Raw genomic sequence first — 57,671 nt, 5'->3', positions numbered from 1 at the left:
CGATTTAGGATCGGAAGAAATTTCCATCAAAGTGAAACGATTCATCCCAATATTGATAACGTCCCCTCGCACTCCTTCGATTTCTATACGATCCCCCACTTCAAAACCGTTGCTTCCGTGAATAAAAAACCAACCTACAAAGTTAAGCGTAATATCTTTTAAAGAAATGACGATACCGGCTCCGGCCAAACCCATCACGGTCGGAAGATAAGAAAGACCCGAAAAAACTACCGGTAAAAGAATTACCAAACCCAAAACCACAAAGGACATTCGGGCCATTTTTCTGCGGTTATAACGAGAAGTAACGTCTACCGTGGGTTTGAAAAAATCGAGAATTACTATGATAACTTTATAAGAAAGAATCAAAAAAATAATAAAATAAACGATTAAAATTAATTCTTCGGAAAGGCTTCTTTCTTTGGTTTTCAAAAGAACAAATGGATTGATACCCTGAAAAAAATTGATTACAAATTCCATTAAATGCCTTTTTGTTTATGAATTGCTAATATAATATCTTCTGAATTTATGGGAATATCAAAAATGGGAGAACCCGGGCTTTTCAAAAGAACAAAACGAATCGAGCCGCCCACATTTTTTTTATCGTGAAGCATATGTTTGGCAAGTTGTTTAGATTTTAATTTCGTCTGAAATGGAAGCCCGTAATTTTTTAGAGATTCTATTGTTTCTTTTGTAGTGACAGGATCGAGTTCAGAATGTTGTTCGCTTAATAATAACGCCGTAACAAGACCAATCGCAACTGCTTCTCCATGGGAATATTTTTTATATTTCGTAACGGATTCAATTGCATGAGCCGTAGTATGTCCTAAATTCAAAATTTTACGAAGTCCGGTTTCTTTTTCGTCGCTTGAAACTACGTTTGCTTTAAAACGAACCGACTCAGCGATTAGATAAGGAAGAATCGTAGAATCTACATTCAAATCTTTGAATGAATGAGTCTTTACCTTTTCCCAATATTCTCCTCCAGAAAGAAGTGAATGTTTGATAATTTCAGCTTGACCACATTTCCATTCCCGATCTGGAAGAGTGGACAAAACAGATAAAGGAGCAAACACAAACTCTGGTTGATAAAAGGAACCGATCATATTCTTTCCGAAATCCGCATTCACCGCAACTTTTCCACCTACAGAAGAATCCACACACGCAAGTAGAGTTGTAGGAATTTGAACAAATCGAATTCCCCTCAAATAAGTAGAAGCGATAAAACCAGCAAAGTCCCCCACAACTCCGCCTCCAAATGCAAGAATCAAAGACTTACGATCTGCACCATATTCAATAAGTTGATTATATACTTCTCCGGTTCGATTGATATGTTTGGATTTTTCTCCTCCTTTGATATAAATCGTTTTGATGGGAAGAGAAGATAGTTCCCTTTCTAAATATTTGGAATAGATAGAATGAATCGATTTTTCCGTGATTAAAAAAACGGAAGTGACTCCTGGAAGTTTTGCAATCTCTTCTGACAAACCGGAAAGATTCGAATGGAGATGAACCGGAACGGACTTGTGTTCCGTATTTACTGGAACGGTTTCGATAAGACTCATTTTTTTTCTGATACCCAGATACTTTTGATAAATGGCGCAGATTTAAAATCACCTTCTAAAAGGAAGGATTTAATGTCTGGCCTAAGATCCATTTCACGAATTGCCGCCGAAGAAAAATAACCGAAACCTGTAATCGCCTTTTCATTCAAATTGAGTTCCGGAACTTCCTTTCTGACGTTCACAGAAAAAACGAGTTGAATGAGATGTCTCTTTCCGCCGGGTTCTATGGATTCATTTAAAAGTAAAAAAGAAGCCGATTTCATTTCAAGAGAAAGTTCTTCTTTAAGTTCTCTTTTGAGAGCATCTTCTGCACTTTCTCCAAATTCGATCCCACCTCCTGGTAAAAGCCAGTAGTAGGAATCTTTTTTCTTTTGCTGAATGAGTAGAACTTCGTTTTGAGAATTTTCAATCAGAGCCGCGACTCTAACACGCAGTCCCTTTTTTTAAAGAAAAAATCCATTCTATTTAAATTGTCGTCCTTTGATCCGAGAAATCTTGATTTGGAAAAACTGGTTTTCTTACTTAACGTGAGTTCGTCGTAAGAAAATCTGGGCGAATCCGGTTTTGATGTGGGAACTACCACAAATCACGATTTTACGAACAAATTCTAAAATTGTAAGAGCTCATACTTTTAGAAAATTCTTTCTCATTCCTATTATGCAAGACCACGCTATCTTAACTTGCCAGAAATCTATTCTAGAACCTTAATTTTGCGCGTAAAATCGCTGTTTTACGGCCTTCATCAATCAAAACTCATTTTATTAGAAGTTTTCTTTATTTGAGAACGTGAATTCGACCTCAATTTATCCGTAAAAAAGCGGAGTGTGGGAACTACCACAAAAACTATAATAACAACAAAATGCTAAAATTGTAAATCATACAGCACGACGTTTTGTGGGAACTCATACAAATCTTAATTCTACAGAATCCATTTCCAAAAATGTGGGAACTACCACAAACTAAGTTTTTTTTCGGATCCTATTATAAAGTTCCTTGGCGGCATTTTGTTCGGCAGATTTTTTACTCACCCCGGAACCGCTCGCTTCCCATTGATCCCGAATTCGAACTACTACCTGAAACGTTTTGGCATGATCTGGACCTGATTCCGATTTGGTTCTGTATATAGGAAGAATCTTAAAATGTTTTTGAGAATATTCTTGAAGTTGAGTTTTATAATCTCTAACAGATTCCTCTTTTTCAGGGTTTTCGACAAATTCAGATAAATGCCTAAGGATAAATTTTTCGGCGATCTCAAAACCTTGGTCCAAATAAATTGCACCTACAAGAGATTCAAAAAGATTTGCGGAAAGTTTACGTCTTCCTTTCCCGAGAGAATTTTTTTCACCCTTTCCTAAAAGAAGATATTCAGAAAGTTCCAATTTTTCAGAGATCGAATTTAAGATTGGGGTAGAAACGATTCTAGATTTGATACGAGACAATTCTCCTTCATTTGCTTTAGGATACTTCCGAAAAAGAGAACGAGCGGCTACAAGACCCAAAACCGAATCACCTAAAAATTCAAGACGTTCGTTATCTTCTAAAATTTCCTGGTTCTCGTTTTTATAAGAACTATGAATAAATGCAGTATTATAATATTCTACTTTTGAAAACTTGATTCCAATCTTTTTGGAAAGTTTTTGAAGACTACGAACCCTTTCCGGGTTTTTAAGAAAAAAATGAGATTGTGCTTTTTTAAAGCTCAAAGGAAGGAAAAAGAATTCCGAGTTCCGTGAAGAACCCGGAAAATCTCAAACGATTAGGACTTGAGGTTGTCGATGAACTTAGTTACATCCCCGACAGTTTGAATTTTTTCAGCATCTTCGTCGGAGATTTCGATTCCGAATTCTTCTTCGAGAGCCATTACTAATTCAACCGTATCCAAAGAGTCTGCACCGAGGTCATCGATGAAGTGAGCCTCAGGTGTAACTTCAGATTCATCCACGCCAAGTTGTTCTACGATAATAGATTTAACCTTTTCAAAGTCTGCCATTGTTTCCTCCGTACCACATTTAGGTGGTATGATGATTTTTTGTTAGATTTAGACAGGCGGATATAAAATCCACCGAATTTTATAGATTTAATTCCGAAAATATTTGGCAAGCCAATATACTTTTTTTTAGAAAAAAACTCCTTTAAATTAATGATTCGTTTTTGTTTTTCAAATTGGTTTTGATCAAATTGAATGTAACGTAGAAAAAGATTCATAAAATGTTTCCGTACAATTGAGACTTTAAGAAAAAAACATTTCGCAAATGAAAGTTTAAATTTTTAAAATTCTTATATTAAATTGTATTTTTCCAAAATGATTCTTTATCCTATTCCAAAAAAGAAAAAACCTAAAAAGGAAAAAAGGTTTTTCTTTAAAGAAAATAGAATAAGATCAAACTAGAATTAGATTTTTTTCGAACAAATTAAAGGAAATACAAAAGTTGAGATTCTTTCATCCTTTTAGAATGAAAGAATCGTTTAAAACTTTAGATTCTTAGGCGGTTGCTCCTGGTAAGAAACCTCCACCATTCACTTCAATCACTTGACCAGTGATAAAAGAAGAAATATCGGAAGCCAAAAATGCGATTGTGTTAGCAATATCTTCCGGTTGTCCCGCCCTTTTTAAAGGAATCGCCGCAACCATAGCAGTCCTAATCTTTTCAGGAATCGCGTCCGTCATTTCAGTAGCGATAAAGCCGGGTGCAATTGCATTACAACGAACCTTGCGAGAAGCCATTTCCAATGCAACCGCTTTTATAAAACCAATGACTCCTGCTTTAGATGCAGAATAATTTGTCTGTCCTATGTTTCCGTTTACCCCAGCAATGGATGATAGATTGATAATAGATCCTCCATTTGGATTTTTCATCATAAACTTAATAGCGGCCTGTGTACAATTGAAGGTCCCGGTGAGATTTACAGCAATTACAGCATCCCACTGCTCCTTTTTCATTCTCATAAGAAGAGTGTCTTTTGTAATACCTGCGTTATTTACAAGGATGTCTACAGATCCAAATTCATCTACACACGCTTGAATTGCCTTTGCTGCAGAATCTACATCCGAGACGTTCGTTCCGATTCCAATCGCCTTTACACCAGTCTGTTTTGAAATTTCATCTGCGGTCGCTTTACTAGATTCTTCGTTTAAGTCCGCGATTACTAAATTTGCTCCTGCTTTTGCAAGAGTTAAAGCCGTTGACTTTCCGATCCCACGAGCGGCTCCGGTAACTACGGCGTTTTTTCCTTTTAAATCGATCATAATTCTTTCCTATTCGGGTTCTCTGCGGCTAAAGTATTTTGTTCGAATTTCGGGTCAAGGGAGTTTTCCAACTTTTAACTTATACGGGACAGAACGAGCGTTCTAATTATATTTTATTAAAATCATTGATTACAAGCATTTAATAGAAATCGCTTTTTAAAGTCTCTTATAAAATCATGAAAATAAAATACAACTTCTGTAGTTTTCTTTTTTATATGAACTCGGTTTAAGTAAATTCATCTTTATAGTTTCATTTTTTTGTAATAAAGTTAGATGTGGGAACTCACACAAATTAATTTTTACGGTTAAATTCTGAAAACGTGGAAACCAGATATAAAATAAACTCTCAAACTTTTACTGATCTAATTTGTAGGATTTCTATTTTCATTTAAAATTCTTATTAAAAACCCAACTTGAATCAATTTGATAGGTTTTTCATAAAATATAGAAATCAAATTTTGAATTATTTTACATAGATGTGTAAGATTCAAAATATTCTCGAACCAATTTCCGAACCAAGTTTTCGTCTTTCCAATTCACAAAAGGAAGCCCATATAAAGTATTGCGATATTCCTTTAATACAAATGGGTATCTAGTTTTAAAATTTCCATTTCCTAAAAAGGTAAAATCCAAAATTACCTTCCAACGTTGTTTTGTCCAGATTTCCTCTTCGCTTAACAATCGAACCTCATAATAAAAACGATCCAATTCTTTATTCGGAAGAGATACTGAAATTTCTTCTATATATTCTTTATAACCTTGTGGTAAAAGACGAACGTAATGTCCGGGAAAACCCTTTCCAGGCAACCTCGCTAACAAGGGATCAGTAATTCCCAAAAGATCAACCCAGTGAATTCCAGGTCCTCCATAAAATCCAGCCAATCCTACATTTGTAGTGACCCTAACCTGTTGAATCTCTTTTAATAGTTTAGAAGTTTGAACCTCTTCTGATCTTTTCCACAAAGCTTGTTTTCTGTCAGATAAGTTGAAACTTGAATTTGTAGATTTTAAATAATTCTCAGACGAAATTCGAATCGCATACATAGCCCAAGGATGAGTTGCTGGTGTAACCCCTTCAATCCAATGTTTTAAGGAAGAATTATCATGATAAGAAGCTCTTTCATCTACGATTCCATTTTCCACTCGAACTGTAGTTTTTTGAAACATATAACGAAACGGAGAAAAAGGATATACAAAAGAATAAATCAAAATGATCAAAGTAAATACAAATAAAAGTTTGTCCCAAGATAAACCTTTCCAATTTTCTATTTTTGATTTATTAAATCCTAACTTAGAAAATATATATAATAATTTTTGAATATTAAAATTTAAATTCTTAAAACGTAGCTCAAAAAAAACACTCTGAAAAAAAACGGAAACGATCAAGCAAGTTCCCAAAAATCTTCCCGCCATAAAATCTCCGCCCACCCAGAAAAGGTAAAACAACACAAAAAGGATAGAAGTAAGACTTATCAGTAAAATCCCTTTTTCCTTTTCAGACAAAGTCCATTTTACTTTTGTAAATCGTTTTAGAATTGGTTCGGAAAACGTCCAAAATATGTGTAATCCAAATACACATATAACGATTGGGTCCCATTTTAAACTAATTTTAATATAGTTCCATCCGGCAGAAATCCTTTCAGAAAAAGAAAACAATACGTTCGTCTTTGCATAGAAGGTATTTGGCAACAAAGATCCAAAATATATAATAGAAAATATTAAATAACTAATCCAAAAAAATATTCCTAAAAATGAATATTTTAAAAATTGAATTTTATGCTCTTTGAAAATTTTATAAAAGAGAACATATCCGGGCAAAAAAAGAAATAATACTAAATCTAAACGTGTTAAAAGTAACAAGGCTGTTAAAAATCCGATTTTATAAGAATCGATCTTTACGTTTTCCGGTTTTGAATTTAAATACAAACAACAGAACTTTATTTCGAAAAGTAGTAAGAGTAAAAATGAAAGCGAATTTTCTAATCCGGAAGTATTATAGTCTATGAATGTTCTAGATGAAAAAAACACTCCCAACGCAACAGCAATCAACCCGAACCCATTTCGAAACTTTGAAAAAGTAAAATAATAAACGGATATAAAAAGAATTCCACATAGGTAAGAAAGTAAATATGCAGAAATCGAAATTTCCCGCACAACCCACTGTATAGGTATCAATAAAAAGAGCCAAAGAGGATGTGTATAAACTTGAACCCTTTCCAAAGGATTCCAACGTAATCCATACCCGTTTAAAAAATTATCTACAACCCGAAACGTTATAAATGAATCGTCGCTCAACCATGAACTATGGTAGAATAGTATTGAATATATAAAAAATAGTAAAAGTAAGAAGATAATTTTACCGAAAACTCTTTTGGGAAAGTAGCTTTCCGATAAATCCATTTTTTAAGAATGGCGTTTGTGAAGTTCTTCTACAATTTCTTGCAGAGAAAGTCCTTGTTCTACTAATAATACCTGCAAATGAAAAAGTAAATCGGCTACCTCGTGTGTAAGTTCTTTTTTGTCCGAATTTTTCGCGGCAATGATTACCTCTCCAGCTTCTTCCCCTACTTTTTTGAGAATCCGGTCTACCCCTCCTCGAAACAAGTCTGCGGTATAAGATTTATCGGGAAGGTCCTGTTTTCTTTTTTTGAGTATGTTTTCCAACTGTAACAAAAATTCCATGAACCATTTCCTTTCTAAAATCTGCTTCTAGTTTTCTAAGCCTTCGATTCTCCGACAACCGTATTTTTAGAGTTCTTTTTAAAGAAAACGCTGGCTAAAACGTTGATTCAAATGTCTGATGATAGAGAATGAAAAAACTACTCTACACTTTGAATCTTTCCGAGCAATTTTTATGGGAGTTCCCACATTTTAAAAACAGGTGGATCCGTAATAAAAGCCAAAGATTCAGATTTTACAGTAAAGGTGCTTTTTCGCAGGAGTTCCCACAAAAAGACCAAAAAACTTTTTACTTGCAAAAGTATGATTTTATGGATTGTCGCAACAATTTAGCGCCACGACTTTCTAAATTCAGAACCTCATTTCTGATTATAAATCGTTGGATAGAAATTTTATTTTTTTGGAGTTTTGTTTTATTCTGTACCTTCTTCTCTTTCCCAATTTCAGCCGAAATTCAATGGGAAAAATCAGTTCAAATTGCATTTGAAAAAGCAAGGAGTAGCGGTAAACCGATCTTTATAGACGTCTACGCGGATTGGTGCAGCTATTGTAAAACTCTTAAGAAAGAAATTTATCCTAAAAAAGAGGTTCAGCTAGAACTTTCTAAATTTGTCGCTCTTTCTTTGGACGGAGATAAGTTTCCGAATTTAAAACGCAAATATGGAATCAAAGGTTATCCTTCAATTCTCTTTTTGGATCGAAACGGTAGTTTGATCGATAAGATCACCGGTATGCCTGATTCTAAGATGATTCTCAAATCTTTGAAAAATGCTTACGTTCGTAGAAATCTTGAAAATGAATATTTGGAAAATTTAACCAAAGATCCGCAAGGCATCCAAACTAACTTTCAAGCTGGAGTTTATTATTTTGAAGCAAAAGAATATTCTAAGGCGATTCAGTTTTTTCAAAAAGCAATCGATTCCAATGATTCTAAAAATCTTGAAAAGAAACACGATGCTTTATTCAATTTAGGAATTTCTTATTTAGAAATTGGAAACTTCAAATTAGCAATCTCAACTTTTAACTCATACCTTTCTAAATATCCAAACGGAGACCTCGTTTCGGTTCTTTTCTTTCGTGCAAACGCATATGAAGAACTAAATCTAAAAGAAGAGGCAAAAGCCGATTATAAAAAAGTTTTAGAACTTACACTTGATCCAGATGAGAAACAAGATCTTCAAATGAGAATCGATTCCCTAAATTAGATTTTTTTTATATATCATTTATGATTTTTGTTTTATTTTAACCAAGAAGAATTTTTTTCACAGTTTTGCAGAAATTATCATCCTTATAAAAATAAATATCTAAATATCCGTTTTCTATACTTTTGTTCCAAAAATTAAAATGAGGATAAACTATTAATAACTATATAATAAAGTACTTAATATTTTGCATGGAATCAGTGTTTTATGATAAAATTAACGGTACTCAATTTTATAGAGATCAGTAATAATTCTAAAATAGGTAACTACTCTATTTTTACGAAATTCATTTGAATTTGTTACTACTCAGACGTATGAAAATAGCACTAAAAGTTGACGATCAATTTTATCAAAGACATAGAATTTTTCAAAAAATTATATTTAAGACTGATTTGTTAGTTTTTTGAAGTAGATCCTACAGTTTAAGTTTTGAAACAAGTTCAGTATAAATATTATCTTTATGTGTTCGAGAATTCATGTTTCAAAAACTCTAATGCAAATCACTCAGTGAGTACTATCTACAGATCGCAACTCAGGACTCGATTTTTTGAGGAATAGATGAACTAGAAAAAATCTTAAGAATTTCAGCTCCTCTACTCTTGTGAGAGGGGATAGATTAATTAACTCATTCATCTTTAAACAGTTCATCCGTAAATCTAGATTCAGAGATCAGTCTACTTTCCAAAAGATTAAAACCGACTCTTCTAAAATAAGGTTTTAACATTTTGAGATATTGTTTTTTAGTTCTTACGTAGGCATAAGGATCTTCAAAATAAATATCTTTTTTCATACGAATATAATCGTCTTTCGTGGGAACAGAGAAATATAAGTATTTTACGATTTTATGAAGTTTTTCGAATACTGGGCGCAGATCTCCTTGGATGTATTGAACAACTGAATTACAAATTCCTAAATCAAAAGGAAGATGAACAAAATAAGAAAGATCTAATTCCTGAACCGTTGTGTTCAAAACAGAAATATTCCAAGCTCTGATCCATTTTTGAGCGAGTAACTCATCAAGCATCTGTTCGGACGGATCAATCGCCATGATTCTTCGTGGTTTAAAAATTTTTACCATTTCTTTCAGTAAAATTGCTTTCCCGAATCCAAAATCGGCAATCGAATTTACATTGATTTCCATTAAATTTAAAATTGATTTCGCATAACGTGCATGCTCTTTAGCATTAAAAGTTGCATCCACATCTGTTCCGGAACCGTATATATCTCTCCAATATGCGATTTCAAATGGAAGACCATTGGCCCCTAAGGTCAAATCATCAGAGGATTCTTGTTTTTTGTTTAGTTTTCCGAACTTCAATTTTATTTACAACTTACTCTATAACTAAAATTATTTATCAAAATTCTGATTTAAAGAAATTACTTTCTAAAACATAAAAACCATTTACAGTTTTGAAATTAATCACAAATCTTACTCCATTCCACAAATCATAAAAAGAATTGTTGAAAAATTAATTCTCCATCTGTTTCTATTTTATGGAAACCGGCAATTGAAGCAGTTTTGTTAATCGTCACTATGAAATTTTTCAACAACTCTAAAGTTAAAATATGAGTTTTCATTTTTTAGACTCTCTTTTAGAAAAGCGATTATAAAAATATAAACCATTAGAGTTGTCAAAAAATCATTTGTAAATTTGAGTTTTTCAAAACCATATTTTTTAAATTTCTCATAAAATCGTCGTTTTAGAAACATCGTGAATTCGGTGTAAAAAATCTGAGCCAATCCAGCTGCCCCAGGACCGGTTTCCCAGCTCTGGTCAATAAATTGCATATAGGAAACATTATACAACAATCTTCTTTCGTTTCAATCTAGAACGCGATTTATAGAGAGGGTTGTGTTGAGTTTCCCTATTTTTGGGACGGAGGTGGTAAATTTTTCTCTATCAGAAAAACATACTTTTTGCAAGTAAAAAGACTCATTCTTGTTGGAACACTTGAAAAATGTGCGTTTAATCCTTCTCATTCTAAAATCCTATTAACTTGTGGGTAAGGTGATGATACAGAGCGTTCTGTTTTAGCTCCCTCATATCGATCCTTTTTGCATTATACCAAATTTACGTTCATTACTACTCGAACATGAAAATAATACGATTAGATTTCTCTAAAAACTATTCAGATCGATAGAATACCTATTCCTTTATACTAAAACAGTGTTTTACAATAAAAATTACGGTACTCAATTTTGTAGAGATCAGTAGGATGTAGAATCTCATTTAAAAAAGCCAACAATTCCAGATTAAACAAGAGTTATAATAAATTCCACATCTTTACAAAATTGATCTGTTATTCCATTTTTATGTGTTCCAGTAACATTTACGAGCCAGTCTTTCTTTAAAAAAGAAAATTTCAAAAACCGAATATAATAAAAACGTCTTGTTCTAAATCTTAGAAACTTAAATTTTAATTTGTTATTCCAAATCTAAATTGTTTTCAAAGAACCTGTTCCGGACTTAAAGTAGAAGAAAAAATTCCAATTAAAAAATGATTCAGATTTTGTTCCCCCGTCTTTGACAGAAGACTAGATTTCGCTTTTTCCACCCTGATTTTTACCTGAGTATTTTCCTTTTGTTCTGAAATAACCTTCATTAGAAATGCTTTAATTAAAATTTGTTCTCCAGATAAAAAAATAAAAAGAGAATTTTTCATGGTATAACGTTTGACCATTTCTCTTTTATCTGCAAGCCAGATCTCTTCTAAAAACAAATAGTCCCTATTTCTCCATTCCGTCGGCCTGACAAACATAAGTTTTTGTTTGGAATGAAAATACACGTAAGACGAAACTGCTAAGTCTGCGTAAATTTTTTCGTCATTTCGGATTACTTCTCTATTTTTTAAATTTACCAAATCTTTTATAAACGTATCTAATTTTACCGAATTAATTCCGGTGATAGGTTTAACGGAAAAATATGCAGATACAAGAAGGACTATAATCAAAACGGTACTCGCCGCGATTGTGTTCAGTTCTTTTTCGGACTTTAAAAGAAAATTCCCTAGATACAAAATCAAAAACAAAGGTCCAAAATTTAAAAGATATTTCCAAAGAAGTTTGTAGAAGTTCTCAAAAGAATTTTTTCCATAAAATCCAGCCAGAATCAAAACGGTCAAAATGGTTAAAAAAATTCCTAAATAAACAAGCAACACAAGTTGAGGAATGTTTCTTCTTTTAAAAAAAACGGATTGGTGTTTTTTCCTCTCTCGAATTCCTACTGTTCCAGCCTTGACTATGAAAATCGTAATCCCTACAAAAAAAACCGTAAAGTGAGAAAAAAAACTTCCAAGTACACAAACGATCAGTAGAAATATGTCCCCCAACGTTTCCATTCTAAACGCTAGAAAAAGTATCAATAAAAAAAACAGACTAAAAAGTTCCGGATAAAACGCTAAAGGTATAGAATACGTCAAAGGTGTAATTGCAGATAAATAGCAGAGAAGATAATGATTCGGTTTCCATTTTTCCTTTTGAAGTGTAAAACCTATACAATGGATCCCGAGTGAAAAAATAAATGCAGAAAGTGAAAAGAAAGACGTGGTATAGTTCAACCCAGTGATTGATTTCCAAAGATTTAAAACTAAAAAAGGAAGTGGAGGTTGATCGGAAAAAAATTTTCCTTCTTCCGTTAAAGAACGTAAATTGGCGAGCACCTCCATCGCTTCCGGATTTAAAGGTTCCCCAAACCAGTTGTAAAGTACGGAGAGAATCACTGCAAGACCAATTGCAGATAGGAAAAGGAAGATGGGGTTGGCTTTGTTACTTCTTTCTAAATCCATAGGGCCCGTAGTTTTTGCGGAAATCAGAGCAAGGATAAAAATTTGGGTGAAATTCTACCAACACATTTTGAAGTAACAATGAGAACCTCGAATCGGGACAGAATTTATGGAAAATAAAAATCATATCCTATATGACAAATCCGGCAAACCATCCAAAGAACCGGCTTGGATTTTCAGAACCTACGCGGGTCATACGAACGCAAGAGAATCCAACGAACTTTTTAGAAAAAACCTTTCTAAAGGTCAGACCGGTCTTTCGATCGCCTTTGACCTTGCGACTCAGTGTGGTTATAGTTCCGATCATCCAATTGCTAAACCGGAAATCGGTAAAGTAGGAGTTCCGATCAATACTTTGGAAGATTTTAGAATCCTATTTAATCAGATCCCTATCGAAGAAATGAATACTTCGATGACTATCAACGGCACTTCCATGTATCTTTTGTCCCTTTACGTGGCGCTCGCCCAAGAAAGAGGGGTAGACGTTTCGCTTCTTCAAGGTACCACTCAAAACGACATTATCAAAGAATATCTCGCCAGAGGAACGTATATATTTCCTCCCGCTCAATCCATTCGAATTATAGTAGATATGTATGAATACTGTCTCAAAAACATTCCGAAATGGAATCCGTCTAACATCTGTTCGTATCACTTACAAGAAGCTGGTGCTACTCCAGTTCAGGAACTTGCATTTGCTCTTGCGACTGCAATGGCAATCTTAGACGCAATCAAGGAAAGAAACTGTTTTACCCCAGATGAGTTTGAACAATGTGTGGGTAGAATTTCTTTCTTTGTAAACGCTGGAATTCGATTTGTAGAAGAGATGTGTAAGATGCGTGCTTTTACGGAAATGTGGGACGAAATTACAAAAGATCGTTACGGCGTAAAACAAGATAAATACCGCCGCTTTCGTTACGGGGTTCAGGTAAACTCCCTCGGTCTTACGGAAGAACAACCGGAAAATAACGCATGGAGAATTCTAATCGAAGCGTTAGGCGTCACTATGAGTCGGGACGCTCGTTGTAGGGCTCTTCAACTTCCCGCTTGGAACGAGGCTCTTTCTCTTCCAAGACCTTGGGATCAACAATGGTCTTTGAGACTACAACAGGTTCTCGCTTATGAAACGGATCTTCTAGAATACCCAGATCTATTTGAAGGTTCTAAAGTTGTAGAGAGCAAAGTAAAAGAACTTAAAGAAGAAGCCTACAAGGAAATTCAAAAGATTTTAGATATGGGTGGAGCAATTCAAGCGATTGAAAACGGCTACATGAAGTCCCAACTTGTAAAATCTCAAGCAGAACGTCTTGCAAAAATTAACAATAACGAAATGGTTATCGTAGGTAAGAACAAATGGACCGAAGGTATTGCTTCTCCATTGATGACAGACCAAGACGGAGGAGTTTTTAAAGTAGATTCTAAGTCTGCGGAAGAAACTTTAGAAGTTCTTGCGAAAGTAAAGTCTAACCGAGACACAAATCAAGTGAAAGCCGCTCTCGCACAATTAGAAACAGACGCAAAAGCCGGCAAAAATTTAATGTATGCTTCTATTGAATGTGCCAAAGTCGGTATTTCCACTGGAGAATGGGCAGACGTTCTTAGGTCCGTGTTCGGTGAATATAGACCTGCTACCGGTGTAGAAGGTCAAAAACTCAATCTTGAATCTGAAAAGGTAACACGTGTTAGGGGAAAGGTAGAGGCATTTTTAAAAACTAACGGTTCCAGACCGAAAATCGTTGTCGGTAAACCAGGATTAGACGGTCACTCCAATGGAGCCGAGATGATTGCAGTTTCCGCAAAACACGCAGGCTTTGACGTAATTTATTCTGGTATTCGTTTAACCCCGGAAGAAATCGTTCAAACTGCGGTGGAAGAAAACGCGGACGTGATCGGTGTTTCCATTCTTTCTGGTTCTCATTTGGAATTGGCAGAACAAATTTTTAACGAACTGAAACACTACAAAGCAGACATTCCTGTGGTTTTTGGAGGAATCATTCCTCCGAGTGATTTTGAAACTCTGACAAAACTAGGAGTTAAAGCAATCTTTACTCCCAAGGATTATGATCTTATGGACGTAATGGAAAGGATTATAGACATCATTTCCAAAACTGTAAAAGCCGCATAACGCGGTTTTGTTTCGAAACATAGTTGTGAAATATCGCAAAGAAGATCTCGCAGAACTTATCGAAGGAGCGCGGGTGGGAGAAAAATTTCCTCTCGCAAAGCTCATCTCTGGTTTAGAAAGACCGGATTCTTTTGAGTTTAGAAAAAATCTTTTCGAGGCTCTTGATTCTCTCGGGTTAAATGGAAGTCATTCTTTGACCGTTGGTTTTACCGGAACTCCGGGTGCGGGAAAATCTTCTTTGCTCGGAGAGTTAGCGACTCAATTTTTGAAATCGGATAACAATGAAACGATGGCGATCGTCGCAATCGATCCTTCCAGTTATATTTCCGGTGGTTCCTTGTTAGGCGATCGCACTCGCCTTTCCCTTCCCGCCCGCGAAAAACGAATCTACTTCCGTTCGCAACCCAGCCAGTTGGAACTAGGTGGAGTCAATCCTTATACGTATCACGTGATCCGTCTTCTTCGTTGTTTTTTTCGTTTCGTTTTTATCGAAACCGTTGGGATCGGCCAAAACGAGATCGAAGTTTCTAAACTTACCGATCTTTCTTTTCTCGTTTTACAACCGTTAGGTGGAGATCAGATTCAATTTATGAAAAGTGGGATCATGGAAGTTCCGGATTCTTTTATCCTTAACAAATGTGACGAAAAGACCCTCGCTAATTCCAGTTATCACATGTTGATCTCTACGTTAGAATTTTTAAAAGACGTTATGCCCGGTAACCGACTTCCTCCCGTTTTTAAAACTTCCACTAAAACAAAACAAGGAATTCAAGATCTTTTGGATTTTATTTGTTCCGCAAATCCTATCGTCGATCGTTCTCAAGAAACCGTTCTTCAACTGAAAAAATGGATCAAAAACGAATTCGGCAATTTCGGCTTGAAAACTATTGAAGATGTTTCCTTTCCCTATTCTTCAAACTTTGAAACCTTAGAAGAAATCGCCCTGCAAAAGATTCGAAAGAATCTACTACTTTAGTTGATTGTTTCGATTTTTCTTTGAACGTAATGTTAACGTATTCTAAATTTCTCTTGGAAAGTAATAGTTCCGACATCTCTTCTTTTGTTATAGAAATGCTAAAAATTCTTTTATATAAAATCTAGAAGACTAAAAATCTAGTTTTTGTAAATAATATGGATATTTGTCGGTCATTGGATTTGGTTCGAATTTTAATTCCCTCGATATTAAATTTTGTCTCCGATTTAAAGTCCAAGTCATACTGTAAGTCCAATGCAAGCTAGGAACTCCTTGGTTTAAAGTTTCCACAGTAGAACCCCCTATTCCAAAGTCTTCTAACCAAAGCATATAATTAAAAAGATAACATCGTGAAACACCATGAGCCGCCGCCAACACACCTAAAGTCGCCCAAACTCCGGTATTGACTCGAATACTGAATTTTTTCATTTTACCTACACTACGATTATATTTGATTTTACCCGCTCGATTATGAAGACGTTTCATAGACGCGATCTGTTTAGAATATTTTCTCAGTAAAAGAGGAAGTTTTTTCGTAAGAGCTTTTCTTTCTTGAAAATTCAAACGATTCCAATAAACATCTGGAACCAAAAGAGAGTCCGTTCCAACAAAACTCTCTACCAAAGTGGATTGAATTTTTTGATCGTCATCCAATAAAAGAATATCCATATTAGGAAACGGTTCTTTCAAATTTCACAGTGGAGCGTTTTTTGGAGAATTTTTTGAATCAAACATAGATTTTAATTTTGAGCACGTTTCTAATTCTAGTTTCCACTCTTAATAAAATATGTGAGTTCCTACAAAAACCGTCACCTTACATAGCTCCCGCATTTTAGCAAAATTTACAGTAAATTGAAAATCTTTACAGGAGCTCCTACAATTTCAACGCTCTACAGTGAAATATAAACTTGTAATAGTTCCCAACATTAACTGTAATTGATACATCATCACTTCCGAAAAAATTCATAATTTCGAATAACATAAAAATGAAACACCATTTTGGAGATCTCTTAGACAGAACTTACGGACATTGGACCATCGTGCCTAACGTAGAAAGGCATCAATACCATCAAGATGATTGGGCTCAAGTTCAAAGTTCAGTTTCAATTGCCACCATCTACGGTAACGACTTAAACTGGAAAAAAATTGGATCCTTATCTAAACTAGAAGAACTAACGCTCCATCAACCAAATAAAGAACAGCTCGATTTTATATCCACTCTTTGGAGACTCAAAAGATTAAGAATTACTCATGCTCGCCCTAAGACGATTGATTTTATTAGTAGGCTTCAAAACGTAGAAGAGTTAGTTTTAGAATACGTTTCCGGTTTTGAAAGTGTAGAGCCAATTGGAGAACTAAAAAATCTCAAGGCTTTACACATCGAAAATGTACGAAAAGTCACAGACTTTTCCGGACTCAGTCATGCCCAAGGACTTCGTTATCTCAGTATTTACGGTACACTTGATTGGGCCCAACCAATTGAAAGTTTTGATTTTCTTTCTGAACTGAAGAAATTAGAATATTTCGATCTTGGATTTGTAAGATCACTTGCAAAAACTCCGGCTTTAGAAGCCTTAGCACGTTTAAAAAATCTTAAAAAAATTTTCATACCCGATAACATTTTTACACTATTAGATTACGCTTTACTGGAAATAGGCTTACCCGGAACAAAAGGTTCCGTCTTTCCACCTTTTGAAAAGTCCAAGTCGAGCCTTGATCCAAACGGAGAATGGTTCGATTTATTAGGTAAAAAAGCAGGAAGGATTAAAAATACCTCTCCCAAAGCGAAAGAAAAATGTGAAGCACATTCAAAAGCCTACGCAGAAGCAAAGCAGAATGCCTACAAACTTTTAGGCAAATAGACTAAGAGCCGTTGCAAAGACTGTAAGAACTCTCATAAGCCATCAATAGGACCTACTCAAATTTTATAACGAACTTATTAAAACGATTACAACTGATTTCTTTTAAGGTTTTAGGACAAACTCTTACTCATCCCTATAAAACTGAGTATCTAAAATATTTATCGCAATGCGAAAGCGATTATTATGCTGCGATTTTTTAGGAAATAAATAGCTGCAAAAAAATTTATGATACTCAACTTTATAGGAATCTAGAATAAAAAGTTCGGCGTAAAGTTCACAAACAAAACAAGATCTTATTTTTACCGAATGTTAATTATCCTCTCGAGTCATTTTAAAAGTTTAAACGCATGCGTCCAAGATTGGGATAAAAATCCAGGAATACACCAAAGAATACAAAGTGGTTCGATTGCCCTAGCCGCTTCTACCTTTCCCATGTCCTCTGTATCCCAACCAAAAGTATCTAAAATTTCCTTTATTTGTTTTTTAGAAGAATCATCGTTTCCACAGATAAACATACTAGGTTTTTCACCTTTCAACTGAGGATTTACCATAAGACCACTTCCTACGGAACTGAAACATTTTACAAAATTAGCCTTAGGAGCTTGTTTTTGTAATTTCTCCATTAGAGATTCATTATACGATGTGAAAAAATTCAGAACACCATTTTGAGGAGGTATCTCTGAAATAGGATTGGTTGTATCTATAATCGTCTTTCCGTTAAGAGAATCTATTCCGGATAACGTTAGTACTTCGGAAGCTACACTACCTTTAGAACACAACACTATAATTTCGCCAAAGTTTGCCGCTTCCGAAAACGAACCGATCGAAGCCCCTGCTCCTGCCTTCGCAAGCCAATCTTTAAGTTTTCCAAAATCTCTCGTGCCAATTTTCACTTCAGCCCCGTATTTTAAAAATCCATTTGCAAGAGTTTGACCAACAATCCCCGAACCTAAAATTCCGATTTTTTTACCTTTCATAAACTCTCCTTTTTGATTCTAATTTGATTCATTTTTTTAATAGATCTTAATTACTAACATCGCATAACAAAGTGTCCAAAATTCTGTGCATAACGAAAAATTTATATTACTCAATTCTATAAAACCAGTAAAACTCAAAATTTATCTCTATAATAAAAATTCATTGTTATTAACGTATATTCTTAAACTTCAAATTCTTTTTTGTTTCGGACCTATAAAAATTGATTTTAAATTTTTACAAAACTCGCAAAATAAAAACTTTATACAAAAATCTGATTGGACAAAGATCCTTTTAAAATTTTATAGAGATTCCTAACAGTAATCTTCGATCACATGGAAGACTCTACTAACCTTTATTTAGCGTGAGTTCAACATAAAAAAATCTGGTCGAATTCAGCTTTGCCGGACCGGACCGTGTTTTCAGCTTCTATCAACAAATTGAAGGTTCGCTTGAAAACAAAATCTTTTCATGAATTCAATTTATTATAGAACACAATCTGTTGAGCGCCCGCAGAAGCGAAACGCTGAGTTACTTCGAACGACCCAGAAAACTTCCTAAATGCTTCTCTAAAGAGAGGTGTATTCAGAAAGGGAAACGTTGAGCCGCTACATCTCAATCGCTTTTGCATTGGATTATACCTAACTTAAATTAAACGACACTTTGTAACAAACATCTAGGTACTCAATTTTATAGGTATGAGTATTATATCAAACTTATGTTATTTAGATTTATAAAATAGAATGTTCAAGGTCATAGTATTCTATTTTTACATGAGTTCGACTGAGAAAGAATTTTCTAAAATTATAGTTCCTACATCATTTTACAGACAAACCTAGGTTTGTGGTACTTCCCGCACTTGAATACGACAGATTCAATTGTTATAAACTTCTATTTTATAAATTGTAGTAGTTTGCACATTTAAGGAATCAATCTGTAAAGTTCAGATTCCAGCTTTTTTTAGAATCATGAGTTCTTTACATTGAACTCAGGTTATTTTATATAAGGATAAATGATCATAAATCGTCAAAAACACATCTATCGTTGGGCAAAAATTAAAAATCGGAAGTGAAAAATAATCTTTACTCATAACTATATAATAAGGTACCTAATATTTTACATAAAATCAGCGTTTGGTAATAAAGTTAACGGTACTCAATTTTCTAGAGATCAGTAGTTTTTTGAAGTTTCCTCAAATACGAAAAATATTAATTTATTTTTTATAAATCAATAAATTTTTAGTTTAGAAACTACTAATATAATTTTTAAAAACCATCGTTAATTGTTAGACAAGGTGATTTTGGCAATTATACCCGAACGAAAAATAATGAGTATAACATCTTTTTGAACAACCATTTCTAAAACGTGATGTACAGTTTGATTCGAAAAATTAGGATGCCCTTCTGTATCCGGCAATAAAAGAACCGAACCAGATTTTAACTCTCCGTTTTCCGTAAATACAGACACTAAACTTTGTTCAAAACTTTCGTTAGATACGATCGCCCAAATTCGATTGGACTCGTCCACGTCAAACGCTCTGACAAAACGATTCCTTAATACAGAATTAGATATTTCGAATTTTTTTCCTACTTCGTTTAACAAATGAAAAGCTGAAGATACATGATATTCAGTTTCACAGACAATCCAGGGAGTATGAGAAACAAATTTCCATTTTGAATTTTTAATCTTCTGTTTGAATATACCTTTAGGAGACTTAAAATTCGAAACGTTAAAAACGAATAGTTCTTCGTCTCCGGTAAAAATTACGGAATCGTTATGAATCGCTGCATCCACGACCCAAGCGCTATTAAATCCATCGTTAACTAAAGACTTATCTTCTTCGTGTGATGAAACGTCATGCAAGCGAAATTGTTTTTTGCTCTTATATTCCGTATTATCATAATAGTTTGAATAATAAAATATAACATTTTCCTTAAGAACTGCCAAGGCCACCCTTTTCCACCTTGATAAGAGCTCTCGAGAGATAAAATCCCTTCTGTAGACAGTTTAAATTTTAAATAACCTGATTCATAATAAATTAGAATATTATAATTTTCAGAAACATGAATACGTGGGTTTCGGATATTTTTTTCCGTAATAAGGATGGTTGAAACTTTTTGCACCTGATCAAAAGCAATTCTCCAAACAGACACCGCTTTGGTACTAAAGTGTCCCACCGTGTAAAACGATAAAAAAGTTTCTGTCCTTTGAGACCTTACAAGCTTGAATATCCGGCTCGTCGATTCCATCTTTGAGGGAATTTAATATTTCGATAGATTGAATTTTTTCCGAATTCATAATTGTTCCTTATCGTTTTGAATATTTTTAGATTGCGATCGTTTCTTGTGCCAAATTTTAAATCGACTTAGATTCGACGTAAGAGGCTTGTTTTATTAAGAACTTGTCCCAAAACCTCAAAAAATTTTAGGTGATAATTCTTTAGAAATTTTTAATAAAATGTTATAGTTCCCACAAATTAAGTCGTATTTGGCAATTTGCAAACTTTCGAGTAGCTCTAATCTCGTTAAATTTTCGTAGTAGTTCCCACATTGGACGGTTTTGAAACACGCTATAAATCCAATTTTCCCACAAAAAATATAACATGGAAACTCTTACGGTTTATGTTTTACAGCTCATTTTGAAAATGTAGGAACTACTACGAACTCAAATCACGAAAAATGAATTCTCGACCTTATTTCTGTTTCATGAAATCGCCGATTGAAACAGTTTTGTTAATCGCCGCTATGGAATTTTTCATGTGACTGAATCTGTGGGAACTCTCACAAATCTAGATTCTACAGTAAAATTTTAATTAAAAATCTCGCAGTAAAACTTTCAAGAATTCGAAATTTTCTTAAACCAGTCTATAAAAATGAATATGGAAATTTCGTTGTTTTTAGAAAATTTTTTTTCTAATTTGTACTATATCGAACTCACACTAAATTAACGTGAGTTCGATATAAGCAATACGAAAGCAATTGTTATGTGTAACTAAAAACACGATTGTAAGAAACGTTTTACTAAGTTAAGAGCGCAAACCCATAGGAAAGTTTAAATTCCAAAGAAATTAAGGCATCATACTACGATCCATAGGAGATATCATTATTTTTTATTTGCCAAAATTCTCTTAAACCAAACCAGAAACTATAGCTTTATACAATCAAAAAGAGACAAATCATAATTTCAAAATATAAGAAATACATGATTAGTCTATCATGTCAAAAACACTGTGCAAACCAACCACCTAACCTCTATTAAGCGGCAACCGTAGAAGTGGACGTAGGTTCCACAAGTACCTCCGAACCGCGAAGTATTTTTTTTCCTTTTTCGGTCCAGACTGCTCTTTGGATTTTGATAATTCTGAAAAAATGCAAAATTTTCATTACTTGATAAGTAAAATCCAGTTCGAACCAACGAAACGCGAAGTTCGGAGAATTTGGATGAGCGTGATGATTATTCTGATATAATTCTCCTGCGATCATAAAATCTACAAATAAAGTATTCTTAGAATTGTCCGGATTTTTTTTATGATTTCTATATCCATACATATGACCGCACCAGTTTACGATTGCTCCATGCAACGGCCCCATAAGCCAATGGATCGGCAGAAGTAGATACCAAGCATACTGCCCTTCAGGGACAAAGTAAAAATAAAATAAAGTATAAAGTGTTCCACAAAAAAGTCTGAAAGTCCAAGAATTACTGAGAACGTCGATCGCAGGCCATTCAGGATAGTTTCCTTTAAACTCCTTTTCGACGTTTGTTGTTTCTTCTAAAATCGCTTCATAATTGAGAGCAGTTTTCCACATCATATCCAAAAAACCTTTAGAAGCTACGGGAGAATGCGGGTCCTTACCTGTATCGCTATAAGCATGGTGTTGTCTGTGCATAATCGCATAAGCACGTGGATTTAAAAAAGAAGAGCCTTGGGCTACACAAGTAAAAATATAAAAAAACTTCTCCCAAAATTTGTTCATTTTGAACATTGCGTGTGCCGCATATCTATGAAGAAAAAACGATTGAACAAAAGCAGATAAAAACCAGTGCCCAATGAAAAAAGATAGAATGATCCCCATTTGGTATTAACTCCTATTGAATAAATAGAGGCATTTGATAGGGAGAAGGTTGCGGAAAAGTTGCGAATTATTTTGAAAAAAGAGAATTTTTTTCTACTTGTTTTTCAAAAAGTCAAAAACCTAATCTTTTATTTGAAAAACTACAGAAACTATCTCATTGATTGATTCTTTAAGGTTGTTAAAAAATGAATTCTCCATCGTTTCATTTCATAAAAACAGTCGATTGAAGCAGTTTTGTTAATCGCTGCTATGGAATTTTTCAACAGTTATAAGATCAAAAAAAATATAAAATTTTCAATTCAATGAATTTGGAAATTAAAATTGACCCAAACGTTATAAAGAATCCATTTTCAAAATGCGCTTATGTAAAAATTACTTCACTCTAAATTTTTGAGATCTTTCAAAACTTCTTCTTCATAGTTTATTTTCAAACGATCTAAAAAGTTGTCCCGCAAAGGAATTTTATCATTTAAGAACAAAGAGAACAATTCGTTTAACAATTTTCTTCTTTCTTCAAAACCGGTAAATAACCATTCTAAAAGCTCCAAAGCAAGATCCATTTTTCCTTCAGTTTGAATCATATTACAAAATTCTTGTCTAATTTTTTCTTCCTGATCCGTTTTTAAAAGACCTCGAATTTTTTCAGGATAAAGATTAAGTAAGGTTTGTTTTTTCGCGTTGGGAGTAAATACGAAACATTTTTTATCGGAAGGTAGATGAGAAAGAACCGCATCTTCGGCGTCTTGGGGTGAAACCCCGTCTTCTTGCAAAGTTTTGAATATAACTTCTCCCAGTAAAAAATCTCGAAAAGGATAAAACGGAAAATCCTCTCCAGATTTGCCCGATTCACCACTCATTCTTTTTCGATCTCAACTTGTTTACGAATTTTTTCAAAAAGATTCTCAAGTTCAAAAGAAGTAAATTCTCTCGTAGGTTCAAAAGAACAAAATACAGCCCTATAGTATTTATCTTTGTGAACAAGATAAAAACCGGATGTTTCCATCATAGTCCTAAGTTTGGTTTCTCTGGAGGAAGCGACCACAATCGTAACCGAAGATAGTTTACTTTTTCTATGATCGATATGAAAATAACACAATGCTTCTTCCGGGTCCAAACGATCGATCTCTTCCTTAATTTCATCAAAACTCGTTACGTCTCTTGGACCTTTTGGATCTTTATAATTGATCAGAACCCTTTTGAAATAATGCATCTTATTTCCTTCGGGTGTAATTTCCATTCCGTTTAATATCCTTCTTTCGTCGGCCAACTCCTTCATCAAAAATTCTCCCCTACCCCTAGAATTATCTATGTCAAAGTGTTCAGAGGAAATGTCTCCCTTTTTGACGTTTTCATTGATTTGGGAAAGAGTATATTTCATCCCTGGTTGCATTTCGTGTTTGAAAGACATCTTAAAAAACGGATTTATAACTTCATTATGTAATTCTAATTCAATTTCGGCGTATTTTCCATGACCGTGTTCTACGATGTTTTGAATCGCTTCTGTCGCAATAATCCGAATTGTATCTGGATCCAATCCAGCTAATAAAGAATAACGATGAACAAAATTTTTGATTTCATATAGTGTCCCCAAACTTTCGTCAATTCTTCCTTGGATCTCATTGGTTACGATTTCTTCTCGAAAGACTCTGACGTAATATCGAACATTTGCCATTCCTTTTTTCAGATAAGGAGAATATGCCGTATTTTCTATCTGCCGTTTGAGTTTTTTGTTTTCTTCTTCTAATTCTCGAATTCGTTTCTCTTCTTGGGACATAAAAGCACTTTATTTCGTTTTTATATTTCACATTTTCAATCGTAAACCGACCGATTTCTAAACTAACTTTAGATGTTATGGATTCAAGTGATAATTATAGTGACATTGAAAAAACAAAATGTATCTTTCATTTTCTGTAACCTTCAAAAAAATCTCGATCATTTAAAACCAAATCTGTTTTCTTGTATCAGGATGTCCTTAAATAGATTAAAGACGGCCCAACGAATCCTGATTTTAGGCAAACGAACTAAATTTGAACTGGATTTAGAAGAATGGGGGTCTCTTGAAAAAATTCAAAAAATTTATAAAATTCAAAACGACTCTTTTACAAGAATTCACGAATCACATATCAGACAAATTTCCAATCGTGAAACTCTGAAACGTCTTTTTCCAAACGGAGACTTTATCTTTAGAAAAGATTTGGAACAAAAACCTCCCTCTGATTACGATCTAGTAATCGCGTTAGGAGGAGATAATCATTTTACCTTTGTTGCTCACCACGCTATAGACACTCTCGTTTTAGGCTGTAATTCCGACCCACCTACATCAGTGGGGGCTCTTCTTTCTTTTCACGTAGAAGACATTAAAAAAGCTCTGGAAACAAATTGGGAAAATACAATTTTAGAAGAATGGCCCTTGATCGAAGTCAAAATTCATTATCCGGATGGTAGAAAAATAAACACTTTAAGAGGAATCAGTGAAATTTCGATCCGAAACAACAGCCCCGATCTAACAAGCCGTTTTTTAATCTGCCACCAAAATCAAATGGAAGAACAAAAATGTTCCGGACTTTTAGTGTATACAGGTGCAGGTTCCACTGGTTGGGTCATGTCTTGCGAGAATACAGACACAAGTTTTGATAAACAATCTCCCTTTTTTAAAGTCTATTGTAGAGAACTTAGAAAAAAGGAACATACTCGGTATACTCTCGACCATTTTACGGTTACCGACGGTTTTAGTCTAATTTCAGAAATGAAAGGTGGAATTTCAATCGATTCTCTTGCGGAAACGATTTACGATTTTCCCCCCGGAGCAAAAGCTGAATTTAGCCTCTCTCAAAAAAAATTACACGTAGTGGTTCGTAAATCATGAGTCAACTAAAGATTAAAAAGAAAGAAATCTCGACGGAAATTTTCATCTATGTGCTGGATGGAAGATTAGATGAAAGTAGTTTTACTGAATTTAAAACCGAAATCATAGATCCTCCTCATCCGAACGTAGTAATACTCAATCTAAACGAATTGAAGTATGTTTCCAGTTCCGGAATACGTTCCATCTTCGAACTAAAACACAAACTTTCAAACGATGGTAAAAAACTTTTTTTGACGGAAGCTTCAGAAAAAGTAATTCAGATCTTCAACCTTTTAGGACTTTGGAAACCTTTTACTCATTTTGACACGGAAACCCAAGCACTCGAAGCAGCTACAAAATAGAATCAAATTACTTTAGATAAATTGCAACTACTCCGGACCTAGGCACGGACTCTCCTCCGTGAGGCCAGTGACTGGTTGGTTTTCCATAGTCTTTTGTGGTTTCCCCCGGATGTTGTACAGAAAGAAATAATTCCTTTTGATCAGGAGTAAACCAAAGTCCAGTCAACTCAGCTCCTACCGGAGAAGAAGCAAATTGATACGCCCGACCCGTATCGGTCCGGATCACAAATAGTCCGTTATTTCCAAATTTCTTATATACAGATCTATTTAAGTTCTTAGCAGAAATGTCCGTAACAACCCAAAGATTCCCTTCTTTATCAAACGCAAGATTGTCCGGAGCGGCAAATCTGGCACCACCCGCAATAAACACTTCAAAATCAAATTCTAAACCAGCGTGGTCCCCTGATTTTTCTCGGATACGTAAAATCTGACCAAATAAATTTCCATGTCTATCGTTGTTTGTCATTGCTATAAATATAGTCCCGTCCAAAGGATGAATTTCTATATCTTCGGGACGATCCATTGGAGTCGCGCCACAAATTTTTGCAGCGGCTCTACAATGTACTAAAACGTCTGCTTGGGTTTCGAACTGTCTATTACCGTTTTCTGTTTTATAATTCTTTAATGTTTCATTAGTTTCCAAATCCAATGGAATCCAAGTTCCTTTATCGAAGTCCGCGACGTATAAAATTCCTTCCTCCAGTAAAGTGGAATTTTTTGCACCTAAAGAAGGATCATAGGATTTTTTAGACACAAACTTATATACAAATTCATCCCTCGCGTCGTCTCCCATATATACCACCAATTTTCCGGAAGGAGACAACACAAGCGCCGCGTTTTCATGTGCAAACCTTCCCAAGGCAGTATGTTTTACAGGAACGGATTTAGGATCAAAAGGGTCCACTTCGATCACCCAACCATAATGGGTTTCGTGGGTAAGTTTACAAGGTTCAATGATCCATTCTACGTTTTCTTCACAAGAAAGAACCGTATTCCAAAACGTTAATCCTCCCGCACAATTTGCAAACGTCCCAAAAACCAGATTCGTATTTCCTACTGCAGCACTTCCGGCAGCTGGACCCGTTAGGCGAAATTGCGTAAGACCGTGAATCCTTCTTCCGTATTTGGAATCGGGGTTAAGAATCCATTCTCCTTTCTTTTTATAGATATGAATTACAGAACCTCCTAATGCATACAGATATTGTTCTATCTGTTTATCCGTTCTTAAATTCGGTCCTTGTTTTTGACTATCGTATCCGTTTACATAATATTCTAATGTTCCTAAAGTCTCGTGATTGTTCCAAAGAAGACCAGCATTCTTCTTTCCTTCCAAAGGAAAAAAACAATTGAAATCCGAATTAAAGCCGAACGTATCTCCTTGTGGATTGATCTTATCTCCGTAAAGAGCGATTGTATTGTATTGATAACCAGAAGGTAAGATCAAAGCATCTTGTTCACTCGGAGAAATTGTTTGAAACTTTGGAAACTTGTTCCGTTTAGACTTTAAAGGTTTTGGAGAAGAGGAAAGAATGCCGGATCTTGCAAGAGCCAAAGCCGCTGCACCCTTCCCTAAATATCTTAAGAATTGGGATCTGGACAAATTCATACGTCTAAATTTTCAAAACTCTCTTTCATCGAAATTAAATATGATTAAAAATTTTCAAAAGATTTCGTAGATCTAAAAATTAAATTCTTCATCATTTTCTTTGAAAATAAAGATATTCTTTTATTTATCAATACAAAGCAAAAATACGATCAGGTTCATTTTTTCTTATTCATTTTATTTGGTTGTAATAATCCGAAGTAATTGAAAACTAACAGTTTAGAACTCTTTCATGAAGTATTTCACCCCATTTTATAAAATACTATTTACGATTGGTTTTGGTTCTACTTTATTTTTCCTTCCTTTTTATCTATTCATTCACACAGAAAACAAACAATTAGACTGGATCTATCAAAAACTGAAAGAACCAGGTTCTACCGTCTTTGGTACTCTTACGGAATCAGTTCGTATAGAAAAATCGGGAAGAAGAGCCTATCTAGTTTCTTATAGGGTCCCAGATGAATTCGGAAAATTATACGAAATTACAGAACAAGTGGATGAAAATTTATACCAAAGACTCCGGGTAGGAGACAGTATAGAAGTACGAATACAAACTTTAAAAACCTTCGGAAAAATCCGTATGTTGGCCAGAATCAAAAAGAACTCTTTATCTATAAACGATTTTGATTTTTTAGAAATGTTTTCTAAAATAGGTCTTTGTTTTTCCGTAATTTTACTTGCCACCGGATTTTATTATAGAATTTTCAAGGATCAGGCAGTTTAATAAAAAAAGGATTTTCTTTTTGAAAGATCAGCTGCACTTGATACGGTTCCATCACGTAACGGGAAGGATTGATTTCGTAGGAGATGTATAAAAAATACTTATCGTATATCACGATATACATATATTCTTGAAATCGAATATGTTGCATCTGATTTCTAATACCACGCATCCAAATAGAATCCGAATTTACTCTTTCATAACGGATACTGGCAGCCTTGATTTGTTTCAGATAATCCTGAGTTATAGAAGGTTCTCTTTTTCTAAGTTCTAATTTAAAAGAACGAATCAGATTGTATTCCAATTTTGCTTTTTCAAGCGCGCCAACGTCTGGGATGGTTCGGAAATAATATTCGTAGTATTCCTTATCTAGAGTACTTGCATCTTTTTTATGAATATCTACGTTTTCCTCTGGTGCAGGTCCAGCAGAACTTTGTGTTCCTTGAGAGAGTAATGGTCCACAGTAGAAAAAAAAGATAATAATAAGAACCTGTATTCGAAGCCAATCCATAAAACGCACAGTATAAGTATCGGATCGACTTCGAAATTCCAAGTCTTTTTTCCGACTTTTTACGTGCCGCTCAACTCTTCTAAAGTTTCCGTGGTCCTCTTTAGATATTCAGAAAACTCAGATTCATCAAATATTTTAGAGGAAAGAAGAGCCATATCATATACGGTTCTAGCCAACTTATCCGCCTTAGCCGAACTAAGTCCTTTAGATAAACCTAAAATATTCTTCACGAGAGAAGAACGAGTATTAACTACGAGAGTATGATTCTTTAAAAGATCGAGAGGTTTTTGGCCACCTAACATATTCATTTCGTTTAGTCTACGCAGATGCTCCGGAAGTAAAACCACCGCCGGCACAGTCTCTGCTTTGAGAGGTTCTGCTTTAATTTCCAATCCGTCCCGTTTTAGTATTTTTTCGAAAAGTTCTCGGATTCGGTCCGCCTCTGTTTTGTTATCCGAATCCACAATCGGAGAAGAATGTTCCTTATCCACAACTCCTTCGGCAAGTTCAGAATCAGCTCTCTGAAATTTCATATCCGGATTTTTAGATTCTAAAAATTGAATAAAGTGAGAATCAATTCTAGAATCTACTAAAATCGCTTCGAGTCCCTGAGATTTAAGCAAATCCATATAGACGGAAGAAGTTTCAGAAGCATAAAATACTTTGCCGTTGTTCTTTTCCTTGTTTTTGTTCCAATAGTCTTCGAGACGAACAATTTCACCATTAGAAGTTTTGAAAAAGATTAAATCCTTTGCCGCCTCGTAAAATTTGTCGTCAGTCAACATTCCGTATTTTACAAAAATGGAAACTTCATCCCAGTTCTTTCTAAACTCTTCCTCGTTCTTTTTGAACTCCTCGTTTAAACGATCCGCTATTTTTTTTACGATATGAGCGGAAATCTTTTTTACCAAAGGGTCACTTTGTAAATAAGAACGGGAAACGTTTAAAGGAAGATCCGGAATATCAATGGTTCCCTTAAGTACAGTCAAAAACTTAGGAACCAAGTCGTTTGCGTCGTCACTTACAAATACGTGATTACAATAGAGTTTGATTCCTGATTGATTTACGTCTAACTCGTGTTTTAATTTAGGAAAATATAATATTCCCTGAAGACGGAACGGATAATCCACGTTTAGATGAACGTGAAAAAGTGGTTCTCCCGAAAAAGGGAAAAGATAGTTATAAAATTCCTCATACTTTTCCTTGGTAACGGAAGAAGGAGCTTCGGACCAAAGAGGAGTTTGTTTATTTGCCTGTTCGTTTTTGACGTAGATTGGAACCGGAAGAAAATCGCAGTATCTTCGGATTAGTTCTTTAAGTTTCCACTGATCTAGATATTCACCGGAATCTCCATCTAAGTGGAGAGTAATTTTAGTTCCTCTCGTGGCTTTATCTGAAGAACGTAAATAAAATTCAGTTCCAGATTCACTTTCCCAGACCACTCCAGTAGAATCTTTCTGATACGATTTGGTCTCTAAGATTACTTTTGTAGAAACCATAAAACAGGAGTAAAAACCCAATCCGAAATGCCCTATGATTTCCGGTTTGGCACCTTCTCCTTGAAATTTTTTTACAAATTCTTCCGCACTCGAAAACGCAATTTGATTGATGTATTTCTGAACTTCCTCGGAACTCATTCCGATTCCGTTGTCTTCTATTGTTAGAATTCTTTTTTCTTGATCAAAATCTAAATCGATTCTATAATCGGTGCCTCCTTCGAATTCTTCGGAGAATGCAATTTTTTTTAACTTAGTAATCGCATCACTCGCGTTAGATACAAGTTCCCTAATAAAAATGTCCCTTTCGGAATAGAGCCATTTTTTAATGATCGGAAATATATTTTCCGTTTCTACGGAAATTCTTCCTTTAATTTCTTCGCTCATAAATTTTCCTCCATCTTATTTTTCAAAATAAAATTTGCGATATGTAACAGGGTCCGTTTGTCCTTTCGATTCAATTGAAACGCAATCTCCGCAAAACCGGATTTGGCTTCTGAAATTTCCAATAAAAAGGAAACGTCCTCTTCAGAAATCCCTTTGGAAAGTAAGGACTGCCTCAATACCAAGCCTCTTTTAGTTCCCGTTTGCAAGTCAAGTTCTTTTAAAATCGGAACTCCGAAGATCGGAAAAAGAATTGGAAGAGATATTAGAAAAGTAGAATCCGATTTTTGGAAATAAAACCAAATCGTAAAAGATAAAAATATAAAAGCGAAGGATAAAAGTCGAAAATAAAAAAATAAAGTCGAAATCTGATTTTCTTCGGAAGGTTCTTGGTTTTTAGAATTTTTGTCCGTTCGAACAGAAACATTTACAGAAGGAATCTCAAAATAAATCGTCCGATACGTTCTAGTACCCGGATCGAAAAAAATAAAATCTTTCGGTTCTTGTTTCCAAACCCCGACGGTCCTCATCGGGATGCCGTATTCAAAACGAGCTACGGAATAAAAACCGTATTCTCCATTCTCTAACTCAGTAAATTTCCAAGAACGAGAAGTGTCATACAACGTTACTTCTGGAATACAATTTTTTCCTTCTTTACAATTGGAAATCGGTTCCGTCACAGAAGAAAGATTCCCCTCACCTTCGATCGTCAGTTTCAGATATAAGGTCTCTCCTTCTTGAATGGTTTTTCGATCATTTTCGATTTTTACATGAGTTTTAAACTTGCCTACCGCTCCACTAAACTTTCCTTCAAATTTAGGAAGTTCTTTTACACGGATTTGATTGGGAGTTGTAGGAATCGTTTTCACGTTGAAGTAAGATTGAAGCTGACCTTCTAAAGCGAAGGTAGTTTTACCGAGTTGAAATTCTCCAGCTCTCAGAGGAATTAAAGAATAAATTTCTTTGTTATATACAGCAATATCATATACGTTTCCTTCATATAAAACCTGATCTGGAACTTTTACCGCAACTCCGGAAATTACTTCACTCCGAAAATACGGAAAACGAATAGAATCGGCAGGATTGCGATCGAAGTAAGGCTTGCGTACGTCCTTATAATACAAAGTAAAATAACCGATGAGAGGTTCTCCAACCCAAACTTCTTTTTTACTCGTTTGGAAGAGTACTTTCAGATCTGCGTTTTCGGGTACGGTTTCTTCTTCAAAACGAAAAAAACGATCAAAAAAAGTACCCCTTCCTCTTTTTGCAACTTTAGATTTTTCTAATACTTGAATCTTTAAGGGAGGAGGAGAAAACGTTTTACCGTTCACTTCGATGCTAAGAGTTGGAAGTGTAAACACACCTTGTTTGGAAGCTTGGATTCTAAACTTCAAAAGCCTTTTTCTAAAAACTTGAAAATTGACGATCGTAGTATTCTCTTCCGAACCGGCATAGGATATGGAAACATCTGAATTGGAATAAGATTTCTGAGGGATCAAAAATCTGGAGTTCATATCCAATTCAAAAACGGCATAGGATTCTTCTCCTAGGGGGAATGTATTTCGCGTAATGTAGAATTTAGTTTCTTCCGCAGAAAGAGAACCAATCCAAAATAAAAAAAGGATGGTCCAGAATCGGTTCACCAGAAAACCTCTCTGTCTTTGGTTCTTCCGCTTTTTCTGCGTATCTTATTTAAATCTAAAGAATCCAAAATCCTTTCCGTTTCCTCTTTAGTAAGGCGTTCTTCTTTGTTAGGCGAACCATTTGCGTTTTCCTTTTCGTTCTGACCGTTTTTCTGTTTTTTACCTGAAAAGGAATTCGTTTGATTTTTAGAACGATCTTCTTTTTTAGAATTAGAATTTTGTGGATCGGAATTTTGAGAAGGAGGTGGGGTCTTACGAAGATATTCTAAATTTTTTCTAGCTTCTTTTAAATCCGGATTGAGTTTTAAAGCCTTGATATATTCTTCTGCGGCTTTTTTACGATCTCCGACACGCATATAACTGTTTCCTAAATTAAACCTGGATTTCCATTGAACTTCGGGAGAAGTAGAATCTGCAGACTTTTCAAAATGACGAATCGCCTTATCGATGTTACCCGATTTGAACTCTGCGGTTCCACGATTGAATTCTAATCTAGAATCTTCAGGGAAATAAGACTCTGCTTCCTGATATTTTTTTAAAGATTCTAGGTATTCTCCCTGATTGTAATATTCTAAACCTTCTTCGATCCGATTTCCACCTGGGTCCAATTCAATCGCGTATAAAGACGCAGTTAAACTTAAACCAATTAGAATTACAAAATATTTAAATATACGAATTTGTTTCATATTACAGAAACCGATTTCCGTTTGGGAAATAACAAAGATTCCACTAAAATCCAATCCAATAATAGTAGAAAAACTGCCGCAAATAAAAATTTGCCAGAACCTTCCGCGCGTTTTAGATCTTTTTTTCTAGAATATAAATTTTCCTCTAAAGAAAAAATTTCCTTTTGTAGAATTGTAGAATCGGGTGGATTTGAATCCAGTGAATAAAAATTTCCGTCGTTTTTATCTGCTAGATTTTTTAAAAAAGTTCGATTCATTTTAGAATGAATGATTCCAGGAGAATTAGAGTTTGAAGTTAGAGTTCCATCCTTCAAAAGAAAACCGTTCAAACCAGAATTTTCATCGTTATAAACTATCGGGCCCCCGCTTTCCGTTCCGGCAGCCCAAACTTGAAAACTCGCCGGAAAGGAAATCGCTTGTGGATCATTTTGATCTTCTCCATCGGTTACTAAAATCAAAATTCGATTTCGAAATACTTTTTCGGAACGAAGCAACGCTTCCGCCTTTGTAAAAGCCTGACTCAAATCGGTTCCGCGATCCCCTACCATATCCACATCCAATCCACGAACATAATCCGAAAAAGCGGACACATCCGTAGTCATCGGACAATATAAAAACGGACTTCCGGCAAATACAATCATTCCAAATCTGTTTCCAGATAAAGAGGGCAACATCCTAAGTAACACTTCTTTAAATTTAGCCAACCGAGTTGGAGAACTATCTATCGCCTGCATAGAAAGACTTACATCCACTAAAAAGAGTATATCCACTCCTTTGAAAGATTCTTCCTTTTTTTCGTCTTTCATTTCCGTTTTTAGACCTGCAAAAAAAACACAGACTAAAACCGCAAAAATTAATAAAATTCTTACCAATACCCAACGAACATCCGGAAACGAAGAAGAACGTTCTAAACCAGGATAAAAAATTTTCCATTCCCTTATTTTAGAAATCAAAAATATTCTAATAGTTGAATATATAATCCATACAATTACAAGGGCGAAAAAAATGTTTTTTAAATTAGCGGAAAACTCTTGATTCATACATAATATCTCAGAAAAAACGCACGTAGTATTAAATCTAAAAGTAAAACCGCTAAGGCTCTATAGAGCCAGATTTCATATTCAGTTTCTCTTATTTCTTTGGGAGGACTTTGCAGAGGATCTTTTTCAAGAGAATCGATCGAAGAAAGAACCGCTTTCATTTCCTCCGGATCTTCTGCCCTAAAAAATCTGCCTCCAGTATTGGCAGAAAGTTCTTGCAAAATTTCGAAATTGATTTCATAAGAACCGTCTTCTTTTCCAATTCCGACGGAATAAATTTTTGCTCCAATTTGTTCTGCAAGATCAGTCGCTGTTACTGGATCGATTTTACCCGTATTGGAAACTCCATCGGTGATGAGTACAATCACTTTAGAACGAGCCTTAGAATTCCTCAATCGATACGTAGAAAGAATGATCGCGTCTCCGATTGCGGTCCCTTGTTCCGTCACTGTTTCTTCTTCTATGGTTTCTAAAATTTCGCTCAAAGATTCTCGATCACCTGTAAGAGGAGCTTGTAAATAAGCCGCACCTGCAAAAACCACTAAACCAAGACGATCATTATTTCTTTTTTCGATAAATCTTTTTAATAGTTTTTTAGAAACTCCTAATCTAGTTTCCGGAAGAAAGTCTCTACTTCTAGACATGGAACCTGAGACATCCAAGGCGATTAATATATCTACTCCTTCTTTTTCGTCGGGTAGAAAGGTAATTTTTTTACCTGGTCCGGAAAGAGAAAGTATCATCAAACTAATCGCAATCGGGCGAAGTATCGGTAAAAATTTCCCTAAGTTTTCAAATTTGGAAAAAGTACTTTCTCTTCTTCCTGGAAAACGAATTTCCATTTTTTTTAAGTATATTTTGTTTTTATAATATATAAAAGCCCAGATCCAAACTGGAATCAAAAGTAAAAGCGCGTAAGGATATTGAAAATTCATTTTTGATCCCAGATTCCTTTCCAATATAAAAACTTTTCTTGTGCTTCTTCTTTGGATAAAAAAACGTCTTTGGGTTTAAATTTTTTTTCTGTTAAAAATTCCTTCCAAGTCATAAGTTCTTGTTTTTCAAAAGGAAATTGATCGTATAAAAAACGGAACAGCTCCGTTTCCGTAAAAGAAGAAGTCTGCTTTCCAGAAAGAGTAGATGATTTTTCTCGAATATAAGAAGATAATAATCTAGAAAACTCTCGGGCTGAAATTGATTCCCGTTTTAAAAGTTCATTTAATCGAATCTCGTAAATTTCAGTTTTTTCCAAAGTTGGTTCTACTTGAATAATTGCATCCAAGGGAAAACTTTTACGGTTATAAATACGATAGGCATAAACACCAAAACCGATCAAAAATCCTATTAGAGCCAAAAGGAGAAACAACCTTCCCCAATATGATCCTGAAAAAGTTAGAGGTGGAATTATATCCGCAGGTCCCGTATCCGAAGCTGGGATCGAAGATTCGATCAGAATTTCCTTTTTAGAAAACTCTTTTTTTCCGTTAGCATCTGTCCAAAAAATCGGAACTGCAAATTTTCCAGTAGCATAAAAAACAAAATCTACAACGAGGGAATTGTCTTTTTTTTCGGAATATAAAATTTCAAACCAAGGTATATCCGGAGAATCTTCTAAAAAATGGATTCCCATTTCCGGGATTTGAACGTTTTTTACTTCTTCTAAATTCCATTTTAATTGGTATCGAATCTTTTCTGCGACCAAACCTTTTTCCGGAAAAACAGATTCTACGGGCTCCGCAGCCAAACGAAAAGAAAACATTAAAATACAAGAATATACTATAATGCGAATCTGTTTTTTCATTTCGAAAAATACCGAACCAAATCCTTAGTTTTTAATTCGTATTCTGTCAGATTTAAGAGAGAAGTTTGAAAAAAAGAATGTAACGATTTTAATTCAAATTCCGGAGAAAGACTTTTTCCCAAAAGGCCACCGTTGGATTCTTCCGGATCTCTAATATAAAAAAAAGATAATAGTGATTTAGGAGGATTTATTTCCAAAGGATCCCTAAAACGAATTGCGTGAAGAGAATAATTTTTTTTAAGACTGGAATATTTTTTTAAACCGCGGATTCCTATAAAATCACTTAACAAAAATACGTCCGCGTATCTATGAACTCTATTTTTTAAATACCGAAATGGCAAAAGAGGTTCTGACTTTCTAGGAATCAATTCCTTAGAAGAGATTTTTCGTAATACCGGAAGCAGTTCGTTTCTGGAGCGTAAAAAATCGGTTTCCCATTCCACCCGATCACAATAGAGAACGATCTTAACTCGATTTCCTTTTTGTACATAAAGTAAAGAGATAAGAGCTAAAACCTGAAAGGCATTTTCTGCTCTAGAAAATTCTCCTGAGCCCCATTCCATAGAAGAAGATATATCGTAAAAAACGATGGCTTGCCTTTCTTTTTCTTCGTAGAATTCCCTTACATACAATTCTCCAAAACGAGAAGTTACGTTCCAATCGATCAGCCTTGTATCGTCTCCAAAATCATAGAGTCTTACATCTTTAAAATCCAGCCCTCTTCCTCGTTTGGAACTTTCCGCATTTCCAGCCTTTACTTTAAAAGAACGGGATTTACGTTCCAACTCCAGATTTGATAAAATTGATAAGAATTCTTTACGGATCATACAAAACTAAGGAACCGGAGTTGCCTCCACAACAGTTCGGATCAAAGATTCTACGTTCAATTCTTCCGAAATTGCCTCAAAGGTAAGCAGTATTCTATGTCTTAATATTTCCACAAGAGACGTTTTTACGTCTTCCGGAGTTACGTATGTCCTACCACTCAAAAGAGCATTTGCTTTAGAACTTTTTAATATACTTAAAGAAGCTCTCGGAGAAGCTCCGTGTCGGATATACGGAATGAGTTCCGGAATGGTTCTTTCTTCTGGTCTTGTATTTCGAACCAATCGTACAATATAGGATTTGATTTTTTCTTCGATAAATACTTCGTCGAGCATAGAAGATAGTCGTAAAATTTCAGAGGAAGAAACGGTTTTTTTAATCTTTCCGTTTGCCGAACTTATTTTTCCGTGTTGATCCAAAATGGAAACTTCCTCTTCCAAAGTTGGGTAATCTACGTTGATCTTCATCAAAAATCGGTCCATCTGAGCTTCGGGAAGAGGATAAGTTCCGTCCTGATCGATTGGATTTTGAGTTGCGATTACTAAAAACGGTTTGTCTAGTTTATAGGTTTTGTCTCCAATCGTAACGGTCTTTTCTTCCATACTTTCTAGAAGAGCAGACTGAACCTTAGCCGGAGCTCTATTAATTTCGTCCGCGAGTAAAACTCCGGTAAACACTGGTCCCTTTCTAGTTTCAAATTCTGTGGTTTTTGGATTAAATACTACTGTTCCGACGAGATCGGCTGGTAAAAGATCAGGTGTAAATTGAATTCTTTTAAAGTTTAAATCCAGCGCACTTGCAAGTGACCTTGCAAGTAGTGTTTTTGCAAGCCCGGGCATCCCTTCTAAAAGTACATGACCTTGACAGATCAGACAAACCAATACGTTTCGAATAACTTCGTCTTGTCCTGTAATTTCTTTTCCCAGTTCTTGTTTGAGAGTTTCCAGTTTGATCCTGGCAAACTCTAAGTCTTCCAGTGTTTCTTTTTCCATAAGGTAAGAATTCGACAACCTATCATTCGCTTCAAGCGAATTCAAAGGACACAAAACTTTACAAACCGCTTTCCTTTTTTTTAAAAACAATCAAAGAAAACTACATATAAAAAATGAGATGTAACAGAAAATAGTTAGACTATCTTCTGCCTATCTTTTTGCATCCCAATTACCGGAACTATTATTACCTCGGTAGGTGCCTGAAATCGATCTACCTTCTAAAACCCCTATGTATTTTTGAGAAAATGGAACGTTGCTACCTATCTCGGAACATTTTATACCTACACAAGAACGGACAAATTGGATTTGATTTCCTTTTGTAAATACCCCACTCAAAAATTCTGATTTCCCCTTTCCCCAATTTGAGAATTTTAGAACTCCGTAGAGCCTTCCATTTTTTCCACCAAAAAATTGAAGGGTTCCTTTGTGAGGGCCAACGTTCAATTGATACGTGCCTACAAATAATTTATCGTTTGCGGAAAGTTCGGTGGAATCAGAAGATTTTTCTTCGGCTATAAATTCTATTTTTTCGATTAGATCCGTCTGAATTTCCTGATCGGGTTCTGTGATTTTTAAAATCTTAGAATCTATAGAAACTAATACACCTTGCGTAAAAGATCCGTTATACGTCACCTTTGCGGTTCTTTGAATCCCTGAACCACAATTTTTTAAGTAAAAACCCAAAATAAAAAACAAAATCGCCGTGGGAATAAAAATCACCAAGTCTCGTTTCCAAAAGGATCGAGTAGAATTTTCAGTGCTCATACGACATTATCGGTAAGTTTTAAAAAAACGTTCGCTCCTAAATCCGGTTTTTGTTTAATGTGAGTTCGGCCTAAGGAACTCATGATTCTGAAAAAAGTTAGAATCTGAATTTTACAGATCAATTCTTTAAATGTGGGAACTACCACAATTTATAGAATAGAAGTTTATAACAATTGAATCTGTAGTATTCAAGTGTAGGAACTACTACAAAACTTAGGTTTATCTGTAAAATAATGTAGGAACTACTTCAAATCACGATTTTATGAACAAATTCTAAAATTGTAGGAACTCATACTTTTAGAAAAATTTTTCAACCACCGAACTCATGTTATTTAAACGAGTAGCGTGGACACTTTTACAAAACTTAGAAATTGTAACTCTTAACACGTAACGACATTTTTACTTTTTTTATACAAACTCATTTTTTATTAAATCCAAAAAGAATCATCATTCGATTCTCACATAAAATCGCGGTTTTACGACCCCTTCCTAAGGGCCCTTCCCATCGAGTTCCAAGACTCTTTAGTTTTACGAAAATGTGGGAACTCATACAGAAACTTTAATACTCAAAAGTCAAACCATGCGATGAATTTCTGTGGGAACTACCACAGTTTTTATTGAAAATTTTAACGATAAATGTAAAACGAACGCTTAAATAAAAATTGATTTAAAAATATTAAAGAAGCTCAACATATTATCTAAGAAAGTAGAAACTACTACATTTAGAGCACCCGCATAATTTTCGTGTGAGTTCCCACACCAACTTTTTACGATAAAGCTCAAGTCTTACGCTAAGATCTGTCCCAAAAATCCTGCAGAGTGACCATAGAAACGATGCATTGAGTTTAGGGAGGTGTTGTTAAGTTACCCGAGCGGCCCTAAAACGCGACCCGTCGAGAGCGATCACCTTACCCACAAGTTAATAGAATTTTAGAATGAGAAGGATTAAAAACGCACATTTTTCAAGTGTTCCGACAAGAATGAGTCTTTTTATTTGCAAAAAGTATGTTTTTCTAATAGAGAAAAATTTTCCGAACCTTACCACCCCACCCAAAATAGGGAAACTCAGCACAACGCTCTCTATGAATCGCGTTGTGGGGTGGGAACTACTACGAAAATTTAACGAGATTAGAACTGCTCGAAAGTTTGCAAATTGCCAAATGAAACCTAATTTGTAGGAACTACTGCACTTGATTCAAAATTTCTAAAGAATTATCTCATAAATTCTTTGAGGTTTCGAGACCAGCTTTTAGATTGAATTTTATTTTTTGATAAAAATCGAAATCATATAATCAAATATGAATATACAAACTCTCGAATAAAACAATTATCCTCTCAAATATCAAACACAGCAAGAACAGCCGCTTAGAAAACGCTTTTTGAACTAAAAAAATAAGACGTTTTCTAAGCTAACGTATAGATTATTTACAACCTTGCATTTCTCCCATTCTTTTGTTTTCGTTTCCGTTTATGTAATACACTTTTCCAGAACCAACCGTCCAGCAGCCGTTTTTCTTATTTGTACCGACCATGATGGGGCCCTCTCCGGTTTTAGAACCATTTTCGTCGTATTCGATCGCTTTAGAATCGCTTACAATTTCAAATTGTTTTTTACCGTCCTTATAATATGTAAATGGGATGTCTGGTTTATAACTCGCTTTGAGTTCGTTTGTAGCCTCGTCTATGTTCATGATGGAAAACTGAAGTTTTCCTTTTCCGATCAACTGTCCTTCTTTGTTATAAGCTTCCGCAGAGGACATCATAAACTCGTTCATCATCTCACCTTTGTAGGCGGGATTTCCATTACTCCAATTAAATTTCCAAATTCCTTTTCGAGTATGCTCTCTTTGACCTTCTGCAAATATATTTCCATTTTTATAATATTCTTTCCAGTAACCGGAACGAAGGGCCTTTTTTTCTTTTGGATCTTTTTCTTTTTCGGTTCCAGGTTCTAACTTAGGTTTGTAACCACCTTCCATCTGAATCGAACCGTTATCATAATAGGTTTTCCAGATACCGGTTTTCAGATCATCCTTGTAAGAACCTTCGCTTTGAACCGTACTCCCGTCCTTATGAAAAGAAGTTTCCTGACCTTGTTTTAAACCGTTAGAATAGTTGGACACTTTTTTCTTAGCACCATTTTGACCGGGGTCCGCGTAGTATTCAGTCCAAAGACCATCTTTTTGATCTTCTTTATAGGAACCTTCTTCGTCCATCAAACCTTCGTTGTTTTTTTTCCAATAAGGCCCGTTCTTTTTATCGGCTTTATAAGTAATACTCTCTGTTTGAACACCATCTCTTTTGAATTTCTTTTCTTCTCCTTCTTTTACACCACCTACGTAAGGAGTGTCACGCAGAACCTCACCGGTTTCGTAAAGAGTCTTCCAAGAACCTTCCCTTTTATCATCCTTATATTCACCGGTTCGAATTAGAACAGAAACTTTCTTTTTCGTAGCAGAATCTTCTTTTTCCTGATATTCTTTCCAAGCTCCGTTCTTTTTGAACTTTTTGATTTGATCCGATTTTAAACCATCTAACTGTTCAGTAGAACAAGGTTTACCACTACAATCGGTAACAACCGGACCTTCTGCTTTCATGTTGAAAGTTTCTTTATACTTTTCCACACGGATATTTGGAGGAAGAATTTGAACTTCTAAATCTTTACCTTTATTCTCCACATTAGGAGTGGAGTTACAATAAGAAATCGCAACCGTAACAATAGCCAAACAAAATCGTTTCATCATTATTCCTTAAAAGTTTGAAAACTTCCCACAAACGTAAAAGAATAGAATTCAAAAGTCAAGAAAATCCGAAATCACAAATGAAAGTGATTTGCCTATAAGAACTATAAACGACTTACAAAAAAAATCGTACATTTTTACGAAAATGTAGAATTCCACCTATCCTAATATGGGCAAGGGCATAAGGAACCTATGATTCATTTTTCTGAAAAAAATCTGAATTTTACAGATCGATTCCTTAAAGGTAGGAACTCCACCCATTTCCTTTAGAATTTATACTGCCTGAATTTGAGAAATCAGATGGATTATCCAAAACAATCTTAGAATGTGGGAACTATTACAATTTATAAAATAGAAGTTTATAATAATTGAATCTGTCGTATTCAAGCGTGGGAACTATTACAAAATTTAGGTTCGTCTGTAAAATGATGTGGGATGTGAGTATTACAAAATCAAATTCTAAAAAAAGAATAATTACAAAATGATAAACGGTTTCCAAGCAACTGTTTCTGTAGGAACTACTGCAAATCCACGATTTTATAAACAATTTCTAAATTTGTGGGAACTCATACTTTTAAAAAAGTTTTTCTCAACTGAACTCGCGTTAAAACGAATTTAAATTTTGATGATGACCCTAAAACAACGGTTTTGTGCAAAAATCGGATTAGACGATGATTCTTTTGTATTTCATAGTAGTTCCCACAATTTACAAAGTCCAACTGCAAATCCACGATTTGTGGTAGTTCCCACATCTATTTTTTTACGAAAAAATTGACTTTAAGAGAAAACAGAGTTTTCACGTCCTGATTACGTTAAAATATAAATTTGTGAGAGTTCCCACAGATTAAGTCATATTACAAATTTTTAAACATTTATTTTTATAGAAAAATCAGGTTTTTATAAAACGAATTCCTTACGCAGAACCCATGTTATTTAATAGTTTATACTTTAATCATATGAATTTAGAGAAAGAGAATCTTGGAGAATCAAAATTTAATATAACGACTGACTCCTGAACTCAACAAAACTTTTCTCTTTTAACTTAGCACGATCCAGCAACAACTATGCTCGGCAAATTCATTTCTGCAAATAGGAACTCATGTTTTTAAAAAATTTCTCATCACCTTATCCAGAACTCACGTTAAGTATTTAAGAAAAACATAATTTATTTTTATAGTTTTCAATCAATTGAGCAGAAAATTATATTACAACAAGATTGAATTCGTCGTGGTTCAAACTTTGAGAAAATTGATTTTTATTTTGGATCTAAATAATAATGAAGCAAAATAAATCGGATAAAAGGACGATAACAATCCAAAGAAATATGTCCACTATCCGCATAAGAATTACAGGCATAATAAGGATCTTTACTCATATCGATCAAAGGAATTTTCCAATCGTCATGAATTGGTTTTATTTTTTGTGACCAAGTTTCTGGAATTTTTAACTCGTCCAAAACTTTTTCCATAGGAGGAGAAACTCCAGGTCTTACGAATAAGATTTTTAGATTTTCTTCTCTTTGTAGTATAAAAATTTTCTTATAGAATTCATACTGCATCTCCGAAGGGGTGTAAGAAGGATAGATCCAACCGATCGTTTTACGGGCAGACTCTTGAATTTTACCAAAGTCTTTTTCCACATAAGCGCCCGCCGGAGAAATTGCATTTCCCTTATCAGATTTTAGAGTGGCAATCGTCATCGTTTTTAACAATTCACCCATCGCAGAATTTTCATTCTTAAAACGTTTGATTACGTTGCCGATATAGGGTTTGTTATAACTCACTCCGAAAAGAAAATTCGCAAAGTAATAATTTACGTTTTCTTTTCCAAAAGTCCATGCATATTTTAGAATGAAGATAGGATCAAAACTATTTGCTAAATTCGCTTTTTTGAATGTAGTACTGTTTTTATTAAACTGAAATGGATCCGTTTCGATCACGATCAGATCGGGGTGAACTCCACCGTTTTTTATCAGTTTTTCCAAAAAGTATAAATAATAAGCCGGGGTAGTAACCGCAGAAGAAAGATTATAAATATCCCAATCCGGATAAAACGCCAAAAGATCTGAATTTTGAAAGTAGAGCATTCTAGAAGATCCCATAAGGATCATTAGCTTTTTCTTTTTTTCGGGGTTTCTAGTATATTCTCCGTCGGGACCGTATTTGAAAACGATCTCTTTGAGAAGTTCTTTTTTGACGTCGTAATAGATATAAGTGAATTCTTGTTTTACGTAATCCCGGACTTGGTCTAAAAAGAAAAGTTTGTCGAATAAAAAAATCGCAAAAAACAAAAGAACTGGGTACCAAAGAAACGGTTTTGATTTCAAGGAATTCTCCCGGTTATAAGATTATACTTTTTGCAACTAAAAACTTTTTTAAAACTCATCATAGAAACTACTACATAGGATTTTATTTTTAAAACGTGGGAACTCACATAAAAATTGTATTCAACTGTAAAATCCCAAACCTATTCAATCATTTTCTCTCAGTCCAGCAAACATACAACAGCGTGTTCTGCAAAGCAAGATGACATTTGATTTCGCATGATCAGTTCCGACAAAAAATAAATTGGAATTTGAAACAAATCACAAAAAAAGAGCCGGTGGGAAATACCGGCTCAGATTTTAAGAAAGTGAAAGACTGTCAAATGAAATCAGGCAGTCACCATATCTTTCTGAGAGAACTGTCTGCGTTTCTTTTGTAACTCCGCAAACCATTCTTCAGCGTGTTTATGATAAGCAACCAAACGTTTTACATAAGTTCTTCTTTCAGGCATCAAAACTCTTCTCGCCTCATGAATGATTTCTTCCACGATCTTAGTATGAAACGTAAAGTGGCTGGAAAAAAGATTGAAGTAATCTCTATCCGAAGTCTCCCAAGGTCTGGAAGTGATGTCCGCAAAATATTGTTCTAACTGTCTTATATCAAAATCGAAGTCTGATTCGTAAGGAGAATTGACAACCGCAATCGCATCAGTAAGATCAGTGAGGGTTTGAAAGTAAGTCTCTAATTCAGGTAGTTCCACAGGTAAAAATCACCTTTCCTAATAGGTTCTTTTTACCATCCTTTTAAGAGGCCTTAGGCGTTCAAGACTTTTTCAAATACTCCCTCAAATGTTTTCCCTCTTCTTCCCAACCTTCAGAAGCAGCTTCTATCCATACGTCATACTTATCTCCAACCGGATACCCTGAATTTGTAACTACCAATTTAGAGGAATCTTCGCCTAAAGAATGAAATTCCAATTTTAATTCTATTTCTCCTGCAGGATGATCTTGCCAAAGTAGTATCAATTCTTTAAAAGGAATTATCTTTTTATAAATACCGTTAGTCGTAAGATCTCCTTCCATCCCGAGCCTCCAAGTCCAAGCAAAGTTAGCTCCTTCTTTAGGACGCCCCGTCACCTTATCCGCAAGCCAGTGAATTAATTCTTCATTTACAGTAACCGCATTCCAAACCCTCATAAGAGGATAATCAAATTGAAATTCTTTAACAATACTTCTTGTTTCCATGCTTTCCTTCTAGTGAAAATCTTTATAAAGTTTTTTGAATAGAGTTTTTTCTAAAAATGCAGGTGCAAAGTTTCTTAACCATTTTAGAAAAAAACCAGAGCTGTCCATGATAACTAATCTAGATTCTGGATCTTCCACCGAATCGATCATTTTAGACGCGACTTCTTCGGGAGATTTAATCTTGTCACTAGAATGTTGAGATTCGTTCAAAACGTTTCCGTCTCCGTCCAAACCAGAAGAACGTAGTTTCGTTTTAGTATAAGGTGGACAGAAAATGATAAACGACAAACCATCTTCGGAAAGTTCGATCCTTGCCGCTTCCAAAGCAGAGTGTAAGGCAGACTTAGAAGAAGAATAAGCACTTCTTCCTGGGATCCCGTAGAGTCCACTCACAGTAGACGTAGCGATTACGGAACCTCGATTTAGTTTGATCTGAGGTAATAATCTTTGAATGAGATAAATAGGACCGAAAAAATTAATATCAAAGGTTTTACGAAAAGTTTCGATTCTAGTAGAATCAAAACGAGAATGAGTTGTAATACCAGCGTTTGCAAATAGAACGTCTATACCTCGATAATCTTTAGAAATTTTTTTAACCGCCTTGTCTATTTCTTTCTCAGAACTTAAATCAGTAGAGATATGAATCCAATCAGCAACGATACCTTTCTTTTGTTTTAAAAGTTTCGGTTCAGTTCTAGAAAGATTGATCAAAGTACAATCTAATTTAGATAAAATCCCTAAAATCGCCTCTCCAATTCCAGAAGAACCACCAGTTAATACAATCGTTTTGCCCAACCAAAATGAAGGATTCATATCACGGAGCATTTTCAACATAAGAAAGAAGGATTCAAGAATTTTTTCAAGGGAAAAGAAGCATAAAACACTTCCCTTGTTTTCACTGAAAAAAGAAAAACAGAATCATGGGAAAGATTCTACTTATCAAATATAAGCTTGATGGAATTCAAACAAATCTATTTTATAGAATCGTTAACCGACTCAAAAAACCTAGCTCTTACTACCCGGACGCATGAAAATAGTACCAAGTTATTAACGGCTGAATTTACGAAAAAAATAGTGGTATTTAAAAATACCGCAAATTCGGGATTTACTTGCATTTTAAAGCAGGATCAAAATATTCAAATTTTTGAAACAATCTAACACAAGTATTCTATTCATGCGTCTGAGTAATAATTTCTAAAAACTATGAAAAAATATAAAATCCAAATTCTTCTATTTTTGCTGATGATTTCAATCGCAGGTCTTTCGATATTTTATAAACTAAAACTGAATGAGACTCCGGATTCTATCGATTCAAAAAATCAAACCGAATCAGAGATACAAAAAGTATGGATCCAATTTGCAAATTCAATTCTTACAGACGATCTCAAAGAAACAAAAAGGCTCTCTACGAATTGCATTTATTGTCCGGAATGTTTGACCAATACTCCGGAAGAAGAATCCCGATTGGAGAAATTTCAGGATTCGAATTATGATAAATTGTATTCCGATCTTTCCTATATATCAATTGATACCTTTTTGGAAAAAGACAAGCCCCTATTCTTAAATGCCGAGATAAAAACAAAACTCTTAAATCCAAACAACTATAAAATCGATTTGGAAGATCCAATTCCAGATCGATTCAATCGTTCTTGTATTCTCTCAAAAGAAGAGTTTAATTCTACAAAGGTCTATGCTGTTTTAGTAACGGTTCAAAAACCAACTTTCAATTCAGAAGAGGGATCGCAGATGAAATTTACTTTTATTCGAACTAAAAAAGGATTACGATTTTGTGAGTATTTAAGCATTCCTTAAATCTTTTTTTTCGAATTTATGTTTGTTTCAACAAAACATTTTACCATAAGAATTTTCGGAGAAGACACTCCATCTTAATTTCGATCCAATCTTTGATCGATAGGATATAGACATCTTATCCCACAATATCGTATCATATTAATTTAATAAAGCATTTGATACCAAATCCACCACCGGAACGTCTCCTTTCAAGATCGCGTTTGTTAATGAATCGTTCATATTCCTTTTCCGTTGAATTCCCAGTTCGTAAAATTATCTGGAGAGTGGATTGAAGTTCTGAGAAACATTCGATCCCTGAATCAAAAACACTTTTCCCAGCAAAAATACTTCTATATCACAATCGATCAATCGAAATCGCAAAATAAAGAATCGACGACCGTAGCAGACCAATCCCCTCACAAAGAATATTAAAAAATTTGATTTTATTATTGATTCAAAAGTTTTAATCAGCGTGAGACTGAAAATTAACGATCTTCCATTCTCCATTTCGATTGAGATGTAGTACAATTTGAAATGGAAGTCCGCAAGGATAGTATTCTACATAGAGTGGATCGACCTCAACAGTATCTTGGTTCCAATATCTCTTAAGTCTGTTTCCATACGTTTGTTTCGGGCCATAAGACTTAATTGAAAGGTCACAGTTGCCCATCCCGTCTCCATTCCCTAATTCTTGATCGACTTTTTTTTGAAATCTTTCGTAAGAAGTTCCCACAATCGCATTCTCGTTCGTTAAACTGTATGCCTCTTTAAGCTTTTTTGTAATCAACAATCGCAGAAAGTGATTGGATACGGCTATTGCATCTTTCGGTATATATTCCGTATTTTTCAAAAAATAAAAGGACAAAAAAAGACTAACGCACAAGAAAGCAATCGCCGCCAAGAATCTAATTTTCATATTCAATCGTTATCCGCGCTGATCTCGTCTTGAATTACTCTTGCCTCTGCACGAAAAGCAATATACGACCAAACCCAGGTGATTAAAATCGTAATCTTATTCTTAAATCCTACCTGATAAAACAAATGGACAAAAAGCCAAGCCAACCAACCAAATAGACCTTTCATTTTCAGAATTCCCACCTGAGCGACCGCGTCCGTTCTACCGATCGTAGCCATAGAACCTTTGTCTATATAATGAAAAGGTTTTCGTTTTTTATTTTTTAGATCGTTTTGAATGAGAGAAGCGACATATCTTCCCTGTTGCATCGCAACGGGAGAAACTCCCGGCAATGGACGTTCTAAACCTTTAGAATAACTGGCGATGTCCCCGATTACAAAAACTTCGGAGTGACCTTCGATGTTGCAAAACTCGTCCACGATCACCCTACCTCCTCGGTCCAATGTGACGTCTAACGTAGCCGCAATGCTATTGGCCTGAACTCCCGCCGCCCAGATAACTGTTTGAGTAGGAATCATTTTTCCTTCGAGTTGAACTCCTCGTTCGTTAATATCAATCACTCTGGTGCCGGTCAAAACCTCCACTCCCCTTCTTTCTAAACGTTTTTTTGTAAACTCTCCTAAAGAAGGATCAAAGGTCATCAGTAATCTAGGAGAAGCTTCGATCAAAGTTATCTTAGATAAGGCGGGGTCAATCGTATGAAATTCATCCCGAATAATTTGATGGGAAAGTTCTGCGATAGAACCCGCGAGTTCCACTCCAGTTGGACCACCACCTATAATCACGTAATTTAAAAGAGACTTAACCACTTCCGGATCACCGGACAACTCGGCTTTTTCAAACGAAATCAAAAGTTTATGACGAATCTTTAATGCGTCCTTTAAATTTTTGAGACCAATCGTGTATTTTTCCCAATGATCATTTCCGAAATAACTGGACCTAGCACCCGCAGATAATATTAGATAATCATAATTCGTTGAAGTGTTTTGATAATAAACCGTTTTTGTTTTGAGATCGATTTTAGTTGCTTCCCCTAAAACCACAGTCACATTTTTACTTTCTCCTACCAAAGAACGAGTAGGAATCGCTATATCCGCTGGACTTAAAACTGCAGTAGCCACTTGATACAGAAGCGGCTGAAATAGGTGGTGATTCTTTTTATCGATTACTGTAATGTCTAAATTGTTATTTTGAGATAGTTTTTTAACGGCCTGTAAACCGCCAAACCCCGCGCCTATAACGACTACTTTCTTTTGATTGGATTCACCCATTTGTGAATATTCTCTCCCGCTTTCTTGGATTAGGTTTTTAAATCCAATTTTCTAGAAAGCAGGAATTCAAGAAAGTCTTCTGCGACATCCGAGACAATATTTTGCACTTCTTCAAAGTCTTTCAAAGTTCCGTAATACGGATCTGGAACCTCGGAATCTTTTTTTGAATCTTTTTGAAAAAATCGAAACAATTGTACTTTTTTTCTTTCCTCATCCGAGGACGCGAGAGATAAAACGTCCTTTTGATTGGATTTATCCATCGTTAGAATGTAGTCGAATTCTCTAAAATCTTCTCTTCTAAACTGTCTCGCCCTATGAGTTAGTTCGATCCCTCTTTTTCGCGCGGCTTGTCTGGTTCTAGGATCAGGAAGTTCTCCGATATGATATCTAGAAGTTCCACAAGAATCTACTAAGAAGGAAGATTCTAAATTTCTCTTTTGAATCAAATCCAAAAAAGCTCCTTCTGCGGCAGGGGATCTGCAAATATTTCCAAGACAGACAAATAAAACCCGAATCAAATTTTTACTTTTCGGATTCTGCTTTTCAAAGGGTAAGTTTATTTCAGACTGATCTTCGACCATAAAAATTCTGGAATGCGTTTCATAAGATAACCCAGGAAAACCCATGGGAACCAAGGAACTGTAGCCGATAAAACATTGTTTTCAATTCTTTTAAATATTTTTTGCGCACCTCGTTCTACGGAAATTACAAAAGGGCGAGACTTCATCCGATTATTGATCGGAGTGTCTATAAATCCAGGATGAATTACGCTTACAGAAATTCCATATCGTTTTACTTCTCCTCGAAGCGCTTCCATATAGACAGATAATCCCGCCTTGGAAGAAGAATAGCTAGCAGAACCAGGAAGTCCTCTAAACGATGCAACGGAAGAGATCGCTACAATTTGACCCGATTTCTGTTTTTGAAAAATCGGAAGAACCGCTTCTACACCCGCCATAGCCCCGATCAAATTGGTTTCAATCACTGCACGATCCGCTTCAAAACTTCTTCCACCAAATGAAGAAGTAGTAGAAATGCCCGCATTTAAAACGATCAGATCTAAACCACCTAACTCCTTAATCAATTTAGGAATGACCTTAAAATTTTGGTCTGCATCAGATACATCCAAAGAAGCAAAAAGAATTTTACCCTTCGTTCCAGAAGATTTCAATTCTTCTACAATTTTTTTGAGAACGTCCTTTCGTCTCGCCGTAAGGGCTACGTTTGCTCCAGTTTGTGCGTAAAGCCTAGCCAATTCCTTTCCAATTCCAGAACTTGCACCTGTGATGATTACGTTTTTCATAGAAGACAACTTAACTTAGAATTGTAACTCGCTTCAAACATTAATTTCAAGGAAAATCCATTTATTTAAATCTTCCGTAAATACAAAGTTCAAGAATTGTTTTACGATCATAAATAACAAAAAGTTAATTCCGCTTTATTGAAATGTTCCAACTTTTTGAATTTTATTTGGAACCGCTTGAGAAATACAAGTTCGATGTAAAAAATCCAGCTATAGAGTCAAAAACTAAATTAGAGTTGTTGAAAAATTCCCTAGTTCCAATTAACAAAACTGCTTTAATTGCTCGTTTCCATAAAATAGAAACAGATGGAGAATTAATTTTTCAACAATTCTATTGGATTTTTCTATTATAAATCAAATAGATACACTCTATTCTTACACCTAATTTATGTTAGGTTAGAATCTTATTCTTCTAATTTTGAACCTAGAATTTCGTCCGTGTGTGCCAAACGATCCGCAAGAATCCGAACCATTTTGGCAGAAAAATCTGGATTTTTAACTAGAAATCTTTCTAGCTGTTGTCTACTTTCTATCACGGCAAGTCTACAATCTAAAATTGCTTTTGCGGTAGCGGTTCTGGGCATTGCACGAAACAAAGCCATTTCACCAAAAAAATCTCCTTTTTTCATGACAGCAAGACGTTGGATTGTATTTTTCCGAGTAAAAAAAACTTCGACGGAGCCGGAGAGAATTACATACATCGCGTTATTTGTATCTCCTTCTTTAAAAACGATTCCACCAGCAGGAATCTCCAACGTATTCATTTTTCAAACCGCCTAAAAGATTTACTTCCTTATCATAAAATCGCATCTTGACGTTTAAATATTAATTTTATCTTTAAAAAAAGCACACTCTTTTTATGATTTCTAATCTTTCATTACTTATAGATACATTAGGGCTTTGTATACTAGTTCTAATATGTATCACCTCAGAAACGCCTTCTCAAATTCTACTTTCTTTTCCGAAAAAAGAAACTTCAAATAATAGAAGCCAATCCGTAGATTTCATCCGAGGACTTGCCATCACTGGAATCGTTTTTATTCATGTGAACTCTTATTATCAGTATTTTGGTCCAAACGAAAGCGCCTCTTCATTTACTCTTTTTATTTCTAACTTATCTAGATTTGGGGTTCCGGCGTTTATTATTTCTTCCGGGATTTTTTTAAAATTCACAAACTGGAAAGATTATTGGAAACCAAAATTAATTTCTTTTTTGATCCCTTACTTAGGTATAAGCCTTTTGGCTTCTTATATAAAATTAGGAACGTTTCCTAAATTAATAGAATTTCTCAAAGGAGTTTTACTCGGAACCTGGTGCGCTCCTTATTATTTTGTTCCTCTATTAGTTTCCTTTTATGGAATATTCCCTTTTTTGAAACTATTTGTATCTAATTTAAAATCTTCAAAAGCAGTTTTGATCTTTCTTTTGACTGCTCTTGTGACGAATTTTTTATCAAATCACTTTTTTCATTACGTGGACGACCCGGTTTTAAAAACCATAGAGCCGATTTTACCCACCGGATTTTTTTTCTTTTTCGTCTTTGCTATGTTTGCCGAAAAGTGGTTTAAAGAACCTAGAAATTTTTTACTACTTTTCAAAAAGTCCGGTCCCCTACCCTACTCTTTTAGTAAAATTCTTTTTTGTGGAATATTATTCTATTTAGCTGTAGTGGGTATTGCAGGTTATTTTTGGAAATTTGATTCTTCCAATCATTTGATCTTTTATCCCCTTGTTATGTTTTTATTTTTATTTTTCTGGGCAGAAGATTCTCAAAAACAAAACAAACATAAAAGGTTCATTTCCACTTTTGCCTTTATCGGCAAAAATAGTATGGGGATCTTTTTTCTACATCCCATACTGATTCATCTGATGCACGCCTTAAATCCTTTTGCTTGGGGTTCTGGTTTTGCCTGGCCGTTGATTTTTATCGTCGGTTTTTTGAATGTAATCGTCCCTCTTGTTACTTGGTTACTTTTTACTAAAACGGTCCATTGGGTTCTTCAAAAAATCAGAACATTCTAATACTCTTATAAGTATTTAAGAATGTATTCCTCTAAATTAGAATTGTCAGAAAGATACGTTTTTATAATACTCAACTATCTATTGTTATCCGGTTCCAAAATTCGGTGATTGAGAGTTATGTGTAATGCGCTAAATTAATACTACTCGGACGCATGAAAATAGTACCAAGTTATTAACGGCCTAATTTACGAACAAATAGTGGTATTTAAAAAATATCGCAAATTCGGGATTTACGGCATTTTAAAGCAAAACCAAAATATTCAAATTTTTGAAACAATCTAACACAAGTATTCTATTCATGTGTCCGAGTAGTAAAACAAGCTCATCATAGTGTTCTTTTCATAGACTCCAGCAGCAAACGCATTTCTAAAATTAACACTCAAGTCGATAGAGTTATTGGAAATAAATTTTCATTTGATTGAAATGAGAAATTGAAGTGATTTTGTTAAACTTCACTATTAAATTTTTCGACAACTCTAATATTGATTACTATCATTCAAATTTAGAAATGAGAACGAGTGCGGCTGGATTTTCAAAGGAATTTCCTTAATATAGAACCATTAGAACATTATAAATATCTTAAGTATATTTTTTGAAAATTCTTACATCCCATTTGGGAATTCTTTTTTAATGGTCACTCCAGAATCCCGAACTTGTTTTAGAGCCTCTCCATAACTTACTAAAATTTTAAGGGCAAAATCGATCCTATCTCGGATGTAAGAATCTTCCTTACTTGCCGATTCGGGTCCGTTGAGAACGTGTTCTGCGTCTCTTACTATGATATGTTCGGGAATGTAACAGAATTTGGTATTTTTATAACTACTCATCCTAAGTTCGGCGATAGGATAAGCCCCTCCCCTACTCGCAGAAACAGCGCTTATCAAAACCGGTTTGTGACCAAGTAAAGTAGAATTACAGTAAAGAAGAAAGTTTTTTAGTCCGGGAGAGGCCATACCGGAATATTCCGGAGTTACAAAAACAAAAGCTTCCGCATTTTTAAGTTCAGCTTCTATCGGCTTCCAAATCTTATCCCAAGACTCTCCACCTTCCCAAAAGGAATCATCCCAGACCGGAAGTTTATGATTTCCTAAATCAAGAATCCAACTCTGATGACCTAAAGATCCAAGTCTATTTCCTATCCAATTTGCGACCTTGGCCGACTGTGAAATTTTTCTATGAGGACCGGCTATAATAGCGATTTTCATGTTTTCTCCGTTTAAAGAATTTAATTAAAAAATTATTTTAAAAATAGTTGTTTATCGTTCTTTCTAAAAACACGGCTGACCTTGAGGTTACCTCTTTTTTTAGTCTTTGATTCCATATTTCTTTTTTAAAGAAGAAAGTTCTTTTAAAAATTTTTCCCTTTGTTGTAACGAAAGTTTTCCGATCTGTAAAACGATCTTAGATTGAATCAATTTTCGGGATGAAATGATTTCACCCCCCCTACCCTCTTTTTGTTTTAAAAGTGCTTCCAGGTTTTTTACAGAAGTATCCTTTCCAGATTTAATTAGGTCTCCCACCGATTTCTGATCGAGTCTTGCAATAGAACTCAATTGTTTTACGTATCTTTCGGTAAAACCTAAAATTTTAGAAACTTCTTCTGCAGTTTTCTTTTTTTCTTTTCTTAAAAATTGAATGGCACGTCCTACTTCCCAAGGGTTTAGACTTTTTCTTTTTTCATTTTCTGCGAGAGCCATCTCAAAACATTTGTCCTCGGACGCCGAGGTTTCAATGGCAGGAATCGTATTCCATTTAAGAATTTTTGCGGCCTGATACCGTCTTTCTCCTGCAACAATCTGATACTTTTTTCCAGATTTTCGTACTACAATCGGCTCAATCAATCCCAATCGTTTCATAGATTCCACAAGATCGGAAACTTCTTCTTTTCCAAAAACCCTTGGTTGGGATGGATTTGGAACTATATCAGAAAGTTGTATTTCCAATTTAGAAGATTCTTTTTCTCCAAACGCGGTAAGAAGATCCATTCCCGCAAAATCCGACCGTTTAGCCATTTGAAATCCTCTCCATTAATTCCTCCGCCAAAGAAGAAAACATCTGCATAGCTTTGTTATCGTATTCTCCCAAAAGTTTTTTCTTAGCCTGCGCCTGTGGAATCGATTCTCTTCTATAAATAACAGTATTAAAAACTTCAAAATATTTTCGGATGGCGTCCGCGAGCCCCGCGAGAGCACGCGCGTCTTCATACTGATTGAGAACAGCCCCTAAAAGATTAAGTGACGGATTTGCTTTCTTTTTAATTTTTAAAATTGTAGAATGTAAATCCTTTAGGCCTTGAACGCTAAAAGCTCGTGTTTGGATCGGTATCAATACGTGATCGGCGGCGATCAAAGCATTTTCTAAAATTAAACCTAGAGAAGGTGGACAATCTATAATAATATATTTATAACTGGAACGAACCGGTTTAAGTGCATCTTTCAAAAGTTCAAAATCGTCCCTTTCATACGGGGTCGTAAAATTGGCAAGATGAATGGAAGAAGGTAATAAATCCAAATCCGGAGCAAGTCTAATTAACAACTCTTTTACCGGAATCTGATTTTCTTCTTTATAACCCAAAGAATGGAACACGGAATGCTCCACGGCACCAAAAAAAAGTTGAGTGATATTGGCCTGAGCGTCCCAGTCCACGAGAAGCACGGGCGCCAACTTAGAAAGCGCCTCCGCCAAACATACCGAAACCGTAGTTTTACCTTCTCCTCCTTTTTGATTAGAGACTGCGATAATAAAGGAATCATAGGTTTGTTTTTCGGTTTTTTGAAAATATTTTTCTATTACTTCACGATCAAATTTTCCTTTTCCGGAAGTTGGAATTTTCCATTCCTTTACCTTGGATAAAAATTCATCTTCCGAGGAAATTTCAAACTCATCTAAAATCTGTCTGACTGTTAGATTTTTAGAATTCATGAATCTTTAGTCCCCGAGTCAATTTCATCCAGACGCACACACACTGTCAAATCAAACTATGTCGCATCGATTTCAAAAACACTAAAAACTGTATTGCATGAGTAGGGTAGGGCGGGTTAATCTGTCTTGATCCGTCAATTCAATCTTTCGGGGTGAAATGATTGCACCCCAGAATCGTCGGCAATTTAAATTTAGACAATAAACCTATGAAAATAAAACAAACTTCCTTTCTAATTTTAGTCTTACACTTTTTTTCGTTTGTATCGATTTACTCCCAGGCCGCCGTTACGAACCCGGAGGAAACCAAACCTTTTTCTACAAAAGAAAAACCTGTTCCAGCCGAAGAAACTTTTTTTAAAAAACTGATACAACAGTCTTCTTTTACCATACTCGCCGGAAGAAACGGAGGTGATAACATCTTTGAAACCGGCACCAAATATCCAAATCTTTCCGGACTTAAAGGAGGCTCTAGAATCACATATGCAAGAGACTTTAACTACGCCGGATTGGGTTTTACTCTTCGTTGGGAAAAATGGGAAGCCGATCTAAATCTAAAAACCACCGGACGTTATGTAAACGCAGGAGAGGGTAGGGATGAAGATTTCTTTTTAGGAGATCCAACGGTAGAAAGAGGAACTAAAATTTCGACGAGGGAATTTTCCTATTATGACACTCCTTATACTTTTATAGGTTCTCGAAATTTTGCTGACGGAAAAGGTCGTTTATCCATGAAAAACAATAGTCAATCCCTCATCCTAAGAAGATACTTTGGAGACGGAGAAGCGGACTATAGAAAAGAAGGAAAAGGATTTTATCTTACCGGCGGATTTCAATATACGTTTATGAAATACATTCTTTATGACGTGTTTCAATTTTTCGATTCTAGTCCGGTTTTTTTAAATAGAATAGGACTGGGTTTAAGTTTTTCATATTCTACTTACGAATTTCCCTTGGGTTTAGGTTATAGATATTCAAATGGAGAATGGGTTTTTGAAACTTCTTTTTCTGGAATTTTTTGGACAGGACATTTTCGAGACTTTCACTATCAGAGGGCTCTCAATTTTATTGGAGACGTTTCCGGTTTTGGAATCGACTTCAACATAGGAGCAGGAAAAATTTTTGGAAACTATCTAATGTTCCTCAAACTTAACGAACACAGACTTTTCGGAGACGGACATTTTGTTACCAAAGGTGGGCTCAGTGAAAGCGACATTTTATCCCAACACTTAGGCCATTATAAAAATTATATGAATCTAAAAGAATGGAACGTAGAACTATCCCTAACCGGATTTTTGTATTAAGAAATTATTCAGTTTTAAGTTTTCCGACAAAATCGGTAAAATTTAAAACTAATTTTTAAAGGAAGACAATCTGAAAAATAGAATTCTATTTATCAATTTAGGCGGCCCACGAAACAAATTTGAAATCGAAAAATTTCTAATCGATCTTTTTGAAGACCCTTTTGTTTTTGATCTTCCACTTCCAGAATGGATCCGAAAACCTCTGGGAAGATGGATCGCAAAAAAAAGAGCTCCCAAAATCGCAAAAACCTATGAGTCCATGGGATTTGGAGGAGGTTCTCCTTTGGTTTCTGAAACCAACAAACAAGCGGCTGCTATCACCCAAATCCTCAAAAAAATTACGGGAGAAATTTGGGAAAGTAGTGTTACTATGACTTGTGGTTATCCGAATATTAGAGATATACCTGCGGAATTTCTGATTCCGAGTAATAAAAATATTATATTTCCATTATATCCTCATTTTTCCAGATCCACCGTTTTAAGTACCGCTAAACTTATAGAACAAATTGTTGGATTTTGTCCGGTAGGTGCTAAAGGTTGGATTACACCCTTCCATTCTTCTCAAATTTATTTGGAATCGATTCGAGATTTGATTCTGGATTTTTTCCAAGGTAAACTGAATCGGGAAAACTTTTTACATTCCAATTCCTTTCAAGAAATTCCTGACTGGAAAACGATCGACTTAGTATTTAGCGCACATGGAATTCCGATCCGCCTAATTCAAAAAGGTGATCACTACAAGGAAGAAATAGATTCCAACATAACAAATCTTAAAAAATTACTCTACAAAAATGGATTTTCAGGAGAATGCCATACCTCTTTTCAGAGTAGGGTAGGGCCTTCTAAGTGGACCGAACCAAATACAATACAAATGTTAGAAGACCTCGGAAAAAAAGGAGTCAAAAGAGTAGCCGTTTATCCGATCAGTTTTGTAAGCGATCACCTAGAAACCTTAGAAGAAATCGGAGAACAACTCAAAAAAGTAGCTTATCAAAATGGAATTTTAGAATACTACCGAATTCCAGCTCCCGGAATTTATCCCAAATTTATAAAAGCGATGGCAAAAATAGCCTTGGAATCTTCTCAAACCTCAAAAAAGGAATGTCTCTGTAAAAAGTTAGGAGGTTATAATTTAAATTCAGTAGTATGTACACGGCTGATTTCTTAAACAAATCTATAATAGAGTTGTTGAAAAATTCTATAGTGGAGTTTAACAAAACTGCTTCAATTGCCCATTTCCATAAAATAGAAACAAATGGAGAATTAATTTTTCAACAATTCTAATACTCAGATCCTAAAATCAAATCTGCATATAACCGCTGTTTTATGGTAAGTGCCCCATTTAAGATTCAAGATGATTTCGTTTTAAATTTTGAGTTAAATTTTTAACTTAACGTGAATTTGGTATAACGCGAAAGAAATTGATGCAAGGAAGCTAAAGCAGAACGCTTCTATGGGCGCTCGAAGTAACTCAGCGTCTCGCGAGCGCTCGACAGATCGCGTTTGAACTCAGCAGAACGCTCTCTATCATAACCAACCCCACAAGTTGAATAGGATTTTAGAATCAAAATGAACTAAAGCAGAACGGGCTTTCTATGGATCGCCGTTCTGGGCTCAAAAAGGCACATTTTTCAAGTGTTCCGACAAGAATGAGTCTTTTTACTTGCAAAAAGTATGTTTTTCTGATAGAGAAAAATTTTCCGAACCTTACCACCCCCACCCAAAAATAGGAAAAACTCA

53 protein-coding genes and 1 pseudogene (1 of these 54 running past the window's edge) are annotated in these 57,671 nt (G+C 35.0%); 12 read left to right on the top strand and 42 right to left on the bottom strand.

Annotated elements, in window-relative coordinates; genetic code table 11:
* The 8 genes and pseudogenes from BW942_RS00290 to hisE form a co-directional block, all read right to left on the bottom strand.
* Positions 1 to 477: the 5' portion of a mechanosensitive ion channel domain-containing protein gene (locus BW942_RS00290; protein WP_000397489.1), read on the bottom strand. It extends 405 nt beyond the left edge of the window; only the first 477 of its 882 coding nucleotides appear in the window; it begins with the start codon at positions 475 to 477; its stop codon lies beyond the left edge, outside the window.
* On the bottom strand, positions 477 to 1,562 hold the full coding sequence (aroB, locus tag BW942_RS00285) for a 3-dehydroquinate synthase (protein ID WP_000052388.1): 1,086 nt from the start codon (positions 1,560 to 1,562) through the stop codon (positions 477 to 479). Before aroB ends, BW942_RS00290 begins: the two co-directional genes overlap by 1 nt.
* Positions 1,559 to 2,022 (bottom strand): annotated as a pseudogene (locus tag BW942_RS00280) (NUDIX domain-containing protein). Before BW942_RS00280 ends, aroB begins: the two are co-directional and overlap by 4 nt.
* 499 nt (positions 2,023 to 2,521) lie before the next feature.
* Positions 2,522 to 3,265, bottom strand: a complete 744-nt coding sequence (rnc, locus tag BW942_RS00275; protein WP_000008630.1) for a ribonuclease III — start codon at positions 3,263 to 3,265, stop codon at positions 2,522 to 2,524.
* 53 nt (positions 3,266 to 3,318) lie between these two features.
* Positions 3,319 to 3,552 (bottom strand): acyl carrier protein, encoded by a 234-nt coding sequence (acpP, locus tag BW942_RS00270; RefSeq protein ID WP_000753030.1) that lies wholly within the window; start codon positions 3,550 to 3,552, stop codon positions 3,319 to 3,321.
* A 492-nt stretch (positions 3,553 to 4,044) separates the two neighbouring features.
* A complete protein-coding gene (fabG, locus tag BW942_RS00260; RefSeq protein ID WP_082279629.1) occupies positions 4,045 to 4,809 on the bottom strand; it encodes a 3-oxoacyl-[acyl-carrier-protein] reductase in 765 nt (254 codons plus the stop codon).
* Between the two features lie 468 nt (positions 4,810 to 5,277).
* Positions 5,278 to 7,209 (bottom strand): hypothetical protein, encoded by a 1,932-nt coding sequence (locus BW942_RS00255; protein WP_000365927.1) that lies wholly within the window; start codon positions 7,207 to 7,209, stop codon positions 5,278 to 5,280.
* Between the two features lie 3 nt (positions 7,210 to 7,212).
* The gene (gene hisE, locus BW942_RS00250) at positions 7,213 to 7,491 is read right to left on the bottom strand and encodes a phosphoribosyl-ATP diphosphatase (protein ID WP_000394955.1); all 279 of its coding nucleotides are present in this window, start codon (positions 7,489 to 7,491) and stop codon (positions 7,213 to 7,215) included.
* Positions 7,492 to 7,619: 128 nt separating this feature from the next.
* Between hisE and BW942_RS00245 the strand changes: the two genes are divergently transcribed.
* Complete coding sequence (locus BW942_RS00245; protein WP_000735725.1) at positions 7,620 to 8,693, top strand: thioredoxin family protein; 1,074 nt, start codon at positions 7,620 to 7,622, stop codon at positions 8,691 to 8,693.
* A 622-nt stretch (positions 8,694 to 9,315) separates the two neighbouring features.
* Here the strand turns inward: BW942_RS00245 and BW942_RS00240 are convergent.
* The 3 genes from BW942_RS00240 to BW942_RS00230 all read right to left on the bottom strand — a co-directional run bounded on the left by BW942_RS00240 (position 9,316) and on the right by BW942_RS00230 (position 12,476).
* Positions 9,316 to 10,008 (bottom strand): class I SAM-dependent methyltransferase, encoded by a 693-nt coding sequence (locus BW942_RS00240; protein ID WP_000668264.1) that lies wholly within the window; start codon positions 10,006 to 10,008, stop codon positions 9,316 to 9,318.
* 204 nt (positions 10,009 to 10,212) lie between these two features.
* Positions 10,213 to 10,479, bottom strand: a complete 267-nt coding sequence (locus BW942_RS00235) for a hypothetical protein (protein ID WP_001159625.1) — start codon at positions 10,477 to 10,479, stop codon at positions 10,213 to 10,215.
* Between the two features lie 659 nt (positions 10,480 to 11,138).
* A complete protein-coding gene (locus tag BW942_RS00230; protein ID WP_000362811.1) occupies positions 11,139 to 12,476 on the bottom strand; it encodes a hypothetical protein in 1,338 nt (445 codons plus the stop codon).
* Positions 12,477 to 12,582: 106 nt separating this feature from the next.
* On the opposite strand from BW942_RS00230, the gene BW942_RS00225 reads away from it, so the two are divergent.
* Complete coding sequence (locus BW942_RS00225; protein WP_000428541.1) at positions 12,583 to 14,595, top strand: methylmalonyl-CoA mutase family protein; 2,013 nt, start codon at positions 12,583 to 12,585, stop codon at positions 14,593 to 14,595.
* Between the two features lie 25 nt (positions 14,596 to 14,620).
* Entirely contained in the window at positions 14,621 to 15,571 is a 951-nt protein-coding gene (locus BW942_RS00220; RefSeq protein ID WP_000877311.1) for a P-loop NTPase family protein, read from the top strand.
* A 129-nt stretch (positions 15,572 to 15,700) separates the two neighbouring features.
* Here the strand turns inward: BW942_RS00220 and BW942_RS00215 are convergent, their stop codons facing one another.
* The gene (locus BW942_RS00215; RefSeq protein WP_002069590.1) at positions 15,701 to 16,237 is read right to left on the bottom strand and encodes a DUF1564 domain-containing protein; all 537 of its coding nucleotides are present in this window, start codon (positions 16,235 to 16,237) and stop codon (positions 15,701 to 15,703) included.
* Between the two features lie 317 nt (positions 16,238 to 16,554).
* On the opposite strand from BW942_RS00215, the gene BW942_RS21345 reads away from it, so the two are divergent.
* Entirely contained in the window at positions 16,555 to 17,430 is an 876-nt protein-coding gene (locus BW942_RS21345) for a leucine-rich repeat domain-containing protein (RefSeq protein ID WP_000680359.1), read from the top strand.
* Positions 17,431 to 17,756: 326 nt separating this feature from the next.
* Here BW942_RS21345 and BW942_RS00205 read toward each other — a convergent pair whose 3' ends face one another.
* Positions 17,757 to 18,407 carry an NADPH-dependent F420 reductase gene (locus BW942_RS00205; RefSeq protein WP_000676629.1) on the bottom strand — a complete coding sequence of 217 codons (651 nt, stop codon included), beginning with the start codon at positions 18,405 to 18,407 and terminating at the stop codon, positions 17,757 to 17,759.
* An 85-nt stretch (positions 18,408 to 18,492) separates the two neighbouring features.
* On the opposite strand from BW942_RS00205, the gene BW942_RS00200 reads away from it, so the two are divergent.
* Positions 18,493 to 18,723 (top strand): hypothetical protein, encoded by a 231-nt coding sequence (locus BW942_RS00200; RefSeq protein ID WP_000551329.1) that lies wholly within the window; start codon positions 18,493 to 18,495, stop codon positions 18,721 to 18,723.
* 960 nt (positions 18,724 to 19,683) lie between these two features.
* Here the strand turns inward: BW942_RS00200 and BW942_RS00195 are convergent.
* The 5 genes from BW942_RS00195 to BW942_RS00175 all read right to left on the bottom strand — a co-directional run bounded on the left by BW942_RS00195 (position 19,684) and on the right by BW942_RS00175 (position 24,255).
* On the bottom strand, positions 19,684 to 20,358 hold the full coding sequence (locus BW942_RS00195; protein ID WP_001162264.1) for a hypothetical protein: 675 nt from the start codon (positions 20,356 to 20,358) through the stop codon (positions 19,684 to 19,686).
* Positions 20,359 to 20,568: 210 nt separating this feature from the next.
* Positions 20,569 to 20,703, bottom strand: a complete 135-nt coding sequence (locus BW942_RS21940) for a hypothetical protein (RefSeq protein ID WP_002069672.1) — start codon at positions 20,701 to 20,703, stop codon at positions 20,569 to 20,571.
* 956 nt (positions 20,704 to 21,659) lie between these two features.
* Positions 21,660 to 22,481 carry an acyl-CoA desaturase gene (locus tag BW942_RS00185; RefSeq protein WP_000511395.1) on the bottom strand — a complete coding sequence of 274 codons (822 nt, stop codon included), beginning with the start codon at positions 22,479 to 22,481 and terminating at the stop codon, positions 21,660 to 21,662.
* A 377-nt stretch (positions 22,482 to 22,858) separates the two neighbouring features.
* Positions 22,859 to 23,338 (bottom strand): hypothetical protein, encoded by a 480-nt coding sequence (locus BW942_RS00180; protein WP_000012417.1) that lies wholly within the window; start codon positions 23,336 to 23,338, stop codon positions 22,859 to 22,861.
* Complete coding sequence (locus BW942_RS00175) at positions 23,335 to 24,255, bottom strand: ATP-binding protein (protein WP_000076448.1); 921 nt, start codon at positions 24,253 to 24,255, stop codon at positions 23,335 to 23,337. The genes BW942_RS00180 and BW942_RS00175 overlap by 4 nt, the downstream gene beginning before the upstream one ends.
* A gap of 192 nt (positions 24,256 to 24,447) precedes the next feature.
* On the opposite strand from BW942_RS00175, the gene BW942_RS00170 reads away from it, so the two are divergent.
* Positions 24,448 to 25,347, top strand: a complete 900-nt coding sequence (locus tag BW942_RS00170) for an NAD(+)/NADH kinase (protein ID WP_001968824.1) — start codon at positions 24,448 to 24,450, stop codon at positions 25,345 to 25,347.
* The gene (locus BW942_RS00165) at positions 25,344 to 25,688 is read left to right on the top strand and encodes an STAS domain-containing protein (protein ID WP_000080465.1); all 345 of its coding nucleotides are present in this window, start codon (positions 25,344 to 25,346) and stop codon (positions 25,686 to 25,688) included. The genes BW942_RS00170 and BW942_RS00165 overlap by 4 nt, the downstream gene beginning before the upstream one ends.
* Positions 25,689 to 25,695: 7 nt before the next feature.
* Here BW942_RS00165 and BW942_RS00160 read toward each other — a convergent pair whose 3' ends face one another.
* Positions 25,696 to 27,294 (bottom strand): PhoX family protein, encoded by a 1,599-nt coding sequence (locus tag BW942_RS00160; RefSeq protein ID WP_001054393.1) that lies wholly within the window; start codon positions 27,292 to 27,294, stop codon positions 25,696 to 25,698.
* A gap of 229 nt (positions 27,295 to 27,523) precedes the next feature.
* Between BW942_RS00160 and BW942_RS00155 the strand changes: the two genes are divergently transcribed.
* Positions 27,524 to 28,015: a hypothetical protein gene (locus BW942_RS00155; RefSeq protein WP_000873430.1), complete on the top strand. Its 492-nt coding sequence runs from the start codon at positions 27,524 to 27,526 to the stop codon at positions 28,013 to 28,015.
* Here the strand turns inward: BW942_RS00155 and BW942_RS00150 are convergent.
* The 15 genes from BW942_RS00150 to BW942_RS00075 form a co-directional block, all read right to left on the bottom strand.
* The gene (locus BW942_RS00150; protein WP_000395725.1) at positions 27,996 to 28,565 is read right to left on the bottom strand and encodes a hypothetical protein; all 570 of its coding nucleotides are present in this window, start codon (positions 28,563 to 28,565) and stop codon (positions 27,996 to 27,998) included. The two genes, BW942_RS00155 and BW942_RS00150, sit on opposite strands and share 20 nt — an antisense overlap.
* A 17-nt stretch (positions 28,566 to 28,582) precedes the next feature.
* Entirely contained in the window at positions 28,583 to 30,406 is a 1,824-nt protein-coding gene (gene htpG / locus BW942_RS00145; protein ID WP_001288005.1) for a molecular chaperone HtpG, read from the bottom strand.
* Positions 30,403 to 32,046 carry a BatD family protein gene (locus BW942_RS00140; RefSeq protein WP_001079251.1) on the bottom strand — a complete coding sequence of 548 codons (1,644 nt, stop codon included), beginning with the start codon at positions 32,044 to 32,046 and terminating at the stop codon, positions 30,403 to 30,405. Before BW942_RS00140 ends, htpG begins: the two co-directional genes overlap by 4 nt.
* Positions 32,043 to 32,732 (bottom strand): TPR repeat-containing protein BatC, encoded by a 690-nt coding sequence (gene batC / locus BW942_RS00135; protein ID WP_000809732.1) that lies wholly within the window; start codon positions 32,730 to 32,732, stop codon positions 32,043 to 32,045. The genes BW942_RS00140 and batC overlap by 4 nt, the downstream gene beginning before the upstream one ends.
* Positions 32,729 to 33,772 (bottom strand): VWA domain-containing protein BatB, encoded by a 1,044-nt coding sequence (gene batB / locus BW942_RS00130; protein ID WP_001070976.1) that lies wholly within the window; start codon positions 33,770 to 33,772, stop codon positions 32,729 to 32,731. The genes batC and batB overlap by 4 nt, the downstream gene beginning before the upstream one ends.
* Positions 33,769 to 34,707: a VWA domain-containing protein BatA gene (gene batA / locus BW942_RS00125; protein WP_001011139.1), complete on the bottom strand. Its 939-nt coding sequence runs from the start codon at positions 34,705 to 34,707 to the stop codon at positions 33,769 to 33,771. Before batA ends, batB begins: the two co-directional genes overlap by 4 nt.
* Entirely contained in the window at positions 34,704 to 35,573 is an 870-nt protein-coding gene (locus tag BW942_RS00120) for an LB_053 family protein (protein ID WP_000744235.1), read from the bottom strand. Before BW942_RS00120 ends, batA begins: the two co-directional genes overlap by 4 nt.
* On the bottom strand, positions 35,570 to 36,400 hold the full coding sequence (locus BW942_RS00115; protein WP_000619592.1) for a DUF58 domain-containing protein: 831 nt from the start codon (positions 36,398 to 36,400) through the stop codon (positions 35,570 to 35,572). Before BW942_RS00115 ends, BW942_RS00120 begins: the two co-directional genes overlap by 4 nt.
* Positions 36,401 to 36,406: 6 nt before the next feature.
* Complete coding sequence (locus tag BW942_RS00110; RefSeq protein WP_000410299.1) at positions 36,407 to 37,390, bottom strand: AAA family ATPase; 984 nt, start codon at positions 37,388 to 37,390, stop codon at positions 36,407 to 36,409.
* A gap of 150 nt (positions 37,391 to 37,540) precedes the next feature.
* Positions 37,541 to 38,155 carry an LIC20036 family protein gene (locus BW942_RS00105; RefSeq protein ID WP_000102691.1) on the bottom strand — a complete coding sequence of 205 codons (615 nt, stop codon included), beginning with the start codon at positions 38,153 to 38,155 and terminating at the stop codon, positions 37,541 to 37,543.
* 1,421 nt (positions 38,156 to 39,576) lie between these two features.
* A complete protein-coding gene (locus tag BW942_RS00100; RefSeq protein WP_000819152.1) occupies positions 39,577 to 40,896 on the bottom strand; it encodes an LIC20035 family adhesin in 1,320 nt (439 codons plus the stop codon).
* Positions 40,897 to 42,151: 1,255 nt separating this feature from the next.
* On the bottom strand, positions 42,152 to 43,222 hold the full coding sequence (locus BW942_RS00090; protein ID WP_000837643.1) for a DUF1574 domain-containing protein: 1,071 nt from the start codon (positions 43,220 to 43,222) through the stop codon (positions 42,152 to 42,154).
* 326 nt (positions 43,223 to 43,548) lie between these two features.
* Positions 43,549 to 43,920, bottom strand: a complete 372-nt coding sequence (locus tag BW942_RS00085; RefSeq protein WP_000422624.1) for a hypothetical protein — start codon at positions 43,918 to 43,920, stop codon at positions 43,549 to 43,551.
* A gap of 61 nt (positions 43,921 to 43,981) precedes the next feature.
* Positions 43,982 to 44,404, bottom strand: a complete 423-nt coding sequence (locus tag BW942_RS00080) for an SRPBCC family protein (protein WP_000450144.1) — start codon at positions 44,402 to 44,404, stop codon at positions 43,982 to 43,984.
* 9 nt (positions 44,405 to 44,413) lie between these two features.
* Positions 44,414 to 45,217, bottom strand: coding sequence for an SDR family NAD(P)-dependent oxidoreductase (locus BW942_RS00075; protein ID WP_001069860.1), 804 nt, complete (start codon positions 45,215 to 45,217; stop codon positions 44,414 to 44,416).
* Between the two features lie 390 nt (positions 45,218 to 45,607).
* Here BW942_RS00075 and BW942_RS00065 point away from each other — a divergent pair, with 390 nt between their 5' ends.
* The gene (locus BW942_RS00065) at positions 45,608 to 46,216 is read left to right on the top strand and encodes a hypothetical protein (RefSeq protein WP_000760133.1); all 609 of its coding nucleotides are present in this window, start codon (positions 45,608 to 45,610) and stop codon (positions 46,214 to 46,216) included.
* Positions 46,217 to 46,658: 442 nt separating this feature from the next.
* Here the strand turns inward: BW942_RS00065 and BW942_RS00060 are convergent, their stop codons facing one another.
* The 5 genes from BW942_RS00060 to BW942_RS00040 form a co-directional block, all read right to left on the bottom strand.
* Positions 46,659 to 47,111 carry a sugar:proton symporter gene (locus BW942_RS00060; RefSeq protein WP_000701955.1) on the bottom strand — a complete coding sequence of 151 codons (453 nt, stop codon included), beginning with the start codon at positions 47,109 to 47,111 and terminating at the stop codon, positions 46,659 to 46,661.
* Positions 47,112 to 47,113: 2 nt separating this feature from the next.
* Positions 47,114 to 48,382 carry an NAD(P)/FAD-dependent oxidoreductase gene (locus BW942_RS00055; protein WP_000504735.1) on the bottom strand — a complete coding sequence of 423 codons (1,269 nt, stop codon included), beginning with the start codon at positions 48,380 to 48,382 and terminating at the stop codon, positions 47,114 to 47,116.
* A 29-nt stretch (positions 48,383 to 48,411) separates the two neighbouring features.
* The gene (locus BW942_RS00050) at positions 48,412 to 48,963 is read right to left on the bottom strand and encodes a low molecular weight protein-tyrosine-phosphatase (RefSeq protein WP_000229001.1); all 552 of its coding nucleotides are present in this window, start codon (positions 48,961 to 48,963) and stop codon (positions 48,412 to 48,414) included.
* Positions 48,939 to 49,685, bottom strand: coding sequence for an SDR family oxidoreductase (locus BW942_RS00045; protein WP_000800040.1), 747 nt, complete (start codon positions 49,683 to 49,685; stop codon positions 48,939 to 48,941). Before BW942_RS00045 ends, BW942_RS00050 begins: the two co-directional genes overlap by 25 nt.
* A gap of 404 nt (positions 49,686 to 50,089) precedes the next feature.
* A complete protein-coding gene (locus BW942_RS00040; RefSeq protein ID WP_001093846.1) occupies positions 50,090 to 50,449 on the bottom strand; it encodes a cyclic nucleotide-binding domain-containing protein in 360 nt (119 codons plus the stop codon).
* 95 nt (positions 50,450 to 50,544) lie between these two features.
* Between BW942_RS00040 and BW942_RS00035 the strand changes: the two genes are divergently transcribed.
* On the top strand, positions 50,545 to 51,708 hold the full coding sequence (locus tag BW942_RS00035; protein WP_000625156.1) for an acyltransferase: 1,164 nt from the start codon (positions 50,545 to 50,547) through the stop codon (positions 51,706 to 51,708).
* A 602-nt stretch (positions 51,709 to 52,310) separates the two neighbouring features.
* Here BW942_RS00035 and BW942_RS00025 read toward each other — a convergent pair.
* The 3 genes from BW942_RS00025 to BW942_RS00015 all read right to left on the bottom strand — a co-directional run bounded on the left by BW942_RS00025 (position 52,311) and on the right by BW942_RS00015 (position 54,630).
* On the bottom strand, positions 52,311 to 52,913 hold the full coding sequence (locus BW942_RS00025) for an NADPH-dependent FMN reductase (protein WP_000684128.1): 603 nt from the start codon (positions 52,911 to 52,913) through the stop codon (positions 52,311 to 52,313).
* Positions 52,914 to 53,012: 99 nt separating this feature from the next.
* Complete coding sequence (locus tag BW942_RS00020) at positions 53,013 to 53,720, bottom strand: ParB/RepB/Spo0J family partition protein (protein ID WP_001129332.1); 708 nt, start codon at positions 53,718 to 53,720, stop codon at positions 53,013 to 53,015.
* Positions 53,713 to 54,630 carry a ParA family protein gene (locus BW942_RS00015; protein WP_001086265.1) on the bottom strand — a complete coding sequence of 306 codons (918 nt, stop codon included), beginning with the start codon at positions 54,628 to 54,630 and terminating at the stop codon, positions 53,713 to 53,715. Before BW942_RS00015 ends, BW942_RS00020 begins: the two co-directional genes overlap by 8 nt.
* 206 nt (positions 54,631 to 54,836) lie before the next feature.
* On the opposite strand from BW942_RS00015, the gene BW942_RS00010 reads away from it, so the two are divergent.
* Together BW942_RS00010 and hemH are read left to right on the top strand one after the other, a co-directional pair.
* Entirely contained in the window at positions 54,837 to 55,931 is a 1,095-nt protein-coding gene (locus BW942_RS00010) for a putative porin (RefSeq protein ID WP_001983163.1), read from the top strand.
* Positions 55,932 to 56,001: 70 nt separating this feature from the next.
* Complete coding sequence (gene hemH / locus BW942_RS00005; RefSeq protein ID WP_080011809.1) at positions 56,002 to 57,099, top strand: ferrochelatase; 1,098 nt, start codon at positions 56,002 to 56,004, stop codon at positions 57,097 to 57,099.
* The last annotated feature ends 572 nt before the right edge of the window (positions 57,100 to 57,671 follow it).

Source organism: Leptospira interrogans (genome assembly GCF_900156205.1).
Taxonomy (GTDB): domain Bacteria; phylum Spirochaetota; class Leptospiria; order Leptospirales; family Leptospiraceae; genus Leptospira; species Leptospira interrogans.
Note: the sequence above shows the minus strand (reverse complement) of the source record. Positions and strands in the feature narration are given on the sequence as shown.

Excerpts from the sequence above, each read along its gene's own strand:
- BW942_RS00185 (WP_000511395.1), bottom strand. The coding sequence starts at position 22,481 with ATGGGGATCATTCTATCTTTTTTCATTGGGCACTGGTTTTTATCTGCT.
- BW942_RS00175 (WP_000076448.1), bottom strand. The coding sequence starts at position 24,255 with ATGTCCCAAGAAGAGAAACGAATTCGAGAATTAGAAGAAGAAAACAAA.
- batC (WP_000809732.1), bottom strand. The coding sequence starts at position 32,732 with ATGAAACAAATTCGTATATTTAAATATTTTGTAATTCTAATTGGTTTA.
- batB (WP_001070976.1), bottom strand. The coding sequence starts at position 33,772 with ATGAATCAAGAGTTTTCCGCTAATTTAAAAAACATTTTTTTCGCCCTT.
- BW942_RS00050 (WP_000229001.1), bottom strand. The coding sequence starts at position 48,963 with ATGGTCGAAGATCAGTCTGAAATAAACTTACCCTTTGAAAAGCAGAAT.
- aroB (WP_000052388.1), bottom strand. The coding sequence starts at position 1,562 with ATGAGTCTTATCGAAACCGTTCCAGTAAATACGGAACACAAGTCCGTT.
- acpP (WP_000753030.1), bottom strand. The coding sequence starts at position 3,552 with ATGGCAGACTTTGAAAAGGTTAAATCTATTATCGTAGAACAACTTGGC.
- BW942_RS00055 (WP_000504735.1), bottom strand. The coding sequence starts at position 48,382 with ATGGGTGAATCCAATCAAAAGAAAGTAGTCGTTATAGGCGCGGGGTTT.
- BW942_RS00215 (WP_002069590.1), bottom strand. The coding sequence starts at position 16,237 with ATGGATATTCTTTTATTGGATGACGATCAAAAAATTCAATCCACTTTG.
- BW942_RS00100 (WP_000819152.1), bottom strand. The coding sequence starts at position 40,896 with ATGAAACGATTTTGTTTGGCTATTGTTACGGTTGCGATTTCTTATTGT.
- BW942_RS21940 (WP_002069672.1), bottom strand. The coding sequence starts at position 20,703 with ATGAATTCGGAAAAAATTCAATCTATCGAAATATTAAATTCCCTCAAA.
- BW942_RS00115 (WP_000619592.1), bottom strand. The coding sequence starts at position 36,400 with ATGATCCGTAAAGAATTCTTATCAATTTTATCAAATCTGGAGTTGGAA.
- BW942_RS00255 (WP_000365927.1), bottom strand. The coding sequence starts at position 7,209 with ATGGATTTATCGGAAAGCTACTTTCCCAAAAGAGTTTTCGGTAAAATT.
- BW942_RS00065 (WP_000760133.1), top strand. The coding sequence starts at position 45,608 with ATGAAAAAATATAAAATCCAAATTCTTCTATTTTTGCTGATGATTTCA.
- BW942_RS00110 (WP_000410299.1), bottom strand. The coding sequence starts at position 37,390 with ATGGAAAAAGAAACACTGGAAGACTTAGAGTTTGCCAGGATCAAACTG.
- BW942_RS00160 (WP_001054393.1), bottom strand. The coding sequence starts at position 27,294 with ATGAATTTGTCCAGATCCCAATTCTTAAGATATTTAGGGAAGGGTGCA.
- BW942_RS00105 (WP_000102691.1), bottom strand. The coding sequence starts at position 38,155 with ATGAGCACTGAAAATTCTACTCGATCCTTTTGGAAACGAGACTTGGTG.
- BW942_RS00205 (WP_000676629.1), bottom strand. The coding sequence starts at position 18,407 with ATGAAAGGTAAAAAAATCGGAATTTTAGGTTCGGGGATTGTTGGTCAA.
- BW942_RS00180 (WP_000012417.1), bottom strand. The coding sequence starts at position 23,338 with ATGAGTGGTGAATCGGGCAAATCTGGAGAGGATTTTCCGTTTTATCCT.
- BW942_RS00080 (WP_000450144.1), bottom strand. The coding sequence starts at position 44,404 with ATGGAAACAAGAAGTATTGTTAAAGAATTTCAATTTGATTATCCTCTT.
- BW942_RS00165 (WP_000080465.1), top strand. The coding sequence starts at position 25,344 with ATGAGTCAACTAAAGATTAAAAAGAAAGAAATCTCGACGGAAATTTTC.
- BW942_RS00235 (WP_001159625.1), bottom strand. The coding sequence starts at position 10,479 with ATGCAATTTATTGACCAGAGCTGGGAAACCGGTCCTGGGGCAGCTGGA.
- BW942_RS00120 (WP_000744235.1), bottom strand. The coding sequence starts at position 35,573 with ATGAAAAAACAGATTCGCATTATAGTATATTCTTGTATTTTAATGTTT.
- BW942_RS00245 (WP_000735725.1), top strand. The coding sequence starts at position 7,620 with ATGAAAAAACTACTCTACACTTTGAATCTTTCCGAGCAATTTTTATGG.
- BW942_RS00225 (WP_000428541.1), top strand. The coding sequence starts at position 12,583 with ATGGAAAATAAAAATCATATCCTATATGACAAATCCGGCAAACCATCC.
- hisE (WP_000394955.1), bottom strand. The coding sequence starts at position 7,491 with ATGGAATTTTTGTTACAGTTGGAAAACATACTCAAAAAAAGAAAACAG.
- batA (WP_001011139.1), bottom strand. The coding sequence starts at position 34,707 with ATGAATTTTCAATATCCTTACGCGCTTTTACTTTTGATTCCAGTTTGG.
- BW942_RS21345 (WP_000680359.1), top strand. The coding sequence starts at position 16,555 with ATGAAACACCATTTTGGAGATCTCTTAGACAGAACTTACGGACATTGG.
- BW942_RS00155 (WP_000873430.1), top strand. The coding sequence starts at position 27,524 with ATGAAGTATTTCACCCCATTTTATAAAATACTATTTACGATTGGTTTT.
- BW942_RS00025 (WP_000684128.1), bottom strand. The coding sequence starts at position 52,913 with ATGAAAATCGCTATTATAGCCGGTCCTCATAGAAAAATTTCACAGTCG.
- htpG (WP_001288005.1), bottom strand. The coding sequence starts at position 30,406 with ATGAGCGAAGAAATTAAAGGAAGAATTTCCGTAGAAACGGAAAATATA.
- BW942_RS00170 (WP_001968824.1), top strand. The coding sequence starts at position 24,448 with ATGTCCTTAAATAGATTAAAGACGGCCCAACGAATCCTGATTTTAGGC.
- BW942_RS00040 (WP_001093846.1), bottom strand. The coding sequence starts at position 50,449 with ATGAATACGTTGGAGATTCCTGCTGGTGGAATCGTTTTTAAAGAAGGA.
- BW942_RS00020 (WP_001129332.1), bottom strand. The coding sequence starts at position 53,720 with ATGGCTAAACGGTCGGATTTTGCGGGAATGGATCTTCTTACCGCGTTT.
- BW942_RS00060 (WP_000701955.1), bottom strand. The coding sequence starts at position 47,111 with ATGAAAATTAGATTCTTGGCGGCGATTGCTTTCTTGTGCGTTAGTCTT.
- BW942_RS00015 (WP_001086265.1), bottom strand. The coding sequence starts at position 54,630 with ATGAATTCTAAAAATCTAACAGTCAGACAGATTTTAGATGAGTTTGAA.
- BW942_RS00230 (WP_000362811.1), bottom strand. The coding sequence starts at position 12,476 with ATGGATTTAGAAAGAAGTAACAAAGCCAACCCCATCTTCCTTTTCCTA.
- BW942_RS00045 (WP_000800040.1), bottom strand. The coding sequence starts at position 49,685 with ATGAAAAACGTAATCATCACAGGTGCAAGTTCTGGAATTGGAAAGGAA.
- BW942_RS00035 (WP_000625156.1), top strand. The coding sequence starts at position 50,545 with ATGATTTCTAATCTTTCATTACTTATAGATACATTAGGGCTTTGTATA.
- fabG (WP_082279629.1), bottom strand. The coding sequence starts at position 4,809 with ATGATCGATTTAAAAGGAAAAAACGCCGTAGTTACCGGAGCCGCTCGT.
- BW942_RS00075 (WP_001069860.1), bottom strand. The coding sequence starts at position 45,217 with ATGAATCCTTCATTTTGGTTGGGCAAAACGATTGTATTAACTGGTGGT.
- BW942_RS00010 (WP_001983163.1), top strand. The coding sequence starts at position 54,837 with ATGAAAATAAAACAAACTTCCTTTCTAATTTTAGTCTTACACTTTTTT.